We start from the raw sequence: 57,671 nt of genomic DNA on the forward strand, positions 1-57,671 counted from the left end.
GAAGACCTTAATCTACAAATGATATTAAGTAAATATTTTAAAGAAGATTTTTTTGTATGGGCAAGTAAAGAATTAGAAGAGTTTGGAGAGCTTTGTGCGAATGAAATTGATCAGCGTGCAACTCATACGGACAGAGAAGGTCAACCTCGACTAATTAAATATGATGCTTATGGTAATGATATTTCGCATGTTTGGGTAAATGAGGGGTATAAGCAAACCGTAAAGGATACTTATAATAGAGGAATTGTGAGCTATCTTTATAAAACAATTCCAGAACTCGGCATTAAAGGAAATTATATTTATTCCTATGCGCAAGGCTACTTATTATCACAGACTGAGGCTGGCTTTTATTGTCCGGTTACGTTATCTATGGCTGCCACGTTTTTAGTAGAACGATATGCGGATGTAGCACTAAAAGAAAAGTATCTCCCTCATTTATTATCGACTGGTGAAACAGAATTATATGAAGGAGCAACTTTTTTAACTGAGAGACAAGGTGGTTCTGATGTAGGAGCCAATGTAGTTAAAGCAATTAAAGAAGGAGATTACTATCGCATTTACGGTGAGAAATATTTTGCTAGTAATGCAGGCCAGTGCGGAATAACAACGATATTAGCAAGAATCGAGGGTGCGCCTTCTGGAAGTAAAGGCTTAAGCTTATTTTTAGTTCCTTGGAAGAATGATGATGGCACAAATAATGGATTTACGATTCGTCGTTTAAAAGATAAGCTCGGTGTCAGAGCGGTTCCATCGGGAGAAATTGAGTTTGACGGGGCAAAAGCTTTTCTAATTGGCGATCCATCAAAAGGAATTAACTATATGATGGAAGCATTGAACTTATCAAGAATATGTAATGCAGTAGCTTCTATTGGAATTATGAGAAGGGCTTTTCTAGAAGCGAAAAAATATGCTGAAAATAGACCTGCATTTGGACAATTACTAACAAATTTTCCAATGATTCAAGAGACATTAGCAAAACTTGCATCAATTCAAGAAGTACAAACAAGTGCAGTGTTTAATTTAGTCGCCTTATACGATCGGGTGATCGGCAAAGAAAATGGAACAAATGAAGAACAAGCACTAGTCAGACTTTTAATTGCTATTTTAAAAATGCGTACAGCTGAAGAAGCAATTCATTATTCTCACGAAGCAATTGAAATGCATGGAGGAAATGGCTATATTGAAGATTTCGTTACACCTCGCCTTTTAAGAGATGCTCAAGTACTTACCGTTTGGGAAGGAACGGCCAATATATTAGGGTTAGAGATTTTAAGACTGTTTAAAAAGATGAATGTTTATCCAATTTTTAAAGCATTTATTGAAGAAAAACTAATTGATGTACCGAAAAGTTTAGTTGAAGAAAGTATAATCGTAAAGAAAAAGCTTGATGAATTAAATGAAATTGTTAATTATGTTTATACTTTAGATGTTAATACACAAACATACTACGCTAAAAAAATAGCAAATAAAATGGCTGATTTAGTTGAAGTCGTTACTGCAATTGAAGATGCGAAAGAACATATTCGAAAAGAGTACATTGCCAAAGTGATGATTCATGAACGTTATTTTAAAGATGAAATAAATAAAGAACAAATTCATTTAAAATATTATGATGAAATCGTTGATCATAAGGTTTCGATCAATAAATGATTGTCGCTACTGCTGATTAAGATAGTAAGGATATTTGTTCCTACTATCTTTTTTTGCTTTTGTGGAAACGAAAATTCTAGGTTAGGCCTAGGGTTTCAAAAAGCTAACAGCGTGGTATTAAAAAAATTCCCCCGAGGTGCTAAACTATTTTTGGTTCACCACCAAAATAGCATCATACGGAGGAATTTGTATGTCAAAAGAAGTTTTGCACATACAACACACCTTAATCAGCTACAGACATATTTCCTCATCATCATAATTCGGCGCGGAAAGGCCATTATGAACGAAATCAACCGGTTTATGCACAAAAGTCACCTATTTATGCACAAATAGATGATGTCAGGAGAACATTTCAGTAGCCATTTATGGTTTGGTCAGTAACAAAGGCTTTCAGCCGCAGAGCAACCCACCCGTTATCACGGTTGGTTATGTGTTGTAAACAGCAATTAAAAGTTATACTGTCCGTTTCATCGAAATAAAAAAGCAGACTGGCTTCTACATTTAAAGAAAACCTGTCTGCTTAATTTGGATCATGCCTACCATAATGTAGGTTTTACGACCATAAACAATAGCATTATCATCAAAAGTACGATGTAAATCCAAATAGAACGGCGAAGTAAATAAATCAATCTGCTCTGGTCTTGGTCTGGTTGGCTAAATTTCCTAATTGTAGGCGAGAAGGCTCTAGCAAGAAAGAATAGTGAGCTCACCAGAAGAAGAATCGTCATGACAATCCAAGATGTCTTCCATGACCATGAGCCTACCATTACCAACAATACTCCTGACAAAACAAGTACATGCCCGGCATGCTTAGCCAATCTGACTGCAAAGCGGAACACATCTAGAAAGCCCTGTTGTATCGCGGACTCTGAAGTACGCAACTTTTTGAGTAAAGGGATCAATACAAAAAAAGGACCGATTGATAAGATTACACTAAAAATATGTATATAAAGAAGTATTCGATATAGCATATCTATCAATATATCCGATCAATCTTGGATGAGGCGAAACTCATGAACCCATACCCTCATTTTTGGCAGCCAAGGCATACCAGGGTGGATTGACAGGATTGATTGCTTATACTCTTCTACATTCGTATAGCCCTCCTGTTTAGCATGCTCATCTGTTAATTCACCAAGGGATTGCGAATAAACCTTTTCAACAACATAACCTTGATCTTGAAGGTTCATCACTTCCCCAACATCTGCATATCTCCCGTTTCGGCGAGTAGCTGTTTTTTGTCCATTCAGCACTTTTTCGATATCTTCCTGAAGTGTGATTAGGCGTTCAATTGTACATGTTTTTGGCGGTAAAGCGTTAGTTTCATTTTGATTTGTCATCTGCTGTAATCTTCCTTTTCCATTTCAATTTTCAACCACTAGTACATCTTATCATATAGCTTTCTACAAACACTAAATAACTCGTAAAAATTTTCTAAAAATGAGGTTGTATGAAAGTTGCGCTGTTGTTATATAGCGTGTGTGTCCTATCTATTTTTTCAACATATTAATCCTGTAATTCTGTGAAACAGTAGTTGTTTCAAAATGAGTAAACGAAAAATATATAGATAAAATAAGCAGCAGGCTAGAAATGATAATGATTGGAAAGAATGATGATAGTAGCTTCGGGAATCGCTCGTTTAAGAACATAGTAGAACAAAATATTACTGAACAAGTTAATAATAATAAACAAATTAATAATAAAGATTTTGCCTCGGTGATCGAAAGCATAACGACAATCATACTTCCCATCATACCAGCCATCATGCCAGTAAAGATTCCTTCAAGCAGTGCAAGAAAGTGTAATTTCCACCCAATAAATAATCCAATTAGTGCAGAGACGCCCATAGAAATAAGTAATGAAATGAAAAATTGTTGCTGATTTGAAAGTGTAATTAGTACACCTAGAGTTAAACCATTCGTCATACTAATCATCATCATATACATCATTTGATGCATTTGGTCATTTTTAGTTGGTTTTAATTGGATTGAAATGAACGTTATAAACAGCATTACACTAATGCATACCCAACTGGTGAGCATTTATGATACCCCCTAATTATTCGATTTATATCATCATATGGACAACTAAAACTAAATAGAATAAAAAATTGACACCTATACCCCCTATGAGTATATAATAATGGTGAGGTGATAAAATGGAAAATTGCCATGATGATCAAATGGTCCCAAGAAGTGAAGAAGAAATAAATGATTTAATGAAGCGTCTTCGTAGAATAGAGGGGCAAGTAAGAGGGATTCAAAAAATGGTCGAAGAGGACCGTTATTGCATAGATATATTAACGCAAATTATGGCAGTTGAAGCTGCTATGAAAAAAGTAAGCTTCTCTTTAATTGAGAGACATGCGAATCATTGTATGGTTAAGGCAGTCAAGGAAAATAATGGTGAAGCATCGGTAACTGAATTAATGGAGGTAATTAAAAGGTACGTAAAATAAAGGGGTTGATTTAGATGAATGATGCAAAGCAGTTGACCCTTGGTATTGAAGGGATGACCTGCGCCGCATGTGCAACCCGAATCGAAAAAAGTTTAAATCGAATGGAAGGCTTAAAAGCGAATGTAAATCTTGCTTTAGAAAAAGCTACTATTATATATGAAAAAGGACAATATCAAACTTCTGATTTAATAGATAAAATCCATACGATTGGTTACGAGGTTGCTGTTGAAAAGACAACATTAAATATTACAGGAATGACGTGTGCTGCATGTTCAGCTCGAATCGAAAAAGTGATCGGGAAAATGGATGGAGTTGTTCAAATCAACGTCAATCTAGCTATGAATATCGCAACTATTTCATATTTACCGGAAGTGCGAACGGTTCAATCGATTATTGATAAAATTAGTCACATCGGTTATGAGGCAGTTATAAAAGCAGAAGATGAGGTTAAGGAAAACGACACGACACGAAACAAGCAGCTTCAATTGATTGTTTCGATCATACTTTCCCTTCCACTATTGTACTCTATGGTTTCCCATCTTCCTTTTAGTACGGATATTTGGATGCCACATTTATTAATGAATCCATGGTTCCAATTACTGTTTGCAACACCTGTTCAGTTTATAATTGGTTGGCATTTTTACGTTGGTGCATTTAAGGCAATTCGAAATTATAGTGCAAATATGGATGTACTCGTTGTACTAGGAACTTCGGCTGCTTATTTTTATAGTTTAGTTGAGTCGATTAAAACATTGACGAATAGTTCGTATATGCCACATCTTTATTTTGAGACAAGTGCAGTTTTAATCACATTAGTCTTGCTTGGAAAATATTTTGAGCATATCGCTAAAGGGAAAACTACTGAAGCAATTTCTAAACTAATGGAATTACAAGCAAAGGAAGCGACAGTTTTAGAAAATGGTAAAGAGATATTCGTACCACTTGAAGCTGTAAAAGTTGGAGATTTACTTTTAGTGAAACCGGGAGAGAAAATTCCTGTCGATGGTGTCATAGTATCAGGAGTATCTACAGTCGATGAATCAATGATTACTGGAGAGTCTTTACCGGTTGATAAAAAGGCTGAAGACAATGTAGTCGGAGCAACAGTTAATGGAAATGGTATTTTAACAATACGAGCTGAAAAGGTTGGTAAGGACACTGCATTAGCCAATATTGTGAAAATAGTTGAAGAAGCACAAGGTTCGAAAGCGCCAATTCAAAGACTTGCCGATCGAATTTCGAATCTATTTGTTCCAATTGTAATTGGGATTGCGATCTTAACATTTATAATTTGGTTTTTCGTAGTAGATCCGCAAAATTTACCAAAATCAATAGAAGTAGCTATAGCTGTTTTAGTTATTGCATGTCCTTGTGCACTAGGTCTTGCTACTCCGACTTCGATTATGGTTGGAAGTGGAAAAGGCGCAGAAAACGGTATTTTATACAAAGGCGGAGAATATTTAGAAACTACTCAAAAAATAAATGCAATCATTCTTGATAAAACAGGAACGATTACAAAAGGAAAGCCAGAAGTAACAGATTTTATTAATTTAAATCAACGAGAAGATTTGTTAAGACTCGTTGCGAGTGTAGAGAAAATGTCAGAGCATCCTTTAGCACAGGCAATTGTACAATATGCTCTTAAACAAGAGGTTCAGTTGACTGACCTTACTGAGTTTATTGCCATACCTGGATATGGGGTCGAAGCAATGATTGGAGATAAAAAGATTTATATCGGAACTCGAAAATTAATGAATGAGAAGAATATTGACTTTTCTCCTGTTGATGAACAATTGATCGCATTTGAATCTGCGGGAAAAACAGGCATGTTAGTAGCAATTAACGAGAGACTAGAAGGAATGATTGCTGTCGCCGATACAATTAAAGAATCTTCAAGAAATGCAATAAAAGCATTAAAGGATTTAAAAATAGAAGTATTTATGGTGACCGGTGATAATAAGCACACAGCAAATGCGATTGCTAAGCAAGTTGGTATTGAAAACGTATTTGCTGAAGTTTTACCTGAGAAAAAGGCAGATATTGTAGCTAATTTACAAAAACATGGGAAAATTGTTGCAATGGTAGGTGACGGAATTAATGATGCTCCGGCTCTAGCAAAAGCTGACATTGGTATGGCAATTGGTACTGGTGCAGATGTAGCAATTGAAACAGCGGATGTCACATTAGTAGGTGGCGATTTATCGCATATCCCAAAAGCAATCGCATTAAGTAAGAAGACAATGAATAATATTCGCCAAAATTTATTTTGGGCATTATTTTATAACAGTTTAGGTATTCCGATTGCAGCATTAGGGCTATTACAGCCTTGGATAGCAGGTGCCGCTATGGCATTCAGTTCTGTATCGGTAGTCTTAAACGCATTAAGATTAAAACGCATAAAAATTTAGGAGGAATTTTAGTAATGGAAACAATTTTAAAAGTAGATGGTATGACATGTGGACACTGCAAGGCTGCAGTTATGAAAGCAGTAGAAGGTGTGTCTGGTACAAATAATATAATCGTAAGTTTGGAAAATAAAGAAGTAACATTCAACTATTCAAACTCTGAAACAGTTGAAAAAGTAAAAGAAGCTATTGAGGACCAAGGTTACGATATTATCTAATAGTAGAAAGTGTAATAAAAAAGCAGGAAACTTTTACAGGTTTCCTGCTTTTTTTCTTATAAAATATTCGGTTTAATGTCGACTAGATTACTATTTGGATTTTTTAAATCATCTGTTTTACTAGCTTCATTAAGTGATAAGTTTTTAGTTTCAGGTGCCCATGCAATTGATACTAATGTTCCAACAACTAAAACTCCTGTTAATGCTAGCATTGTATTACCTAAACCAAAATGTGAAAGACCTAATGGTAATAGGAATGTACTGATTGCTGATCCAAGTCGGCTAATTGCAGTAGAAAGTCCGACCCCTGATGATCTCACTTCGGTAGGGAAACTTTCAGCTGGAAAAACTCCGACAAGATTACTTACGGCTGACAAGATTAATGTGAACACTGCAAAACAGATAATCATTAATGTTGTTGCACTACTTGGTGAGACGCTTAATACGAATAAAGACACTACAAGAATAATGAATGAACTGATTAAGAAGCCTCTACGAGAGAAAATGATTGTAAACCAGATACCTATAACTGCTCCGATAATTAAAATTATGTTTAATAAGAAATCTGTTCCAAAGCCTTCCTTTAAGCCCATAATACTTAATATATTTGGTAGGAAAGTATAGATTGCAAAATAAGGCATTACTAAACATGCAAAGAAAAGACTATTAAATGCTGTTCTTTTTCTATATTTTTTATTAAATAAAACAGAAAAGCTACTATCTTCTTTTGATGGTGTTTCATTATCTAACACAATATTTTTACCAACATACTTTTTTGCTATTTCTCTTGCTTCATCAATACGGCCTTTGTTAATTAACCATCTTGGTGATTCTGGCGTTCCAATTCGTAGGAATAAAATGATTACTGATGGAATTGTCGAAGAAGCTAACATCCAGCGCCAAGCATCTGGGCCAATATGTTGCAACCATAGTCCAACGAATGTTGAAACAACATAACCAATTGTCCAAATTACACTAAATGATCCTAGTAATACTCCACGATGCTTTTTTGGTGCGAACTCTGCTAACATTGTATGACCAACGCTATAGTCTCCACCAATTCCGATCCCAATTAATAGTCGTAGAATAAATAACTGTAAAGGACTATCTACAAAAAATTGAAGTAATGAAGCGATTGTAATGAGTACAAAGCTTAAAACAAATATTTTTTGTCTACCGATAATATCTGATACCCATCCTAGAACTAAACTTCCTAAGAATAGCCCAATTAAAGCGGAGCTGCCGATTAATCCAAGCCAAAATGCATTAAGATGCATTTGGGGAGTAAGCAATGTCAGTGCGGTCCCTATTATTCCGAGAATATAACCGTCATTAAAATGTGCACCAAATGTAAGCCCTGCCATTTTAATGTGGAACTTATTAAGTGGCGCATCATCCATTTTTATCGTTTGGTTTACCTTCATCTCGTTTCCCCCTTAGTAATAGTAGTGTGACAATTTTTTCATAAAATACATTTAACTCTTTTATCGAAAAGCGAAAAATAAAATAAGAGCTGAAAATTTTATTTCTGTATTGGTAGCGTTTTCAGATAAAAAGAAAAAAAGTGAATGAACCAGAATTTAAGTTCATAATATGAACAACTTTTTTCATAATGTGAAATATATGATGAGTATAAAGTGTAATTCACAAAATTGTCAAACTTTTTTTGAGTATTTATTTTTATCGTAAGGACGATTAGATCGAACATGCTTGAATAGATAGGAACTAAACACAACATTTTAAATGCAAATAAAAAAGGAATCTGAATAGAACCATTCGGATTCCTTTTTAACAATCTCAGAAACATTACCATGCTAATTTACGATTAATCAAGATAATTTGTAACTTGTTGACAAGTAGAAATTAATAAATCAACTGATGATAACATTTTCTCTTTTGTAAAACGAAAACTTGGTCCACAAACACTTATGAACGCAACAAGATTTTGTGCTTTATCATAAACTGGTGCAGAAATACCGTTTTCATTTTCATCTAGTTCGCAAATCGAAGTGCCAAATCCCCTTTCTCGAACACTATTAAGTTCATTACGTAATTGCTCAGGGCTTGTAATCGTATAAGGAGTTAACTTTTCCAAAGGCTTTTCCAAAAATATATCTAATTCTTTTGGTGGAAGCTGGCTTAAAAGAATTTTTCCATTTGAAGTACAGTGTAAAGGTAGAAAAGCATTAACGTAATCTACAACTAACCTAACACTGTTTTCTGGATCAATTTGCTCAATTGTTAATGTTCCATTCTGTTTAGGAACACTTAAGAGAACAGTTTCCTGAATTTCTTCTTTTAATTTCTCCATACTTTTACTTGCGCGTCTTACAAGAGACCCGTATTGCGGAACTTTAGACGCAAGATGATTTACCGCATATCCAAGCTGGTAGCCCTTAGTTTTGGGGTCACGCTCAACAAATCCATGGTTCTCAAGAGTACCAATAAGTCGCCATGCCGTTGTTCGATTCATATCTGATATTTCAGCTAGATTCCCTATAGAGATAGGAATTTCACTATCAGCAACGATTTTTAATAATAAAAGTGCGCGATCTACTGCTTGTACTGATGAAAGGTCTTGCTTTGAACTTTTTTGGTTTTTTACATCGTTATTTATCTTCATGTTAAACATTATAGCTTAATTGCAAATTAAAAAAACAATAATAAATAAATTTCTAATAATTTCATTATTTGTTTGACACAGATAATTTTTCAGATTTATAATCTAGTTAAAGTTCTTATCGTGAACTTAGTTGTTCGGATTGTGAACAATGAAAAATTCTCAAACATTGACTTGTTCTATCTAGTTATCTATGAGGAAAGTTGAGTCGGGATTGAGATAAATCATTTTTTAATAGTAAATTTGTAAACCGTTTTCATTTTAAAAAGTTAAGAAAGCTCTTCATAAAAGGTGGTGATCTTCATTAGTGTCATTGAGAACAAGGAAATGCGAAAAGAAGTTGATTCTTTTGGAACTGTAGAAATATCAAATCAGTTCTTATATGGGGTTCAAACAGTTCGAGCAGTACAGAATCTTTCATTCTCTGGAAAAACTTTAAGTCAATATCCAAAGTATATTGAGTCACTTGCAATCGTTAAAAAAGCTGCTGCAATTACAAATATAGAAACAGGTGCAATAGATGAATCCATTGGTTCATTTATTTTACAAGCCTGTGATGAACTAATTTCCGGTAGACATTTTGACCAATTTCCTGTTGATATTCTCCATGGCGGTGGAGGAATTGGTACAAATATGAACATTAACGAAGTCATTGCAAATATAGCGAATGAATTAAACGGGGAAAGTCGAGGGACGTATTCACCTATTCATCCAACCGATGATGTGAATGCTTCTCAATCTACCTCTGACGTCTGTCATACCGCCATGAGACTTGCCATTATTAAAGAGTTTGAACAACTGAACTTAGTAGTAAGTGAAGTTCAAACTACAATCGAAAAAATGGTCGATTCATTTATAGAGATTACAACAATTTCAAGAACATGTTTGCAAGATGCGATGAGAATTCAATTAGGTGATTTTATTAGTGGATATGCCGCAATGTTATCTAGAAGGCAACAGTTACTTAAACAAAGTGTTATCGAGTTGAAGAAAGTAAACTTGGGTGGCACTGTAATTGGAACAGGAACTGGCGCATCGACAATGTATCAAGATTTGGTTATTCATAATCTTTCAAAAGTTGCTGGTTTTCAGCTTCAAAAGCGTGAAAATTTAATTGATGCTGCTCAAAACATAGATGATTTAGCAAATGTTTCAAATCAATTAACATTACTTGCAACCTGTCTAATCAAAATGGGGAAAGACTTGAGATTATTATCTTCTGGGCCGGAAGCTGGTTTTTCGGAAATTATTCTACCATCTGTAATGGCTGGTTCATCTTTCTTCCCAGGAAAAGTAAATCCTGTAATACCAGAAACATTGATCCAAAGCTGCTTCCAAGTTTTAGGCTGCGACAGAGTTGTACAGGCAGCTTTAGAGCATGGCGAATTAAATTTAAATATTTTTGAAGGTGTAGCTGGAGCAAATATTATAGATGCAATAAAGATGCTAGAAAAAGCACTCAACTTATTTAACGAGAAGTGTTTGGAAGGCATAAAAGTTAATAAAGAAAAATGTAAAGAATACGCAAATAGTTTAATTCCTTCTGTAGTTGAATTAAAGGAGAAGCATGGTTATTCGTTTGTTTCGAAATTAATGAAGGAAAAGGGTAAGAACGGCGTAAAGGAATTATTAAATGGAGGGGGACTTGAAAATGACTAAAGTAGAGAGTAAAAAACATTTTGAAGGTATCGAACAACCAAAATTAGAATGGGCAAAAGAATGGTTACAAGAAACAAAGAAACTATATATCAATGGTGAATGGGTAGATAGCAGTAGTGATGAAGAAATTGAATCGATTAATCCAGCAAACGGAAAAGTAATCGGAAAAATTCAAGGCGCTACAAAAGAAGATATTGATAAAGCGGTTGAGGCCGCGCGTGTTGCGTTTGATCATGGCCCATGGCGTAAAGTAACTCGTAAAGAAAGAGCAAAAATTCTACGTAAGATTAGTGAGCTTATGAAAGAACATCAAGCAGAACTAGCTACTTTAGAAGCATTGGATAACGGCAAACTATACACAGAAGCATATAATGACGACGTTCAGGAAGCATTAGAAATGTTCGAATATTATGCAGGCTGGACTGATAAATACTATGGTGAAAATAACCCGGTTGAAGGCGACTTTTTAAGTGTAACAACAAGAGATCCAATTGGTGTTTGTGGACAAATTGTACCATTTAACTTCCCGATTGACATGGCTGCATGGAAACTTGCTCCTGCTCTTGCAATGGGGAACACAGTAATCTTAAAGCCGTCTAGTACGACATCTTTTTCAGCTATTAGACTATTTGAAATTATTGACGAGGCTAATATTTTACCTCCGGGTGTTCTAAATCTAATACTAGGTAAAGGAAAAATTGGTTCACATATTTCTCGTCATATGGGCGTTGATAAAGTTTCCTTTACTGGAAGTACAGGTGTGGGAAAACAGCTTGTTCACGATTCGGCAGATTCTAATTTAAAACCAGTTACACTTGAGCTTGGTGGGAAGTCGCCAAACATTATCTTTAGTGACGCTCCAGATGTGGACGCTGCAATTGAACGTTCTTTCTATGGATTATTTACTCACAAAGGTGAGAAATGCTCTGCACCAACAAGATTATTTGTTCAACGTGATATTTATGAAAAAACAGTAAATCGTTTAGCAGATTATGCTAATAGTTATAAATTAGGTGACCAATTTGATCCGGAATCAAATCAAGGTGCGCAAATTTCAGAATCGCATATGGAAAGTATTTTAGGCTACATCAAAAGCGGAGTTGAAGAAGGTGCTCGTCTTGCTGCTGGTGGAGAAAGGGATCTGACTGGCGAAAATGCAAATGGCTATTTCGTTCGTCCAACTATTTTTGCAGACGTACATAATAAAATGACAATTGCACAAGAAGAAATCTTTGGTCCAGTTCTTTGCGTTATTCCATTCGATACAGAAGAAGAAGTAGTTGAAATGGCAAATGACACGATTTATGGTTTAGCTGCCGGCTTATGGACGAATGATGTATCACGTGCGAATCGCGTAGCTAAAAAATTAGAGGCTGGAATGGTGTTTGTTAATAAATATGGATGTTATGACTTTGCTAGTCCATTCGGTGGATGGAAACAAAGTGGCTGGGGTAAGGAATATGCCATTCATTCATTACAATCTTACACAAAAACAAAAGCAATTTGGTTTGCTTACTAAAATAAAAGGGTGAAATAAAGATGAAAATGAAAGCAGCAGTAATGAACGCACATGGTGAACCACTTATTATTAAAGATGTTGAACTAGCAGAGCCTAAAGCAAATGAAGTACTTGTTAAAATAGCAGCAACTGGTGTTTGTCATAGTGATCTAAACGCATTAGATGATACAACAACACCTATTCCGACTATTCTTGGGCATGAAGGGGCAGGAATTGTAGAAGCTGTTGGTCCAAATGTGAAAAATGTAAAACCAGGTGATAAAGTAGCATTAAGCTGGGTTCCATATTGTGGAACTTGCGAGTTCTGTATAACGGGAGATGTGCATTTATGTGAATCAGCATTTGGACCAATGTTCGATGGTACATTGCTTGATGGGACTACTCGCTTAAGCTGTGATGGGGAAAAAGTTTACCATAACTCTCTATTATCTACTTTTGCTGAATATACTGTTGTTCCTGAAATGTCATGTGTAAAAATTCCGGATGAAATGCCACTTGCTCAAGCATCATTAATCGGTTGTGGTGTTGCAACAGGCTACGGTGCAGCAGTCAATGCTGCTGGTGTTAAGCCAGGTTCATCTGTAGCAGTATTCGGAATCGGTGGAGTAGGAGTTAATGCGATTCAAGGAGCTAAAATCGCAGGTGCTTCAAAAATTATTGCGTGTGATGTTAAAGAATCTAATCTTGAGATTGCGAAAAAGTTTGGAGCAACACATACAGTTAATGTAGCTGAAGAAAATGCTGAAGAAAAACTAAAAGAATTAACAGGTGGATTCGGCGTTAACTATGCAATTGATTGTACTGGAAATACAAATGCAGCTGAAAGTGCTTGGAAAGGAACAAGAAAAGGTGGAACAGTAGTAGTTGTTGGTGCTTTCAATCCTTCTAAAGTTCTTAACCTACCAGCTGGTGGTTTCCATCGCGTTGGAAAAGTTCTTAAAGGAAGTTTTTACGGTGATACACAACCTTTTAGAGACTTCCCTATCATTTCAAAATTATATTTAGATGGAAAATTTAATCTAGATGATCTAGTTTTAGATCGAATCAAGTTGGATGATATTAACTCAGCATTTGATTCCTTCCATGATAGTTGCTGTGTAAATGTAGGTAGAACAGTTATTGAATTTCCAATTGATGAAGAGTCTAGCTTATCTTTAGTAGGTTCTATAGGACAAGAGTCTAAGTAATTTAAAGTATTAAAATTATCCATTTCGAAGACTAATAAAAATAGAATTTATTAGTCTCTGAAATGGATTTCTTCTATTATATAATGATTTTACGATAGAGCTCTTTCGCAACAGCTGGTTCCTTTGTACCGTGAATAATTGCACGACCGTCTTTAAATAAAACAATTCGGTGATTTTCAAAGGTACATGCTAATAAATACGGGTTCACAATCAAATCATGTACTAATCCTATTAATCTTTCAGAAAGATCTCGTAGTGACGGAACATTAGTAGAAGAAAAACTCAATTGGACAGCATCTCTTCCACATAATACATATGACTTCATTTGATGATCGTCGTTTAAATATGGATAGCTTCTGATCGGACCGCATGTTGGACAATTATGATTCTTTAATCTTTCGATGTTTATATCAGACTTTTCATGCTTCCAAACATCAATCGATTGTAAGATTGGTGAAAGTTCATAGTTTGTAAGATATTGCATGGCATAAGTGACTTGGTACGCAGCAATCATTTGTACAATTGGACTAATGACTCCGACTGTGTCACAAGTCATATTTAATGTTGGTATATGATTTAATAAACAGTTAAGACAAGGAGTTTTTCCTGGAATAATTGGAAAAGAAAGGCCATAGCTCCCAACACAAGCACCAAAAATAAATGGAATTCCATGCTTAATTGCAGCATCATTAACAACCATTCTAGTTTCAAAATTATCTGTAGCATCTAGAATAATTGTTTGATCTTTAATAAGTTCTTCAATATTAAGACTAGTAATATCAGTTATAAAACTATTAATTGTTACTTCACTATTAATCTGTTGTAGTCGGTTTTTAGCTGCAATTACTTTAGGTAGTTTATTTCTAGCATCTTCTTCGGTATAAAGAGATTGCCTTTGTAAATTACTCCATTCAACATAATCACGGTCAACAATTGTTATATTTTCTATGCCGGCTCTTACAAGCATTTCTGCAATTGATGAACCAAGTGCACCAACACCAATAATGATGGCACTGGCTTTTTGTAAGTTTAATTGATGATCTGTTCCTAGGAATAATTCTTGTTTTGCATATCGGTTTATCAAGAATTCACCAACCCTGTAATTGGACTACTAGCCACACCATAATTTTTTTCGTCAATTCTTCCCGCTTCAAATCCAAGCCTTCCTGCTTCAATAGCAAGCTTCATTGCAACCGCCATTTTTACTGGATCCTTCGCGTTAGAAACCGCAGTGTTTAAAAGGACCCCATCAGCACCTAACTCCATTGCATAAGCAGCATCCTTTGGCGAACCGATTCCAGCATCGACTATGACAGGTATATTTGATTGTTCAATAATAAATTTAAGATTTAAAGGATTAATAATTCCTTTTCCAGAACCAATTGGTGATGCTCCTGGCATAATTGCATGTACACCAAGTTCTTCTAGTCTTCTTGCTAAAACAACATCATCAGAAGTATAAGGTAACACAATAAATCCTTCATTCAATAGCATTTCTGATGCCTTCAATGTTTCAATTGGATCAGGCAATAATGATTTGTCACACCCGATTACTTCTACTTTGATCATATCGCATAAGCCTGAAGCTTTTGCTAGTCTGGCAATTCTAACAGCTTCTTCAGCAGTTTTCGCACCAGCAGTATTTGGTAATAATTTATATTTTGCTAGATTTAATTGTTCTAGAAAATTAGGCTGTGATTCTTCAAAAATATTCATTCTTCTAACAGCGAAAGTTAGTATTTCCGCTTCCGATACTTCAACTGCTTCTTTTTGTACTTCAAAAGAAGGGTATTTACCTGTGCCTAATAATAATCTTGAATGAAATGAATGATTTCCTATTTTCAACATGATTAACCTCCACCTACAAAATGTATTAATTCTACCTGATCTCCGTTAGAGAGATGAGTTAAAGCATACTGCTCTTTATAAATAATTTCTTCATTAACCTCGACAATAACGATTCGGTTTTCTAGCTGGTATTCATTAAGTAAATCTTGAATTGTAAAAGTTTTACTCGAAACTTCTAAGTTCTTTCCGTTTAATCTTATTTCCAAGTGTTATACACCTCACAAACATTTAAATTAACGACTAACTTTAAACGCCTCAATCCAGTTTCTATCAACTTTCCTTTTAAGAATCAAATCTCGAATTAATTTTCCAGTTGCTGGTGCAAGCAATATTCCATTTCGAAAATGGCCGGTTGCAAATAGGATTTGATCATCTTCAGGGTGCATGCCAATAAAAGGATTATGATCAAGTGTTCGCGGTCTTAGTCCCGCCCAAAATGAATCAATTTTCATATCTTCAATTTCGGGAAGCATTTTTTTAGCACTTTGTATTAATGATTCAATGCCACCTAAGCTAGGATTTTCATCCCATTCGTGATCAACCATCGTAGCCCCGATGACAAGGCGACCGTCATTTCTTGGAACAATATAGTTTTGTTCATGAAAAAGAGAATGCTTTAATGCTACCTTTTCGCTTTTTACGGAAATGCATTCGCCTTTAACAGGAATAATTTCATGATCTAACCCTAGCTGTCCAAACAAGGTATTACTCCAAACGCCACTTGCAACTACGATGTTTTTTGCCTCAAATTCACCGTTTGTTGTTTTAAGTAAATAATGTGTATCATTTTTTTGAATCCCAAATACATGAGTATATTCGAAAATAGAAGCCCCTAAAATCTGAGCACTTTTAGAAAATGCATTACAAACAGAAACAGGTAATACATTAACGTCATCTTTAATATAGGCTGCGCCAATTATATTTGGATGGATGCCGGGGATCTGTTTTTTTAACTCCACATGGTTATACCAATGTGCTGAAGTTTGAGTGAGTAGTGGTGTTAATTGGTTTTTTTCTAAATCTGTATAAGCTAGTTTGAAAATGCCACCTTTTTTAAGTTCAATATCAATACCGCTTAATTCTTTCAACTCTTCTTGAAGCTGAAAATAAGTTAATTGGCTGCTTCTTGCGAAAGTAAAAAATGACTCTGACTGATCCCACTCGGAATGGGCACCGAGCATCCCCGCAGCTGCCTTTGTCGTTTTCTGACCAACTTGCTGTCCTTCTAAAACTGCGACATTAATGTTTTCTTTCGCTAGATAATAAGCAATGGAACAGCCAATAATGCCACCCCCAATTACGATAACATCAAATCTCTTGTTCATAAGTCAGTTTGCACCTTTCAAAATATTGCAGCGCAGCATCTAGTGGGTTTCGAGAAGAGAAGATTCCAGACATTACAGCTATCCCATCAATCTTGTTCTCCTTCAAAAATTGGATATGCTCAGGCAATATACCGCCTACTGCGTAGATTGGTATAGTCAGAGTTTTTTTCATTTCGGGTATGATTTCAATCCCATTTGGAGTTAGACCGGCTTTACACTTTGTTTCAAAACAATGACCGTAAAGGACATAATCAGCCTGATCACTTTCAGCTAGGATTGCTTCAGTAAGCGTGTGGACTGATTTTCCTACTCGTAAGTTAGGAAAATATTCTTTTACATCAACAAGAGGGAGTCCATGTCCCGGTAAGTGTATATTTGATAGATTTGCAAAAATAGCAATATCTAAACGATCATTTAAAACGATTTTCTTCATATCCACTTTGTTCATTTTTAATAGATTTAAGAGTGAGATTATTTCGATCGCTTTTTTTGATTTCTCGCGAATATGTACATAGTCAACTACATCGATTATTTGAATAATTTTGGAAGCAAGTACTTCGATTGAGTGCTGATCATCTGTAATTGCAATAAGTTCCATGCTCCAGCCTCTTTCATTAACAAAATTTTTTCAAACAAAAAAAACCACTTTCCTAAAAAAAGAAAGTGGTTACATTGCACACAAAATAAATAGAGAATGCGCCACTTTCCTACGCAGGTACTAGCCTGTTCAGGTTTTAAGGGTTTAAAAGTAACTACTCTATTCTCAGCCCTTATCAAGGGATCCCCTAGTGATGAATCTGTATGAAAATTAATCTTAGCATAGCATATAAAAAATAATATTCAATACTAAAATTTTTTTTACGAGTCAAAATATTTACCATAAATTGGGCTTGAAGCATAATGAAATCAAGTATTTAAGCGAGTATTAAAAATGCTAATAATTTTTTGAAATGAACATTCCTGTAAAAATTTAGGAAATAAAAGCATTTACATTTTAAACTTGTGGGTTTATATTTAGTGTGAACAATTTAATCGTTTGACTAGGGGTGTCCAATTAGTTGGGCTGAGAGAGAAACACATTTAAGTTTCTTAACCCTCAGGACCTGATCTGGTTCATACCAGCGTGGGGAAGTTAGAAATTTCTCATTAATGAAGTCTAATCGTTAATGTAGTTTTGCTAACATTTTGCCGGGTCTTAACTTTAAGATCCGGCTTTTTTCATGCTTAAAATGGATTGGATTTCGTCCTTTTTTAATCATTTAAAAAGGGGAATGAAATCAATGAACAATTCTGTAAATGAAATGAATTTTTCCATCATGTCTAGTTTTTCTGGTAGTAAAAAGGTTTATGTTGAAGGATCTAGATCTGATATTAAAGTGCCGATGCGTGAGATTCAATTAAGTCCAACAACTGGTACTTTTGGCGAAGAAGAAAATGCACCAGTTAGAGTATATGACACAAGTGGACCTTACACAGATTCATCTGCCTCAGTTGATATTCGCGAGGGGCTTAAGCCGATCGGACAAAACTGGGTGATTGAGCGAAATGATGTTGAAGAATATGTAGGGCGTGAAGTAAAGCCTGAAGATAATGGATATAAAAAAGAATCAGATAAACATGAGGTTGAAATCTTTAAAGGTTTAAAAAGAAAACCATTGCGTGCAAAGGATAACGGAAATATTACGCAATTGCATTATGCACGTAAAGGTATTATTACACCTGAAATGGAATTTATTGCAATTCGAGAAAATAGAACAGCTGAATTTGTTCGAGATGAAGTTGCAAGAGGAAGAGCTGTCATTCCATCAAATATTAATCATCCGGAAAGTGAGCCAATGATTATCGGCCGTAATTTTCATGTGAAAATAAACGCCAATATAGGTAACTCAGCCGTTACATCCTCAATTGAAGAAGAAGTAGAAAAAATGACATGGGCTACTCGCTGGGGAGCCGATACGATGATGGATCTTTCAACCGGAAAAAATATTCACACAACACGTGAATGGATTATCCGAAATTCTCCGGTACCAGTAGGGACAGTTCCAATTTATCAAGCACTTGAAAAGGTAAATGGAATTGCAGAAGACTTATCTTGGGAAGTGTTTAGAGACACTCTAATCGAGCAAGCTGAACAAGGAGTAGATTACTTTACGATTCACGCAGGTGTACTATTGCGTTACATTCCATTAACTGCAAAACGAGTGACAGGAATCGTATCTCGTGGTGGTTCTATATTGGCTCAGTGGTGTTTAGCTCACCATAAAGAGAATTTCTTATATACCCATTTTGAGGAAATTTGTGAAATAATGAAGCGCTATGACGTAACATTCTCTTTAGGAGATGGCTTGCGCCCAGGTTCGATCGCCGATGCAAATGACGAAGCACAATTTTCGGAATTAGAAACACTTGGAGAGCTAACAAAAATTGCTTGGAAACATGACGTTCAAGTTATGATTGAAGGACCGGGACATGTTCCAATGCATTTAATTAAAGAGAATATGGATAAACAATTAGAAATTTGTCAAGAAGCACCTTTTTACACATTAGGTCCACTAACGACAGATATTGCGCCTGGTTATGATCATATAACGTCAGCAATCGGTGCAGCAATGATTGGTTGGTTTGGTACAGCGATGCTTTGCTATGTAACTCCGAAAGAGCATTTAGGTCTTCCAAATAAAGAAGATGTTAGAGTAGGGGTAATCACATATAAAATAGCAGCACATGCAGCTGACTTAGCAAAAGGTCATCCTGGAGCACAAAAAAGAGATGATGCACTTTCAAAAGCTCGATTTGAATTTAGATGGCGTGATCAGTTTAATCTTTCTCTTGATCCAGAAAGAGCAATTGAATACCACGATGAAACATTACCTGCTGAGGGAGCTAAAACAGCCCATTTTTGTTCAATGTGTGGTCCAAAATTCTGTAGTATGAGAATCTCACAAGACATTCGAGATATAGTAAAACAAGAAGAACTTCAAAATGAATCAACCATTGAAGAAGGAATGAAAGAAAAAGCATTAGAATTTAGAAAAAACGGCGGAGAAATCTATCAATAAGGGTGTGAGCCTTATATGAATAGGGTAGAAGGAATCAAAAAAGAAATAAAGCAATTAGAAGAAAATATGAATCAGTTAAAAATAGAACTGAAAACCATTCAAACAAATTGTGAGCACGAATTTCAGAAGAAAGATACGATACAAGAATGCTTAAAATGCAGTTTAATTGAAAGTTTGTGCTGGTAATTTTGATAAATAAAACAAAGACAAACCCCGATTTGGAGGTTTGTTTTTGTTTATAGGTTAGAGTTAATGCTCCGACAAACTATTGATTGGAACATCTTCCTCACGTGAGAACACCATAAGTCTTATGCCGAAGAATACAACCTTTGAAGAGGCAGCTGCTATACCATGTGCAGCTCAGACGGCACTTCAAGCATTGCGTGATGTAGTACAAATTACGCAAGGTCAAAAGGTATTGAGCTATGGTGCATCAGGCGGCATCGGTCACTTTGCTGTTCAGATTGCAAGATACTTCAATACTGAGGTAACCGCGGTTTAATTATATCTACCAGCTTGTACAACGGAATGGAATCTTGAATTACCAGAAGGATTGGTGATTAAAGGATTAAAAGAATTTATTTTTGAAGAATATTACAGTTACGAAAGAGAAATTTGGTTTATTTGTGAATTGGCTTAAAGGTTATAGTTTTTCTTATGCAACTATAAAAAAACTCCTGTTATAGTTAACAGGAGTTTTATAGTTTTTAATTTTTACCAGTGATGCCCATATCCGCATCCGTCATATCCTGACCAGCAAGCTGCTCCAACAATGATTAATAAGATAAATAAAACAACAATCAAAGCAAAACCGTTAAGATGGTGATGTCCAGTACTCATTCATGTGACCTCCTTCATAAGATATTTAAGGGATGTATTCTCCCTTTAGGGTCATGTAACCAATTGTAAAAATTACAATTAGGAGAGGTGGATAATGTATCGTATGTTTTTTTACCAACTATGAAACTAGTCTATATTGTAATTAGGCTTTTACCTATTAAGTAAGTTTTTAAAGTTCAATTATATGGATTTTTGTACTTACTTTACTTTAGGAATGAAATTGCTGCATTAACTACATAAGCATTTTAAAAATTTACCTAAATATAAGTTTCTGGAGGCGGATTGGTTTAAGTAAAATCATTGCTTAAACATATAATAATCAGAGACTAATTTGCTCATTATGACGGAGGAGCGCCATTCTTTTTTTCATTTTTGATTTTACTTATAGTATAATATGTATAAAATGAAATGCGAACAGGTGTTTGTGTTTAGACTTAGAGTGGACTTCAATTAAATGGAGGCTAAGTGATTAGAGCATTGTTTAGAATTTCTAAGTTGCTCGAATGAATTAAGTGGTCAATCGAAACAACTCTATAAACAATTATGAATAGCAGTAATATAGTATGGGAGGAAATGAAATGTTTCCATTAAAGAATTACTATGAGTCATTTATCAAGAAGGAAATCATTGGTACGAAAAGAGAAGCAGCGATTAAAAAGTTAAGTAATTTGTTAGCTTGCCATGTCATTAGTAAAAATACAGAGTCAGCTATTCATATTCGATACTTTACTTGTAATGAGCAAATGCAGCCGACAGACAAATGGATCGGAACAATCGCAGTTAAAATAAAAAATGACATCGTGATTGAAACCGCAATTTCACTCCCAAAAAACGATGATTCAAAATCATTCGAGATTTAGAATTGTGAAAGAAGATTATTGCCTTTTATTATTCAGCTTAATGGCAGATTAGCTAAATTAAAAATCTATTGAAAGCTACGGTTGATTTAATGGTAACTAATGAAAGAGATGAGAAAAATGAATCAATTTGTTCTTGGCGGTAAACAAGGGTTTATTCGAATTAAACTTAATGAAGTTTTGGGTTATTCAAATTTCAACGTTAACCGAATTAAAAGCAATCGTTGATTATTATGGAGGAGGTCAAGGAGTTTTTGAACGATGAATTAAAATTAAAGGATGGTACAATTATACCCTATCAAGTTTGTGGTGAAGGTCAGCCCATAGTGTTTATTCATGGATTATTTGGTAAATCTCAAGATTACAATGAAGTGATTAAGAGTATTTCAAAGGAATATTGTTGCGTTTCATTCGATCTGCGAGGACATGGTCAATCTAAAGAGTTACAAGGTATCAATATTGCACAATACGCAACTGATCTAAAAGCTCTTATAGACCATCTCAAATTAATCAATCCAGTAATTGTTGGATATTCCACCGGTGCACTTGCGTTGTTCAATTATATTGAGTTGTATGGGTGTGAAAATATAAGTAAGTTAGTTTTTGTGGATATTACCCCGAAAATTATAAGTGATCAAGAGTGGTCACTGGGCTTATATAGAGGGGAATATACAGAAAAAGATTTTCAACAGGATTTAAGTGATTTGGATAATAAATTTTTAAATTTTGCATCGTATTTTACATATAGAAATATGACGAAGTACAAGACAAATACCCCGTATCGTAGGAAGGCTAATCTGCTTAGCAAAGTTCTTGCAAGAGTCTTAATTGGTAAATCCCCTCAAAAACAATTACTAACAAAATCGATATGGAAAGAACTTGGTATTATTGACTTTAGAAATACATTAAATAAAATTAAAGTGCCATCTGCATTTTTCTATGCGGATCCTGGTTCGTTATTTTCACCTAAAACGGCTCATTATATGAAGGATACAATTGGCGAAAAAGCAATTGCGGTACCATTTATGAATGCTTCTCATGCTCTACTTTTCTCGCATGGTAAGCAGTTCGCAAATGAGTTAAAATCTTTTTTGAAAAATTGATGAAAATTATTACACTAAATATCTAAAAGGGAAAAAGACCTCTCCGTGAAAGAAAGGTCTTAATGAAAATAAAAAAATTCCACTATAGAAATCTATAGTGGAATTTTTTTATTTATGCAGATTGATTTGAATCTTTATCGAACTTTCTATTTCCGTTTAGTTTACTATTTTTATAACCGTATGCTGCGTAAATTACTAATCCGATTACTAACCAGACTGCGAAACCTTTCCAAGTAAATGCTGAAAGTTGTAACATTAAATATACACAGAATACAACAGCTAATACTGGTACTACGGGTACCCAAGGAGTTTTGAATCCACGCTTTAATTCTGGTCGAGTTTTTCTTAAAACTAGAACACCAAGAGAAACAGCAGAGAAAGCGAATAGAGTACCGATATTTGTTAATTCAGCTAATTTACTTAATGGAATAAGGCCAGCAAATATTGCAACTAGTCCGCCAGTTACCCAAGTGCTTGTTACAGGAACTTGAGTTTTCTTGTTAACTTTTGATAATTTACCTGGTAATAAACCGTCTTTACTGATTGCATAGAATAAACGAGTTTGTCCGAACATCATTACGATTAATACAGTTGTGATACCGATGATTGCGCCAAGTGAAATGAAGCCTGCAGCCCAATCTTGGTGAATAAATGCTAGTGCAAAAGCAACAGGGTCATTAACACCTAATTGATTGAAAGGAACGATACCAGTAAGAATTAATGAAACGACAATATATAAGACTGTACAAATTGTTAAAGCAGATATAATACCGATTGGTAAGTTACGTTGAGGATTTTTAACTTCCTCAGCAGCAGTTGATATTGCATCAAATCCAAAGTAAGCAAATACTACTACTGCAGCCCCAGCTGTTACACCATGGAATCCCATTGGCATAAATGGAGTCCAGTTATGCGGTTGAACGTACCAAACACCAACTGCGATAAAAAGTGCAACTACTGCTAATTTTACAATTACCATGATCGTGTTAAGTTTTGCAGACTTTTTAACACCTCTAGTAAGAATAAACGTTACAAGTAAAACAATGATTACTGCCGGTAAATCAATATAAGTATGTTTAGACGGATCGAATGCACCTGTAACAGCTGTAGGGAGGTGTATTCCAAAACCACGTAATAAACTTTGGAAGTATCCAGACCATCCACTTGCTACTGCAGAAGATGCTAGTCCATACTCTAGAACCATGTCCCATCCTAATATCCATGCGATGACTTCACCAAAAGCAACATAACTATAAGTATAAGCACTACCTGCCTGTGGAATCATTGATGCAAATTCAGAGTAACAAAGTGCAGCGAATGTACAAGCTAAACCTGCGATAATAAATGAAATAATAAGTGCTGGACCAGCATATTTGGCTGCCGCTACACCAGTTAATACGAAAATACCTGTACCGATAATAGCACCAATACCTAACATAGTAAGATCAAATGCTCCTAGAACTGGATTAAGTGAACTAGGCGAATTATTTGTAGCTGATTTTTTTCGAAATAAATTCATATGAGCCTCCTCTAATACGATATTTGTTAGATTAATAATTTTCTAAGATGAGAGTTTTCTAATTTTGCTATAAAAAATAGAAAATTCTGACAATTAACTACAAAGTTATATAACTGTGTCGCTTAAGTGATTTTTATAATAACACACTTATAAAAATATTCAAAGAATTTTTCGACTTTTTTTTCAATTTTTTAGAAAATTTGTAGTAATTTAGACACATTACATAATGCCTAAAGGAATGGTATAAATAACCTAGTTTGAATTTATGCCATTAGTAATGTCACTTCGATAGAGAGTTAAATTTCTAAAGGGTGAAGGTGCAATCAGACATAATCATTATATTTTTGGTATTTTTTTCAAAAATTAAATAAACCTCCTTTATAGAGGTTTATTTTTGGGTCTATATTATCATTTATTGTTCTCTTAAGTGACTTAATGATACTTCTTTATCATTTTGTGGTTGATCAAGGGGATAAATTCTAGCTGTGCCTTCATTTTTATTAACATGCTGAATATAAACAGGTACCCCTTCGCAAGTAACATTAATCATACCAGGTGCGGCTACAATTTCTAATGCTCTTTCTGTATCCATAATAATACCTCCTTAAATTACTAACCTATATTATCATTTACTTAGCATAGTAATTGTATTCATTAGAGTTTAGATCTTTTAAAAAGTAGTATGTAATACAGATCTATTTTGGAATTTCCTCTCATTTTTTTGTTTAAATAGCAAAAAAACATTAAGATAAAAGTTTTAATCCCATTTCTTAACTCGTTTCTTATCTTGTTGTATGATAGCAATAGAAGCTAAAAATAAAATTGAACTACACATAAAAATTAAGCAAAATAAACCAAAAAGTATTTGCATACTAGTTCCTCCTTTTCGTTATGAAAACAGAGTAAAGTATGGAACTAGTTTCAGAGCAAGAAAAAGTTTAGAAAAGGTGACAATATGTCTAATATTAAGGATATTGCAAGGATAGCCGGAGTCTCGGTTACAACAGTCTCACGAGTTTTAAATAATGAACCTTATGTTAGTGAAGAAAAAAGAAAAGCAGTTTTGAAGGCAATTGAGTTAACGAATTATCAAAGAAATCTTAACGCAGTTAATTTAAGCAAGGGAAAAACAAATCTAATTGGAGTCGTCATTCCGTTCTCACATCATCCATATTTTGGGTTGCTAATTGATGGAATTGCGAATGAGGCGATAAAAAATAATAATAAACTAGTGCTATTTCAAACAAATTATGAAGAAAAGAGAGAATTTGAAGCATTAGAAATGTTGCAGCATAAACAAATTGATTCACTTATTATTTGTTCAAGAACTTGTTCAATAAAAACGATTGAAGAGTATATGCAATATGGTCAAATCGTATTGTTTGAAGATACTAGAAACACTGGAGTTTCTTCAACCTTTATTGATCAATACAATTGCTTTATGATAGCGCTAGAATATTTATATGATAAAGGGCATCGGAAAATTGGCTATAGTATAGGTCGTAGAACAGGTATGAATAGTAAACAAAGAGAGTCAGCCTATATTGATTTTCATTCTAAATATAATGAGCCAATAAATAACGACTTAGTATTTGATAATTGTTATTATTTTGAAGACGGTGAACGAGTTGTCCAAGCATTGCTAAAATTAAAAGATAGGCCAACAGCCCTGTTAGTTACAAGTGACCAAGTGGCTGCGGGCATACAAACTTGCTGCAATGAACATGGCATAACTATTCCAGAAGATTTAGCTATTATAGGTTTCGATAATCAACCAATCGCAAAAGTAATGAAATTAACATCAGTCGAAATTCCATTACGCGAAGTCGGAAAGAAACTATTTAATCAAGCAATTAATTCTGAAATAACACAAGAAGAGATAGCAATTAAATTAGTTGAGCGACAGACTGTATAATAAAACAAGCTAGTCAGGTACTAGCTTGTTTTATTATTAGTACGGTCGGAAGAAGTGCAAATGAATTTGTGGAAGTGCAAATAAAAAAGGTAAAACTGCAATTAAATTTGGAAAATCTGCAAATAAAATAATCAAATCTGCAATTAAAATCTGGAAAAGTGCAAATAAGACTGCGAACCACCAAGAAATAGTGCAAATGAATAAGAAAAGTAGGGGTATTAACAATAAAATAGACCGATATTCAACGTAGAAATTATGATTTGAGCTCCTCTAGGCCCATTCTGCACTATTTATCAACAAATTTCGTTACTATATCAACAAATTTCGTTACCATATCAACAAATTTCGTTACTATATCAACAAAAACCTCTACTATATCAACAAAAATAACCACGATATCAACAAAGTTCACATCTTTATCAACAAAGTTCACTAAGTGTTCGCCTTTTTCAAAATATCAGCAAGCCTTATTATTTAATAACATGATTCCATAAAGGAGACTGCTCTCTTACAACTTTCATAAACGTACGAGCAGCGCGTGATTGCCATCTGTTTTTATGCCAAGACATAATTGTTGATACGCTCCCAAAGTTTGTATCCCAATTTATGATTTTCAGTTTGTTTTGCTGCATTTCACTTAGAACTGTTACGAGTGGTAGCATCGAAATTCCTAGTCCACACATTACACATTGTTTAATTGCCTCTACACTCCAAAATTCCATTCCAGACTCAGTTGCGATGCCTTTGCTTCTTAGAAAAGCTTCAAAATAATCGCGATAGCTACCTTGTTCTGTGAGAATTATGTTTTCATTCGTATTTAGTTTAAACGATGAAAGTGTTCTAGTATCAGATTCTGGAGGAAGCAAAATAACAAGAGGTTCTTCGATAAGTGTTTCCGTGTATAGATCGGAGTCCGTTAGTGGGGCCTGTAGGAAAAAGGCAATATCAAGATCTCCTCGCCGTAATTCATCTTGTAATTCCCAGCACGAACCAGATTTCATTAATATATTTACTTTGGGATTTTGCGATCGAAATGCTTGAATGATTTGCGGAAGACGATAAATTGTTAAAGATTCAGGTGCACCAATTTTTAATGTTGATACTTCTTCATTTTCCATTTGAAACACATCTTTTGCTTTCGTATAGAGCTGAATCATTTCAATCGCATGAACTAGAAAATTTTCACCGACGTCAGTCAGTTGAACTTTTTTGCCAATACGGTCAAATAAAGGTACACCTAATTCTTGCTCAAGTGCTTGAATATGTGCGGTAACTGTAGATTGTGCATATCCGAGATGGATAGCGGCTCTAGAAAATCCACCCATATCCACTATTGACTTAAAGGTTACTAAATGACGGATTTCCATATAAACCTCCAATGTATCGGAATTTCCGATTGATTATATCGTAACTATTCATTTTACCGATTAAAAGTCGGTTCATATAATTAAAGTATACGAGATTACAATTTGTTTCAATAACTTTTGGAGGGATAATGATGAGGAATCGAAAAATTGGTTTTCTGTTGCTCAGCGGATTGATGATTGGACCTATTTTAGGTTCGGGAATTATTATTTTACCACCCGCAGTATATGAGACTGCTGGGAATTATGCTATTTTTGCATGGATTTTAATGCTTGGATTAAGTTTAATTTTTGCACTAATGTTTGGTAAATTAAGTTTGATGATTCCGGGAGATTCTGGAGTGCCATTAGCAGTTGAACGTGCATTTGGTACACAAATAAAAAATCTTTCAGCCATTTTCTTTTTATTAGCAGTTTGCTTTGGGCCTATTGCCGTTACAGGTACGGCAGGTCATTATTTACAACTACTGACGAATCAAAGTTTTTTCAATGAAAAGTGGCTAGCTTTAGGAATACTATGTTTTGTTTACATCATTTTAACGAGAAGTATAGCTGATGTTGGTAAATTTGCGTTTTTCATGTCTAGCTTCATAGTTGTGACAATGATAGTTGGGAGTGTTCACACATTATTTAAAGTTGATGGAAGCTTCACTTTAGAAAGTCCCATTACTGTTTCTAATTTTGGGAAGAGTTTACTTTTATTATTTTGGGCTTTAATTGGGTGGGAAGTAATCGGTAGCTATTCTTTAGAAGTAAAAACTCCTGAACGAACAATCCCAAGAGCAGTAATATTGAGTTTTTCTATCATAGCAGTTGTCAGTCTAACAGTCGCATTTGCTTTCCAATGGGTTCACTCTAAAAGTGGAAATAGCATGGGTCAATCATTAGCACCGTTACTTCAAAGTTTATTCGGAAGTTGGTCAACGCCGATTATATCTTCAATTACAATTGCGCTTTGCATTAGTACAGTGCTATTAGTAATCGGAGCAGTATCAAGACTAATCGCCGATCAAGCAAAAAATGGTTTATTACCTTCGTGGCTTTCTTTTAAAAATAAAAATAATGTGGCAACTCGTTCATTGCTTAGTTTGTTCTGCGTTCACATTATTGTATTTATCCTTTTTTTTAACGGTTTTCTTAGTATACAAACCCTTGTAGCAATTGCAAATGCATTCTTTCTATGTAACGCTTTACTAGGAGTTTTAGCTTGTTTTCGATTATTTGATTCTGTATTTTTTAAAATCGGTTCATTACTATTAGCAGTGAGCTTTTTAGGAATACTCTTGTTTTCTTCACCAATTATTCTTGGAGTGATTACATTAATTTCATTGTACTTTATTTGGCTTCAAAAAAGAGATTCCAAACAACATGATCATATTCTACAGGTTGGAAATGAATAAAAGGATAATAGAGAGGATGACTCATGAGTTGTCCTCTTTTTATATAAGAGAATGACAAACAAAAAGAGTGTGTGGTTTAGCATAATATAAAGATCACGAACATTAAGTGAACTATATTGATAAAGCTGTGAACTCCGTTGATATATTATTCAAACAGGTTGATATATTGTTTATATTGGAGAGTCTATCTTCAAAACTAGCCATAAACTCTGCGATACACTGAAAACTTGAGGGGATAATGTAATAAAACACAAATAATCCTTATTTTTTTGACTCAATCATGTTTTAGCAACGATTTCTTCCGTTACATCGCGAGTTTCAAGTGTTGTATTACCGAAATGAGGAGGTGCAGTTACGATATTTGTAAGATGATTTTAGTTCCTCTGCTGGACTATTGGGACGGCTTTTTTTTGAGGTGCAAATTTATAATAATTCCTTTTATTGTATATTTATGTTTGTTTTAAAAAAGGTCTATCTAAAAAATGGTATAGATTTTTCGAGGTGAAGATTAGAGAATTAATTTGATTTTTTCATTTTTATAATATTATGAGTAAATATGACGGTATTTTAAAAATATATAACTAAAATTTTACAAATATAGGATTTTTATATAAAAGTTTGGTTATAAAAGGTTGATTTAGCATATGTATAGGTTGAGTATGGTCTATAAATTATTTGGCTACTTGTTAATAATAATATAACAATATAATGAAAAAATGGATATATACTTTATGGGGAATAAAATCTGATTCACTGGTAAATCGTTGCATTTCTAGAAGAATATTTTTACTCTTTGGATCACATTTTCAAGTTGAATTGTTTCTTTTGATAATTTATATTTATACATTTTTACTATTTATTTCCAATCCGTTTAGAAAAATTAAATATAGAATTATCATTTAAGAAATTAAACAATAAAAACGGAACAACTCGAAAAAAAAATAGAGCGAGAAAAGTCCGTATTCTATATGGTTTTATGCCTTAATTTTGTTTTATTTTAAATAATTTTAAAAAAAAATAAAGTCATAATTTCTTTACATTCAAAAAATTGCTCGTTATAATGAAACCAAATTTGATAATTAGTGTGTCCTTCGGGGTCGGGTGAAAATCCCAACCGGCGGTGTTGTATATTTTTATACTAAGCCCGTGAGCTTCATATAGATTTTTTGTATGTTGCTGATCTAGTTAGAATCTAGAGCCGACAGTATAGTCTGGATGGGAGAAGGATGGAGTGCATATATGGATAGTTGTTTGTTTTTTTCAAATTTACTACTCATATAGGCTTAGTTTGTTGTGCTTAATTAGTAGGTACAACAATAGACGTGCTACAATACTATCTTTTAACAGATACATATTGTACTAACGTTTATTTAAGTATGCTTCCTTTCTTAAACATCTATTGCCCCTTAGGAGTTTTCTAAGGGGCTTTTTCACTTTTTCAAATTAATTTGAATTAGAAGGTGTGATAAGGTGGATCAACTAGTTATGAAATTAGAGATGGATCTTACAAAGTCATTTATTGGGCTTGAGTGTAATACGCTTCTTTGGAATGAGGTGACAAAACTTGTTTACTGGAATCATTGAGGAAATAGGAACAGTAAAAAATATCGTGAAAAAAGGTAAAACGTTAGTGTTAACAGTTGGAGCATTACAAATTCTTGAAGATGTTCATCTAGGAGACAGTATCTCTGTCAATGGTGTTTGTTTAACTGTTACCGATTTTACTAAAAATGAATTTTCTGTTGATGTTATGCCTGAAACATTTCAAGCATCTAATCTAAGTACATTGGCATCTGGTCAAAAAGTAAATTTAGAACGAGCAATGGCTGCAAATGGTAGGTTTGGTGGGCATATTGTATCTGGACATATTGATGGTACAGGTAAAATAGTGGCCGTTAATTCAATGGAAAATGCTGTGGTCTATAAAATTAATATTCCGAGTCGATTTGCTAAATATTGTATTCAAAAAGGTAGCATAACGATTGACGGTACAAGTTTAACAATATTTGAAGTTGAAACTGATCTTGTAATGATTTCTTTAATTCCTCATACTCGCTCACATACAATTTTAGGTAGTAAAAAAGTTGGAGAAGTTGTTAATATTGAATTTGATTTATTAGGTAAGTATGTCGAGAAAATGCTTGGTATGGCTGAGAAGAAAAAGGATTCTTCAATCACAACTTCATTTTTATCTCAAAATGGTTATATATAAAGGAGTAGGCTCATGTTCTCTAAAATAGAAGAAGCAATTGAAGACTTGAAAAATGGAAAAATAATTATTGTTTGTGATGATGAAGACAGGGAGAATGAAGGCGATTTTGTTGTCATAGGAGAATATGCAACTCCTGAAAATATTAATTTTATGGCTACATATGGCCGTGGATTAATTTGTGCGCCGGTTTCTGAGAAAATAGCAAAGAAGCTAGATTTATATGAAATGGTAGCAAAAAATACAGATTCTCATGGGACTGCTTTTACAGTAAGTATTGATCATGCTGATTCTACTACTGGTATTTCGGCATTTGAACGTTCTCATACTGTTTTGCAAATGTTAAATGAGGAATCAACTGGAGCAGATTTTAGAAGACCTGGGCATATGTTTCCACTTGTCGCTAAAAACGGAGGCGTTATTGAGCGACCAGGACATACTGAAGCAGCAGTGGATTTAGCTCGAATGGCCGGTTCAAAAGAAGTTGGTGTCATTTGTGAAATTATGAATGACGATGGAACGATGGCAAGAGTGCCAGATTTAATTCAAGTCGCAAACAAGTTTAATTTAAAAATGATTACGATTAAAGATTTAATTCATTATAGACGCGAAACTGAACAACTTGTACAAAGAGAAGTTGAAATTAAATTACCAACTGATTTTGGTGATTTTAAAATGATTGGATATACAAATGAAATCGACGGTAAGGAACATATCGCGATTGTAAAAGGTAAAGTTGACGATGGTGAGCCGGTACTTGTACGTATTCATTCGGAATGTTTAACGGGCGATGTATTCGGATCATGTCGTTGTGATTGTGGACCTCAGTTACAATCCACACTATCGATGATTGAAGAGGCTGGAAAAGGCGTAATTGTTTATATGCGCCAAGAAGGTAGAGGGATTGGATTACTCAATAAGTTACGAGCATACAAATTACAGGAAGAAGGCTTTGATACGGTTGAAGCAAATTTGAACTTAGGATTTGATGCTGATTTAAGGGATTATGCAATAAGTGCTCAAATTATTAAAGATTTAGGTATATCGAGTATTGATTTAATAACGAATAATCCAGTTAAAATAGATGCTCTAGTATCTTATGGAATACAGATAAATCATCGAGTACCAATTCAAACTGAAATGAAAATGGAAAACGAAAAATATTTAAATACAAAAATAGAAAAAATGGGACATTTACTAAACTATTAAAAATGGGAGAGATTAAGATGAAATTTGAAGGAAATTTAGTAGGATCTGGACTTAAAGTTGCGGTAATAGTAGGACGTTTTAATGAATTTATTACATCTAAATTACTTGGTGGTGCACAAGATGCATTAGTCCGTCATGGAGTAGAAGAATCAGACGTTGATGTTATTTGGGTGCCAGGAGCATTTGAAATTCCATTAATTGCAAAGAAATTAGCAGATTCAAAAAAATATGATGCAATCATCACACTTGGAACAGTTATTCGTGGGTCAACTACTCACTATGATTACGTATGTAACGAGGTAGCAAAAGGTGTTGCTGCCATTACACTACAAACTGGAGTACCTGTCATTTTTGGCGTATTAACAACTGAAAATATTGAACAAGCGATTGAAAGAGCGGGAACGAAAGCTGGTAATAAGGGCTGGGATGCTGGTATTTCTGCAATTGAGATGGCAAATTTATTAAGAGCTATTAACTAAGCATATATAATAGAAGAAACTAGTTAAAGAGAGGGGGATTTTCCCTCTCTTTTTTTTGCACATTAAGAAAGTATAAATTGGCAACGGTGAAGAAAAATCGACGTAGATGCCAATTTTAGGTATAAGTATAAGTGCAACTACCCCTCTGTCTTCGCCTGACGGCTTGCCAATCGGCGAGTTTTCTTTATCAAATATTTGACAAACCCATTCGAAATTACGTGTTAAAATAAAATTATAATTCAAAATGAAGGGATGATTCGCACAATGGCAATTTTTCAATTATCTTCAACTAACCCTGATTTTTCCTATATAATTGCAAAAAATCCCGGTTCTGGGATGAGTATAAAGACAATTAGAAAGGGAAACGCATTTGCATGGTATTCTACAGAAGATACATATAATGTGTACTTTAAAGATGCTGATAATGAAATTTCTTATAAAGAACAAGCAGAGGAAATGTTTGAATACTTAAATACGACAAGGTATTGTTCAACACTTTTCCCTTTAAATGCAATCAATTCATTTTTTTCTTCTACATTAAAAAAGCTTCATGAAAAAGATTTAGGGGAATATAAACATGGTGTATTGATTAACGCTATACATGTAAAGAATGTTAGCTACTTAAACTACTTTCAGAGACATTTAAACGAATTTGATTTAAGCTTTGAAGAACTAGCTAGTAGAACATACCAATTACGTATTCAAACAACATCAAAAACAATTCATGAACTACTTCACTATACAACAGTGCTATGTGTATTTTTAAGTATCGTTTCAGATGAATATATCGATTTTACTGATGATGTGATCAGAAAATATATAACTAGTATGCAAGTTATTGATGCACCTTACTATATACGTTATTTATTTGCTAGAAATGTGTTAAATAGCCGTAAAAAGTTTCTTGCATTTAAAAATGAACTTGAAAAAACAAATCATTATGAAATTGATTTTAAATTTGGTAATACAGCAAAGCAACGCCAGGACTGGATTTCTGAACAGTTAAAGTTTGAAGATGCGATACTTGATATCGGTTGTGGTGAAGGAGCGTATGCAATTCCGTATAGTAAAAAAATCAATGAGCACGATTATTTCGCAATTGATATCGATCCTGAAATTAGGGAGAGATTGAAATATAAAATAAATAATAAAGAGATTGAAAATATTGCAATCTATGAATCTCTATCTCATTTTCTAGAATTTTACGATTACGATTTAAATGTTGATGTATTACTAACGGAAGTTATTGAACATATGAGCGTTAAGGACGCTACAAAATTAGTAAAGAGCGTACTATCTAAAGTTAATTTTGATAATTTCATCATAACGACTCCAAATGCAGAATTTAATGGTCTTTACCAATTAGATGGATTTAGACATGATGATCATAAATGGGAAATGACAAAAGAAGAGTTTGTTAAGTGGATTGATTCAATCTTAAGTAATTCAAAATACTCTTATACATTTTCTAGTGTAGGGGATTGTGTGGATGGAGTTTCACTTTCTCAGGCAGTTGTTATAAAGCAGCAAAAAGTAAAGGAGCATCAAAAATGAAAATTTCAACAAATGTTCATACGATATTTCTTTTAGTTGGCTCTTCTGAATGTGGAAAATCAACTTTTGCAAAAAATATATTAATTCCATCATTATCTTATAAAGATGAGTCACGTAATTATAAAACGAACGTGCAGTATTTATCATCTGATGACATTAGGCGAGAAATATTAGGGGAAGATTTTGATAAGCACAGTACGATTATGCTCGAGGCGAGTGAACAGGCATTTGAATTACTATTTACTAAATTAAGAATGGTTACAACATTTCCTATTAATGCAGAATTTATTATTGTCGATACGACTGGACTATCAGAAGCATTTCGTGATCAAATCGTTGAGATTGCAAATGAAAACTCATATAATGTTGATTTAGTATTATTTGATTATAAAAACATTCGCGAGTACTATTCTTCAGATCGATCAAAGAAATTAATTGATAATCATGTAAGACGTCTTCGAACGGAAGTTATACCAAATATAAAAAGAAGTAATTATAAAAATGTTCATCGTATTCGTGAGAAGAGTTTTCTTAACCCGACTGGATTTGAGATTGAAGTGGAAAACTTGGAAGAGTACCTTTCTCGTAAGCTACCTACAAAATATAAATATACAATAGTAGGTGATATACATGAACAGGTTCTTACATTTCAAAAGCTATTAGTAAAGGCCGGTTTCACGGTTGAAAATAATCAAATTATCGAAACTGAAAAAAGTATAAATCACCGTATTTTATTGGTAGGTGATTGGATTGATAAAGGAAATAAAGTAAAAGAAATCATTGAGTTTATTTATTCTAATCGATCATGGTTTTATTTAATAAAAGGTAATCATGAAAATTTTGTAAGCAAGTATTTATTAGGACTATTAAAAGATTCTTCTATTGACCAGAGTTTAGTAGAATCTTACTTTACTTCTATTAAAACTTTGGAGAAAGATGAAGAGCTTCAAAGTAAGTTTTTGGAATTGGTTAATGAAAGTAAGGAGTTTTATCACTATATAGGTGAAGATTTTCCTTCATATTATATTACGCATGCTCCTTGTAAAAAGAAATACATTGGAAAAATGGACATTAGTTCGTCACGTCATCAACGTTCCTTCCGTATTGACCGTACTGAACCGATTCAGGAGCAACTACAGTTTTTAGCTGAAGAGGCAGTTTCAAATCATCCTTACCATGTATTTGGGCATGTGGCGAGTAAGAAGTTAATGCGTATTAAGAATAAATACGGAATTGATACGGGAGCTGCTAGTGGTAATCAACTGACCAGTATTAGAATTTATTCAAATAATCCATATTTATATAGTGTTAAATCAGTTGATGAAGATGTTGTGAGTAAAGAAGAACTACCCGAATTATTTACTACAAGAGAAAAGAGTTTCAATCTAAATGAATTAGATCAAAAGGATAAACGTCGACTGAATTATGTATTAAAGAACTCGATTAATTATATTTCGGGTACGATGAGTCCGGCTGATAAGGATACAGATGTAGATGATTTAGAGTCTTTAAAGCAAGGTCTACAATACTTTAAAGATAAAAAGATTAAGGAAGTTGTACTCCAACCGAAATACATGGGTTCAAGATGTAATATTTATTTATCTAGTTCAATTGAGGAGTGTCACGCAGTCAGCCGTAATGGATACCGTGTGAAAAATGTTGATCTTACAGGAGTTTATTCTAGTTTAATAGAGCGATTTAGCAGTTTTATGGAAAAAGAGAAAATTAAAATGCTAATTCTAGATGGAGAATTATTACCTTGGAGCGTTTTAGGCAAGGGATTAATAGAGAATAAATTCAACGTCTTATCAAAATCACTAAGATCAGAATTAAACATATTACAAGAGACTGGATTTGACGAGCACTTTAACAAATTAATCTCTCGTTATCAACAAACAGATTTTCATGATGAAGTAAATCATCATTCGAAACAAGTATTAACAAATAAATATGGTCACAATGATTATTCAACATTTAGTGCAGTAAAAGATACTTTAAAATCTCACGTACCAACTAATAAACATGAAGAGTTGCTAGATATTTACGATAAACAATTAACAATATATGGAACGAAGTCAGAAATAGAGTATAAGCCTTTTAATCTATTAAAAATGGTTTATGAAAATGGAGAAGAAAAATTACCTAAATTAAGTACTGCTGAAATTTTCTCACTCGTGTCAGATGATGAATATTTAGTTCTTTCATTAGATGATGAAGATTACTTTGAAAAAGCTAATCGTTATTATGAGACATTAACAACAGCTAGAAAAATGGAAGGGGTCGTCATAAAACCTAACCATAAATCTTTCAATAGTGCACCATTCTTAAAGGTTAGAAATGCTGACTATTTAACGCTTGTTTATGGATATGATTATAAATTAGAACATAAATATCAGAAGTTAATTAAACAAAAGCGAATCAATAAAAAGATAAATGCCTCAATCAAAGATTATGTTTTAGGGCAAAAGATGTTAGAATATCCACTATCTTCAATCTCGAATGATAATGAGCAGTATAAACAATTAATTGCAAATAAGTTATTCGAAGAACAGCAAGCAAAAGAAATCGACCCTAGATTATAAAATGAAACACCTTTTATGAACAAAACATAAAAGGTGTTTTTTTTTTAGTAAATAACAATCTGAATATTTGTTTAATCTTCCTAATTTGTGGTAGTGTAAATTTTAGTAGAAATATTTTTGAAGGTAGACGTTAAATGTTATTTTTACTAATTTTAATATTACTAGTTATTATGATCATAATGTTTTTAAATACATATCCGCATTTTGGTAAGCGATATTCAAAAGAACAAATGGAAACTTTCCAGACTTTAGATCATTATGAAAAAGGTAAATTTATAAACCAAGTTCCAACGAGTATGAGTATGGATTTTAAAACAAATATTTCTATGCTTAGAGATTTTGCTAAGAAAAGCCCAAATCGAAAACCTAAAAATGGTATTCCAATGGAAAAAATCGATGCTTCAGCATTTTATTCAAAAAATAAAGATGCTAAAATTACTTGGTTTGGCCATTCGGCGTTATTAATTGAAATCGAAGGAAAAACGATTTTAGTTGATCCGATGTTTGGGAACGCACCAACACCCTTTCCACAATTTGGCGGTAAGAGATATAGTGGTGGATTGCCGATTGAGATTAGTGAATTACCAAAAATAGACGCCGTCATTTTATCGCATGATCATTATGACCATTTGGATTACGGCACGATAAAAAAAATCAAACAGAAAGTAAATCGATTTATTGTTCCTCTAGGGGTAGGTAGTCACTTAGTGAGCTGGGGTGTCCCTAAAGAGAATATTTCTGAACATAATTGGTGGGAAGAATTTAAGTTTGAGCATTTAACATTAGCTTGTACTCCTGCAAGACATTTCTCAGGAAGAAGTTTGACGGATCGTAACAGTACTTTGTGGTGTTCATGGGTCATCATTGGAGAGAAAACGAAAATCTACTTTAGTGGAGATAGCGGTTATGCACCTCATTTTAAGGAAATTGGTGAAAAATATGGTCCGTTTGATCTAGCGCTAATGGAGTGCGGTCAATACGATAAGCGATGGTCTGCAATTCATATGTTACCGGAAGAAACTGTTAAAGCATTTATAGATGTAAAAGGTGAAGTTCTTGTACCAATTCATTTTGGTGCTTTTACATTGGCATTTCATGATTGGAATGATCCGATTGAACGGGCTGTAAAAGCGGCTAAAGAAAATGGAGTAAAGTACTCCACACCTAAAATTGGTGAAACAATCAATCTAAGCACAGGTGAATTCCCTAATTCTATTTGGTGGAAGTAAATTTGAAATTCAATATATATTTTAAGGGATGTGATCTAGTGGAAGTTTTAAAAGAAAGTGCGCAAATCATTCAAGATTTAATTTTTGAGTTAGGTTATTCAAATAAAGTTATAGAACTTCCAAATAGTGCAAGGACTGCAAAGGAAGCAGCGGATGCATTAAATTGTGAAGTGGCTCAAATAGCTAAGTCTATTATATTTAAAATAGAAAGCTCAAATAGCCCTGTATTAGTAGTAGCAAGTGGTATAAATCGAGTGAATGAGAAACAAATAGAGCAAGCTCTAAATGATCAATTAGGGAAAGCAGATGCCGACTTCGTTCGTGAACAAACAGGATTTGTAATTGGAGGAGTAGCACCAATTGGTCACAAAAACCCAATAATTACCTTTATTGATGAAGATCTATTACAGTATAGTGAAGTATGGGCTGCAGCAGGCCATCCAAAAGCAATTTTTCAGTTAACACCAACAGAACTGATTGAAATGACAAAAGGTAAGGTTGTAAAAATTAAATAATAGAATACATGACTTTAATCGTTTAGGCACATTCAAGTGTAATAAATCAGTTTTTGATTTACTATACTTAAATGTGTCTTTATTTTATTGGGAATTTTTACCTTCAAGAAAATGTTCAGAGTAAATTCGAGGGAAAGTGAGATGAATGAGTAGATGTTAAATTTTATGTGTACGACATGTGGCGTACAGTATAACAAATCTAATTATCCTCCTATGTACTGCACAATTTGTTCTGAAGAAAGACAATACATCAACCCTAATGGACAAAGTTGGACAACATTACAATTGATGAAGGAAAAAAACTTTCAAAACATTATACGTTTTGAAGAAGAGAACCTATTTAGTATACAGACTAGTCCGAAGTTTGGTATTGGGCAAACCGCCTATCTCGTTAAGAATAAAGGGTTTAATTTATTATGGGATTGTGTGTCCTATATAGATGAGAAAACTATTGAAGAAATAAAGCGCTTAGGGGGACTCGATGCAATTGCAATATCACATCCACACTACTACTCTAGTAAAATTGAATGGGCAGAAGAATTTGATGTACCAGTATACATACACGAGGATGATCAAGAGTGGGTTACGAGACAAAGCGATAAGATTATTTTTTGGTCGGGTGAATCGTTAGAGCTAGATAATGGAGTTAACATTCGCCGGCTAGGTGGACACTATAAAGGTGGGTCTGTATTAGAATGGCAAACTGGAAATGAGCAAAAAGGAGTACTGTTAACAGGAGATATAATTCAAGTAGTCGCAGATCCAAAGTGGGTAAGTTTTATGTACAGCTACCCTAATCTAATCCCATTACCTGCAAAAAAAGTTAAAGAAATATCAGAGGTTGTAGAAACGTTAAAGTTTGATAGGATTTATAATGCATTTCATGGGATTGTAAAAGAAAATGGAAAACTCGTCATTCATAATTCAGCTAATAGATATATAGAAGCATTGGAAGGGACATTATTTGATACTTAATAGACTGGAAAGGACCAATTTTTGGTCTTTTTTTGTTCTTCCCGCATTTAAGTAAAAAAACTAAAAACAAGCATACGATAAAGCAGATTGTTGATTTTTTTTAAGTAACTAAATGGCACTATATTCCTAAAAGGACAATTAACTTTAATCTAGAATTATTAATATAGTCAAATTAGTTGTAAAATATTGGAATTATAAAAAAGTGGCCAGAGGGGATAAAATGATAAAATTTTTAGTTATAAGCATAATCTTCGTACCTATTGTTATCCTAATCACAAAATCGAATTTGCAAAATATTAGTGTTTGGATACTTATCTTGCTATTTGCTCAAAGCGCTGTCTATTCAATTTGGGACTATGTTGTAAAAAGGAACCGTAATAAGAAACAATTCAACTAACGCACTGCATTCGTTCAATAAGAACTCCAAAGGTTGTCTAACTTGGCAACCTTTTTTTATTTGAAAGATCAAATACAGAGCCCTTATCTAAAAATAACATTAAAAATTTCTTTATAAGTTAATTAAAATATAAAACAAGCCTCCAACACCATTAAAAGACGGGTTAATTTGAGATAAAACCTTTGTAGAATTTTGTCGTTTTTCATAATGATTAAGAGAAACGTTGATACATAAAGGTTTATAATAACCCGGTTGATTAAAAACAGAATATTCACGATAATTTAATTAAGATAAATGCACGAAAATTATTTGTTTTAAATGAGTAATTATAGTGAATTTTGTCAGAAAAAGAAGTTTTTTGTAATTAATTGTATGAATGAACTGGAGGAAGCAATATGGGGGAAAAGAGAGAGAAGGGCAAAGTAGTTTTTAAAGGTTTTACAATAGTAGCTTTAACATCTAGTTTTATATTAGGTTCACTTGGACAAACATCAAATATATCAAATGCTGCTAGTCCAAGTAAAGCAGAAGATATTCTTGCTAACCTAACTGCACAGCAAAGAGCGGCTCTTAAAGAGCTTTCAACGAATGAAGAATCAGGGCTTCAAATTTCTTCAGATATTGATTTGAACTCTACAGAGCAAACAAGTGTCATTGTTGAATTTGTAAATCAGCCTGTTAAAGTAGCACAAATTGAGGCGAGTGTAGAAGGTAAAAGTTTAACAAAATCAGACGCTGAGGCACGAATTGATCAAGACCATGATACTTTTACGAAAGATATTGCTCAAGTATTGAAAAGTGAAAAAAGTAAAAAAGTGGATTATAAAATAAATCGTTCATACAAAAATGCTTTTAATGGTGTATCCATGACAATACCAGCAAATCAAATTAAGAATCTATTAACATCCAAAGCAGTTAAAACAGTTTGGAGTAACCAAACATTTTCAATTGATCCACCAAAAGAAAATGAACAACTAAAAGCGGATGAAGCAAATGTTGGAAACTATACTCCATATGATGCGTTAGATCGTTTACATGCTGAAGGCTTTACTGGTAAAGGAATTAAAGTTGGGATTTTAGATACGGGTATGGATTATAACCACCCAGATTTGAAGTCTGCTTATAAAGGTGGATACGATTTCGTAGATAACGATAATGATCCTATGGAAACAACATACGCTGATTGGAAGAAATCAGGTAAACCTGAAATTAGTAATTCAGAAACTTATTATACTGAGCATGGTACGCATGTAGCTGGAATTATAGGTGGACGTGGTAAAGCAAATAGTGAGTATAAAACGTTAGGTGCAGCACCGGAATCGGATTTATACTCTTACCGTGTGCTTGGACCATATGGAAGTGGAACAACGGATGCCATTATTGCAGGGATCGACCGTGCAGTTCAAGACGGTATGGACGTTATCAATATGTCACTTGGTGCAGCTTTAAATGATCCACTGGCTGCAACTTCAATTGCAGTAAACAACGCTGTATTAAGTGGTATTACAACAGTCGTTGCAGCAGGAAATACTGGTGATCAAATGTATACACTTGGTTCACCTGGAGCTGCGGCATTAGCGTTAACAGTTGGTGCATCGTCAGTCGCTTTAGATGTGTACCAATACGCAGGAGTAAATAATGGAAAGAACTATTCAGCAATACAATTAGCTCAAAATTATTCAGATAATATGACATCACTAAAAGGAAAAACTTATCAATTAGTTGATGTTGGTCTTGGAAACCCAGCAGATTTTACCGGTAAAGATGTAAAAGGAAAAATTGCCTTTATTAAACGTGGTACGATTGCATTAATTGATAAAATTAAAAACGCAAAAGTAAACGGTGCTGTAGGCGTATTAATGTATAATGATGAAACAAATAAAGCTGAAGGTCCAATTCAAGCATTCCTTGGTGAATCAGTGGACGCAATTCCTGCATTTTCTGTTTCAAATGAACAAGGTTTAGAAATTTCGGCTGCAATCAAAGCTGGTGCATCAGATTTCACTTTTGGCGATTTTAAAAAGATACAAACAGCATCAGATGAATTAGCAGGATTTAGTTCAAGAGGTCCATCACGCATTAACTACGATATTAAACCAGAAGTGACTGCTCCAGGTGTAGCCATTCTTTCAACTGTACCATTTTATATAAATAATAAGACAGATGATGGATCAAAACCTGAAGACTATCGATATGCTTATGCGCGCTTATCGGGAACATCTATGGCAACACCGTATGTAGCAGGTGTATCAGCATTATTACTTCAATCAAATAAAGATTTACAACCTGAGGATGTTAAATCAATCTTAATGAACACAGCTGATCCATTATCGAAAGCGTATAGTGTTTTTGAAGTAGGTAGTGGTCGAGTAGATGCATACGAAGCAATTCACTCTAATGTAGAATTAGAAGTTGTGGATCAAACGCCAACAATTATTAATGGTAAAGAAAAATCTATTAAAGAACTAACTGGTGGTATTAGTTTCGGTTCTTATGGATCTGATGACAAAGATATTACAGATTCCCGTAATATTACGTTAAAGAATCGTAGTGAAAAAGCGAAAACATTTAAAGTAGACGTGAAATTCCAAACTGGATTAAGAGGATCTAAAGACGCGGTCGGGAATAATGTAACATTAACAGGACCTACATCTGTAAAATTAAATGGAATTAGCCAGAAGAATGTTAAGTTTAACTTAAACATTCCAAAAACAGCTGAAACAGGGACCTATGAAGGATATATTACCTTTACAAATACAGCAGATTCAACTGAAGAATATCAAATTCCATTCGGTGGGCGAGTTGTTGATGAAGGAATTGATACTTTTAAAATCAGCAATCCAATGTTTGGTACTAATACGGACTGGCCAGAAAATGCGAATCCGTATTTAAGCTTTACTTACTCATTAAAATCACATATGAAAACATTAGAGGTAGTGTTACAAGATGCTGAAACTGGTGAGGATCTAGGTTTAGTCGGTTCTTTTACACCAATTACATTGAATGAAAATCAATCTTATACGATTGGAAGGGGATTTAATTCAATTTACTATCCATTTACTGGTGATGCGAAAAATCCAATTAGTAGTGAGCCGATTAATGCAACAGCAGGTAAATATCGATTAAAAATGATTGGAACAAATGAAAAAGGTAAAGTATTCACTAAAGCAGCTGATTTCTTTATTGACGCTGGAGAACCAACTATGACGTCTAGCTTTGACAATTTAGATCAAAAAGTAATTGAATATAAAGATAGTCAATTTGATTCGAATGGACAGTTTTTATATGATTTTAATATTAACTTAAATGATCCAGAAACTGCAGAAGCAAATAAATTAGGTATACCAGTAGATCAATCAAGCAATGCAGTTGTATCGTTTTACAATAGTCCGTTTCCTGCAAAGCCAAAGTATACAGATAAAAACGGTAACTATACTGACAAAATTTTAGTTAAGAAAAGCTCTACTCCGTTAAATGTTTCATTTTATGGTTTTGATGCAGCTAGAAACTTTACAGCAAATGCATCAAATATGTTAGAAGTAACATTCGTAAGCGAAAATTTACCTTATTACTATTTAAAAGCAAGTAAAAAAACCGTTATAACAGGCGATACTGTCAATTACAGTGTTCGTTCAAATAATGTGAAAAATTTAAAAACTACTAAAATAAATTTAAAAGTAGATCCAAATCTTGCAACAATTCAAAATGTAGTAGTAAATGATGCAGTAAAACAATTTGGAGATGCGAATGTAACTGTATCTTCAGAACCAGCTGCAGCAGGTACACTTCTTTATACATTTACATTTACTTATAATGGAACAAAAGCATTGCCAGAAGACTTACAGCTTTTTAATTTTGATTTGAAAACAGCAAGCAAGTGGATTAAAGGATTGCCTTTTGATTGGTATACAATGACAACTTCAACGATAGACCAATCAAATGTAGAAACAAATAATGTCTACACTTATATGGAAACTTATAATAAAAAGATAACTAATTCAAGAATAGATGGAGCTTTATTATCAGAAGGGTTATATGATCCAGCTACTGGTCAAAAGAATTATGCAATTGATGCAAGTAAAATCGGTGCAAAAGTAACCGTTACTTCATATGACGGAAAAACGATTGTAGATGCTCCAATCTATAACAGTGCTGGTCAATATATTGCTGAAGGTATGAAGGCTGATCCAAAACCTTATACTGTAAAAATCGATGTGCCTGGTCATTTTACGATGTATAGAAAAATGAATCTATCAGATAATGTACGCGGTGAATATGTAGGAAAGAGAATGCTTTGGAATTTAACAAGTGGAGCGGCTGGTGATGTCAACAAAGATAATGTAATCGACATTTTAGACGCAATTGCTGTACAAACATATTGGGGTACAAATAAAAATACAACAGACTTTAACTTTGACAAAGTAGTAGATGAAAAAGACATGTATTTTATTGAGAAAAACTTTGGATTACAAAATTCTACAGTTAATAATGCGCCGAAACCAAAAACCACTTATAAAGGCAAGACTTTAGAAGACATCTTAAAAGATTTAGGATTAGATCAGTAATAACAAAAAGGGAAACCAACTGAGTTGGTTTCCCTTTTTGTTGTGCAATTTATTTCATTGTAACTACTTCTGTTTGACTTAGTACTTCTTTATTCGGCTTAACAGCAGATAAGAATAAGACTAGTACAGAAATAATACCGATCCAAATGATGATCGTCATTGGATGACTCACTGATAAGCCTTTGTCAAAATAGAATATTTCTCTTAATCCGTCAGCTCCAAAGCGCATTGGAACCCAAGAGTAAATCCAGTCTTTTGAAAAAGCTGGTAAAAGCTCTTTTGGCATACCAATTAAAGAACCAGAGAAGAAGAAGATTAGGGCAAAGATACCAACTCCGCCGAAACCTATCCATGATAGTACAGCAGAAATTAGAATATGGAAACAGAAATAAGCAATCGTTAAATAGAGTGCCACATCTAAGAAGTTTGGAAGTGTGATTCCCATCCACTTTGCCATTAATGTTATTCCAAAACCGATTAGGAATGATAAGATAACTCCTAAAAATAATTGTTCAAAAATAACTTTTAGTTTCCCAACTTTATTTGATGTTAGAGTTTTCTTTTTCGCTAAAAAGACAATAACTGCCCCGATTAAACTAGACATCCACAGTGGTGTTATTAAAACAACAGGTGCGTTTCCATTTGACGTATGTGTTCCGATTGCATTTACATTTTCAATCTTTGCTATGATTGGATTCGCTAATATTTCAGCTTGTTTTACTGAAATCGAGTTCACATTTTTCTTTAATTCATTAAAAATCTCGGTATGAATATTTAGGCTAAGATTTTCTACAATATGAGTTAGCATTTGACTAGCCATCGTTGAGCCCGTTGTATTTTTACCTTGGTTTACTAAAATTTTAATCGCTATTGGTGAAGGATTTGCTGTTTTTAGTGAAGCTTGATTTTTACTTAAATCACTTGGAAGAATAAGAGCACCGTAATATTTTTGATCATCTAGACCTTTACGTACTTTTTCTTCACTTGAAACTTGAATCCATTTAATTGCTGGCTTTTCACCATTAGTCGTTTTGGACAACTCAGTTATTTTAGAAACCATCATTTTGCCTATATTAATATTTCCTTTTGAAGGGACTTGGATACCTTGATCTTCGTTTACGATTGCAATTGGAAGATTTTTAGGTGTTGGATTAACAGATGATGCTAATGTAAGAGAAAAAATTATTGCAACAACTAATACTAGTATTGGCGCTATTATAGCTTGTTTTTGTTTAAATAAGTTCATTTGAATACCTCCTATATCCTATGTCACGGAATTACTGAACAACGTGTTGACTAATCTTATGTGTTGATATTACAATGAGTTTTAATAAATCACAATAAGCAAATAACATAAATGTGTTCATTGCTAAACAGATTTATATTATGTGTTTATTAAAAACTATAATTTAAAGGATGATATAAAGTGACTCAATCATTGAGAGAAATGAAGGTTGCAAAAACGAAGGAATTAATAAAAGAGACATTATTAGATTTAATTGAAGAAAAAGGATTCGAAGCGATATCAGTAAGAGATATTACATTAAAGGCTGGATTAAATAGAGGTACGTTTTATCTACATTATAGAGATAAATACGATTTAATGGAAAAAAGTCAAAATGAAATATTAGAAGAATTACAAAATCGACTAATGTATATAAAGCCAAGAGAATTGAATGAGTTTTATTCAAATGACATGGTCTACCCACCAATTTTAAATGTATTTCATTATTTAAAAGATAATCAAAGATTTATTAAAATTTTAATTAGTACAAAAGGTGACCCAGCTTTTCCAAAAAAAATGAAGCAGTATATTAAGGAAGCAATTTATGAAAAAATAATCAATATGATTGAGGAGGAATATATGATTGATCTTCCTCATGAATACACAACTGCGTTTATTTCTTCAGCTTTTTTTGGTCTTATGGAGCAATGGTTAGATAAGGATGAACCGATTTCTTCAGAAGAAATGGGTATTATGCATATGAAATTATTAAAATTTATGAAGCAATTTGTTAGTCAAATCGTTAAATAAAACAGGGACTAAAAGAGTTTATCTACACCCTTTTAGTCCCTGTTTTTTCTAAACACTTCATTTAAGATCTAGTTTCTGATATAGCTGTTCTTACTTTTTCAAATGATGTTTTAGCTTTATGAGAATTTAAGATCATTAAATTTACATATAATGCATCAATGATACTTAATTGAGCAATCCTTGAAGCTAGAGCCTCTGGTCGATATTCTGTTTCCTCAGATGATGTGTACAGGGAAACAGTAACATTTTGACTTAAGGCAGATTTCGGGAAACCTGTAATGCCAATTGTTTTGACACCGTTTTCATTTAATACTTGTAAAATACGCAAGATATCTTTATTGGAGCCAGAATGTGAGATCACGATGGCTACATCATCCTTTGTGAGTTGAGAAGCTGACATTAATTGAAAATGTGAATCCGTGTATGAATTTGCTTTAATTCCTGTACGAATAAATTTATGAAAAGCATCCATTGCAATTATTGAAGAACCGCCTACTCCATATAATTCAACTTTATTTGCTTTTAAGATCAGATTTACTGCTTTTTTAATCGATGCACTATCTAGAATTTGGGCAGTATTTTCAAGTGTTCGGATATTAGATTGAAATACTTTATTTGCGATTGTTATTTCATCATCTTTTTCGTTAATTTCCTCATGGATTTGCTGTATTGGCGTCATAATTTCCGTTGCTAGTGCAATCTTAAGGGCCTGATAGCCTTTAAATCCGATGCGCTTACAAAATCTAAAAACAGTAGCGTCAGCAACGTTCAAGTCTTCAGCAACTTCTGTAATTGTACTATGAATAATATGCTTTGGATTTTGTAATATATAGTCAGCAATCTTCTTTTCTTTATCACTTAGTCGTGCATAATAAGAACGAATTTTACCTAAGCTATTCGTTTGTTCCATGTTCTTTACACCTTCTTAGGGAATAGTTTTTTAGAATGAATATTAATATAGTTTTTTAAATAATAATGTATATATTTTAAATGTTTTGAAAAGTAGTATAGTTTACTTAATTATTATTATATAGGAAAAAAGAGGTTTTTTTAATAATAATATGAAAACCCTTTCTTGTGAAAATTATTTTGCATATTATCAGTATTAACGAAAAAATTTTTTTCACTCAATCTATTTATAATACAATTTTTCCATATATGTAGTATAGTAAGGAAAGTTTTCTAAGAATACAAATTTAAGGATTAAGTGAGTAGTAAATCGTACATATAAACCTGTTGGCAAAACATATAGTCATAAACCAATAAAAGAAAACGTTGAAATTTATAGAGACATTAATATTAGTTTATCTAGAAAGTTAAACGAGGAATATGAGAGGTTTGCTAATTTCCAAAATAAATGGATTAAGTGATTTAAACTGGTGAAAAGGATCGTTTAGTTTGTTTGAATTCGAAATTTTAAAAATTAAATCTATTTGACGAATAGTTCTTAAGTAATGTCAAAAAAATAATAAAATAGTCTTTAAGGTAGGATTTTATTTTGGAACGCTATCTTTTTTTTAGTTATATTGAATTGGATTTAGAGTGAAATTAACTAGTTTTAGGTAAAAATCATTAATTGTATTTTCCTTAAAAGGATATTAAAATTTAGTAAAGAATATTTAGATAAATATGGTTATAGAGATAGAGGAGGGTGCATATGATTGAGGGGGAAATCATAAAGTTTTATCGTGAAAAAATGGGGTTAACTCAAGCTATGCTTGGAGAAGGTATATGTACAACTACTCATGTTAGTAAAATTGAAAGAGGCAAGACGGCATACTCACCTGATATTATCGCTTTATTTTCAGATCGTTTAGGAATAAATATTAATCATGAAGTCCAATCGTTTTATAATTTAGAGAAAAAATTACATCTTTGGCATGATGCATTAATAATGAAAAAAGAAGCACAAATAGAAGAATGTAAAGCAGAACTTGATCAAATGCCCTTTATTGAATATTCACAATACGCAGCCCACTATAATTTACTAAGAGCAAGGTATTATTTTCATTATCAAAATTTAGATATGGTTAAGCAAATACTTACATATGTGAAAAAAGAATTCCCTGAATTATCTCCTTTCGAGAAAAATCTATTTTATCATCTTCAAGGTATGTTTTATATATCAAATTATACTAGCCTAAGTAGTGAAGACCATCAAAAAGCAATTAAAGTATTAAAGATGATTAATATCGATGAGTATCGAAATGAAGAATACTATCATCATCTTGCAATTGCCTATCATTATGGAAGCTCAAAAATATTGGCTTATAAATATGCTGAAATGGCTCTTAAATATTTTCAGAGAACGAATAATTACTTATTTGCGATTAGTTCTGAAACGCTTATGTTATTGCAGTACGGTAGTGAGTTAGAGATGAATTTTAATGAAGTTGTAGGACGCTACAAGGATTTAATTCATAACTGTGAAGTATTAGGGGACCGAGAACGTAAGGCTATATTATTAAATAATCTTGGCGTTAAGTATTTTAAGCGAGAAGAATATGAAACTGCATTATATTATTTTGAAGAAAGTATTAATGAAACCGAAAATAAAAAATCCATCAATTATTTAAGACGTTTGTGCAATTATTTAGAGACATGTACTGAAGGGACATTATTAGAAAAAGAGATACTTCTTGGTGTGATGAAAAGAGCACTTGCACTAGCAAAATTGTTAAAAAGCCCAGTACATATTACCCTTATTAAATTATTTAAGCTGAAGGCTGAGGGTGCTCGAGAAAAGTTTTATCAATATCTATCGGATGAGGCACTTCCATTCTTTTATTCTACTAATAATAAATTCTATATCGAACAATTTGGTAAGAAATTATATAAATACTATATAGAAATTAAAGATTTTCAAAAAGCTGCTGAATTATATGAATCAATTGAACATACATTTGTTAGCTTATAAAAAAATACATAGACAACGTTAATTAACGTGTCTATGTATTTTTTTTTGTAATGAATTAATTAATTGTAGTAAGTAAATTGTTCGAAATTAACTAAAATTGGTTTATTCGCATAGGGAAATATGTTGTAATTTGTCGTTTGTTTTAATGTGAAATGTAAAAACACTGATAAATCAGGGCTTTCTATAACCCAATTGATTAAAAAAAGAATATTCACAATAATGGAATTAGAAGGAATGAACGACAAATGTTCATTATATTTTGTTGATTACTAGAGAAAGTTGTCAAAAAAGTAGTTTTCTAGTAATTAACTGCAATTATTATTAAGTAAATGAACTGGAGGAAGAAAAATGGGGGAAAAGAGAGAAAAAAGTAAAGTTTTAAAAAGTTTTACGGTTTTAGCTTTATCATCAAGTTTTATTCTAGGTTCTTTAGGACATGCAACTAATGTTTCACAAGCAGCAAGTCCAAGTAAAGTGGAAGATCTTTTAGCAAAATTAACTTCAGAGCAAAGAGCAGCTCTTAATCAGCTTTCAACTAGTGAAGATACTGGGTTGCAAATTTCCTCTGAGATTAATCTAGACTCTTCTGAACCAACTAAGGTCATTGTAGAATTTGCTAATAAACCTGCTAAAGTTGCGCAAATTGAAGCAAGTGTGGAAGGTAAGACTTTAACAAAATCAGACGCTCAAGACTTAATTGATCAAGACCATGATACTTTTACGAAAGATGTTAGCAAAGTTTTGACAAATGGTAAAAGTAAAAAGGTAGATTATAAAATTAACCATTCTTATAAACATGCATTCAATGGTGTTTCCATGACCCTACCAGCAAATCAAATAAAGAATCTCCTAAAATCAAAAGCTGTAAAAAAGGTGTGGAGTAACCAAACATTTTCAATTGATCCACCGAAAGAAACTGATCAATTAAAAGCAGATGAATCAAACGTTGCAAATTATACTCCTTATGATGCGCTAGACCGCCTACATGCAGAAGGATTTACAGGTAAAGGAATTAAAATAGGGATTTTAGATACAGGGATGGATTATCACCACCCAGACTTGAAGGATGCATATAAAGGTGGATATGATTTCGTTGATAACGATAATGATCCGATGGAAACAACTTATTCAGATTGGAAAAAATCAGGCCAACCTGAAGTTAGTGGCACATCAACTTATTACACGGAGCATGGTACACATGTAGCTGGTATTATTGGTGGACGAGGTGTAGCAAATAGTGAGTATAAAACGATTGGTGCAGCACCAGATGCTGACCTTTATTCTTACCGAGTGTTAGGACCTTATGGATCAGGAACTGAGGAAGATATTATTGCTGGGATCGATCGTGCTGTACAAGACGGTATGGATGTCATTAACATGTCACTAGGTGCAACGCTAAACGATCCACTTTACGCTACTTCAATTGCAGTAAACAATGCAGTATTAAATGGAGTTACAACTGTAGTAGCAGCCGGAAATAGTGGAGATCAAATGTATACCCTTGGTTCACCTGGTGCTGCTGCATTAGCTTTAACAGTTGGTGCTTCATCTATCGCATTAGATGTTTACCAATACGAAGGCGTTAATAATGGAAAGAATTATTCAGTAAGACAATTAGCTAGAAATTATTCAGACGACTTAACAGCATTAAAAGGAAAAACATATCAATTAGTTGATGTTGGTTTAGGTAATCCCGCTGATTTCAATGGTAAAGATGTAAACGGAAAAATCGCTTTTATTAAACGTGGAACGATTGCGCTAATCGATAAAATTAAAAATGCAAAAGCAAAAGGTGCAGTTGGCGTTTTAATGTATAACGATGAAACAAATAAAGCTGAGGGTGCGATCCAATCATTCCTTGGTGAATCAGTCGATGCAATTCCAGCATTCTCTGTTTCAAATGAAGAAGGTTTAGCTATTTCAGATGCTATAAAAGCAGGTAACACAAATTTCGCATTTGGAGACTTTAAAAAGGTACAAACAGCGTCAGATGAATTAGCAGGATTTAGTTCAAGAGGCCCTTCAAGAGTAAACTATGACATCAAACCAGAAGTAACAGCTCCAGGTGTGGCGATTCTTTCAACTGTGCCATTCTATGTAAATAATAAAACAGGTGATGGATCAAAACCTGAAGATTATAAATATGCATATGAGCGCTTATCAGGAACGTCAATGGCAACACCTTATGTAGCCGGTGTGTCAGCATTATTACTTCAATCAAATAAAGACCTACAACCAGAAGATATCAAATCGATTTTAATGAACACTGCTGATCCATTATCAAAATCTTATAGCGTATTTGAAGCAGGTAGTGGACGTGTTGACCCATATGAAGCAATTCATTCAAATGTAGAATTAGAAGTAGTGGATCAAACACCAACAGTTATTAATGGAAAAGAAAAATCTATTAAAGAATTATCTGGTGGAATTAGCTTTGGATCATACGGTTTCGATGATAAAGACATTGCAGATTCTCGTAATATCACATTAAAAAACCGTAGTGAAAAAGCGAAAACATTTAAAGTAGATGTGAAATTCCAAAGTGGTTTAAGAGGCTCTAAAGATGCAGCACAAAATAATGTAACATTAACAGGGCCTACATCTGTAAAATTAAATGGAATTAGCCAAAAGAATATTAAGTTTAACTTAAACATTCCAAAAACAGCAGAAAAAGGAACATACGAAGGATTTATTACATTTACAAACACAGCAGATCCAACAGAAACTTATCAGATTCCATTTGGTGGTCGTGTAGTTGATGAAGGAATTGATTATTTTAAAATTGACAACCCAATGTTCGGTACGGATACAAGCTGGCCAGCAAATGCTTTCCCATTTTTATCATTTGATCTTTCATTGAAGTCACATATGAAAACATTGGATGTATTACTACAAGATGCTACAACAGGTGAGGATCTTGGCTTAGTTGGTTCATTTACACCAATCACATTGAATGAAAATCAAGATTACTTTATTGGAAGAGGATTCAGTTCAATTTACTATCCATTTACTGGAGATGCAAAAAATCCAATTAGTTATGATCCGGTAATAGCAAAAGCAGGGAAATACAAATTAAAGCTAGTTGGTACGAATGAAAAAGGTAAGTCATTTGTAAGAACTGCAGATTTCGTTTACGATGTCGCAGCACCGAATATGACTTCAAGCTTTGATTCTCTAGATCAAAAAGTAATTGAATACAAAGATAGTCAATTTGATTCAAATGGACAATACCTATATGACTTTAACATTAATCTAAATGACCCTGAAACTGCTGAAGCAAGTCGTTTGGGTCTGCCGGTAGATCAGTCAACTAATTCAGTTGTATCGTTCTACGATAGTCCGTTCCCAGCTAATCCAATTAAAACAGATCAGAACGGTAACTATACTGACAAGATTGTTGTTAAAAAACGTTCTACACCACTACAAGTTTCCTTCTATGGTATGGATGCAGCAAAAAACTTTACTAGCAATGCTACAAACAACTTAAGAATTGTATTTGTGGATCAAAATTTCCCATATTACTATTTGAAGGCAAATAAACAAACAGTAACAACAGGCGATACTGTAAATTACAGTGTGCGTTCAAATAATATTAAAACCTTAAAAACAACTAAAATTAATTTTAAGGTTGATCCGAACTTAGCAACAATCAAAAATGTTGTTGTAAATGATGCAGTAAAACAATATGGAGATGCACAAGTTTCAGTAACTTCAGTACCTTTTGGAACAAGTCAGCTTTATACATTTACATTTACTTATAATGGAACAAAAGCTTTACCAGAAGACCTACAATTGTTTAATTTCGACATGAAAACAGCAGAGAAATATACAAGAAGTGTGCCAAATGATTGGTATACAATGACGGCGTCTACAATTGACCAATCAAATGTTGAGACAAGCAATGTGTATGCGTACATGGAATCTTATAAAATTAAGAACACATACTCAAAGATAGATGGATCATTAAAATTAGAAGGAACAATTAATCCAGCAAACGGTCAGCCGAATTATGCGCTTGATCAAAGTGTAATCGGTGCAAAAGTAACAGTTACTTCTTATGATGGTAAAACAATTGTACAACCTACAATCAATAAAAGCGGACAATTTAGCGCAGAAGGACTGAAAGCAGAGCCAAAACCTTATACTTATAAAGTTGATGTTCCTGGACATTTTACAATGAATAGACAAGTACTTTTATCAGATGAAGTGCGTGGTGAGAATTTAGGAAAGAGGTATAATGTAAGCTTATTAACAGCTGCAGCTGGAGATGTTAATAAAGATGATGTAATTGATGTTTTAGATGCATTAGCTGTACAAACATATTGGGGTACAAATAAGGCTACAGCCGACTTTAACTTTGATAAAGTAGTAGATAAAAAGGATATGGACTTTGTCGTTAGAAACTATGGATTACAAAATCCTACTGTTGATAAAGCACCAAAACCAAAAACTACTTACAAAGGTGCAACTTTAGATAGTATTTTAAAAGATTTAGGTTTAGATCAATAATAAGTTTGCAAAAGGGAAGCCAGAAAATTTGGCTTCCTTTTTGATGTTGCATTGCTATCGGTGAAATAGTAAAGAAGTGAAGTGCAAATAAAAAGGTCAAATCTGCAAATAAAAGTTGAGACCTAATAAGTGATGAAAAAAAGTATTTTAAAAGAGTTTGAACGGGAATAATTATTGAGATTTGCTTATAAAATAAGCATTTATTTAAAGGGAAAAAGAATAATTAACGTTTAATTAAAATAGGATGAGCAATTTCAAGTAGTGCTGCTTTCCACTAAAATAATACAAAAATTGGGTTATTTCTATTTTTTTCAAGGGAGAATTTTGTCGAAAGTAGAGAGGGAGGTTTCTATTTATTGGTTAATTAGGGGGAAGGATAACCCAATTGACCGAAAATTGAAAAAAAACAATAATAAATATAGAAAGTAAATTTGATGCAGGATAGTTAGAATATGACGAAAAAAAGTAGCTTACTATTTTATAAATCATATAACTTCGCTTAATTTTACTTTAGATAAAGAGAAGCCAGGAGGAAGGAAAATGGGGAAAAGAGTAAAGAAAAGTAAGTTTGTATCAGGCTTTACCGTATTAGCTCTATCATCTAGTGTTGTTATAGCACCGATTGCACATGTAACAAATGTTTCAAAAGCAGCAGGGAAAACAAAAACAGAAACAATACTAGCAAGTTTAACTTCCCAGCAACGAGCTGCTTTAAAACAAATTTCAACAAATGAAGCGACAGGACTTCAAATCTCAAAGAATGTTGATCAAACTACTTCAAACCAAACTTCTGTTATTGTAGAGTTTGCTAATAAGCCAGCTAAAGTTGCTCAAATTGAAGCTCAAGTAGATGGTAAATCATTATCCGAGTCGCAAGCGGCGAAATTAGTGGATCAAGATCATGCAACATTTAATGATGAAGTTGGCCAAGTTCTTAAGGACGAAAATAATAAAAAGGTAAACTTTAAAATTAAACGCTCTTATAAGAACGCTTTTAACGGTGTGTCAATGAGTCTACCAGCAAACCAAATTAAGAACCTACTAAAATCAAAAGCTGTTAAAACAGTATGGAGTAATGAGAAGTTTTCAATTGATCCTCCGAAGGAATCAGATAAGAATAGTGAGTTAAAAGCAGACGAGTCAAAAGTAGCGAACTACACTCCGTATGATGGATTGGATAAGTTACATGCTGAAGGTTACACGGGTAAAGGTATTAAAGTTGGTATTCTTGATACTGGTATCGATTATAACCATCCTGATTTAAAAGATGCTTTCAAAGGTGGATATGACTTTGTCGATAATGATAATGATCCAATGGAAACTACATATCAGGATTGGGTAAAAGCTGGTAAGCCAGGTTCGGCAGATGGAGCTGACTATTATACTGAGCATGGTACTCACGTAGCAGGTATCATTGGTGGACGAGGTGCAGCAAATAGCGAGTACAAACAAGTTGGAGCAGCACCTGAATCTGATATTTACTCTTATCGTGTACTAGGTCCTGGTGGTGTTGGGACAAGTGAAGCGATTATCGCTGGTATCGATAAAGCAATAAAAGATGGTATGGATGTTATTAATATGTCATTAGGTGCATCATTAAATGATCCACTTTATGCAACTTCCATAGCGGTTAACAATGCCGTATTAAGTGGTGTAACGACTGTTGTAGCTGCAGGAAATGATGGAGACCAAATGGACACTTTAGGATCTCCTGGAGCAGCAGCTTTAGCATTAACGGTCGGAGCTTCATCAGTAGCGATTGATCTTTATCAATATAACGGCACACAAGATGGAAACAAATATGACTTTAGACAATTAGCTCAAAACTATTCAGACGATATAACAGCTTTAAAAGGGACTAAAAATCAGTTAGTCGATGTAGGATTAGGCTATCCGGAGGACTTTACAGGTAAAGATTTAAAAGGAAAAATAGCGTATATTCAACGCGGCGACATCGCATTAATTGATAAAATCAAAAATGCAAAAGCTGCCGGTGCTGTAGGCGTCTTAATGGCAAATAATGTAGATAATAAAAGTGAGGGTGCGATTCAAGCATTCTTAGGCGAGTCGGTAGATGCAATTCCTTCATTCTCAGTATCATATGAAGATGGATTGAAAATTACAGAAGCAGTTAAAGCAGGTAGAAATGAAGTTGCTTTTGGTGATTATTCTAAGCTACAAACAGCGTCTGATGAATTAGCTACGTTTAGTTCAAGAGGTCCTTCACGAGTAAATTATGATATTAAACCAGAAGTGACAGCTCCAGGTGTTTCGATTCTTTCAAGTGTACCGTTTTATGTAAATAATAAAACAGGTGATGGCACAAAACCAGAAGATTATAAATATGCTTATGAGCGTATGTCTGGTACTTCAATGGCAACACCGTATGTAGCTGGTGTATCAGCATTATTACTTCAGTCAAATAAAGACTTGCAACCTGAAGATATTAAATCTATCTTAATGAATACAGCTGATCCTTTATCACAAGCATATAGCGTATTTGAAGTAGGTAGTGGACGCGTAGATGCTTATGAAGCAATTCACTCAAACGTAGAATTAGAAGTAGTCGACAAAACACCTACAATAGTAAATGGCAAAGAAAAATTGATTAATGAGTTAACTGGTGGGATGAGCTTTGGTTCATTTGGATTCGATGATAATGATATTGCAGATTCACGAAACGTTACTTTAAAAAATCGTAGTGAAAAAGCAAAGACATTTAAAGTAGACGTGAAATATCAAACTGGATTAAGAGGATCAAAGGACGCAGCATCAAATAAAGTAACACTTTCAGGCCCTACATCAGTTAAGTTAAATGGAATTAGTTCAAAATCAATTAAGTTTAACTTAAATATTCCTAAAACAGCAGAAAAAGGGACTTATGAAGGATATGTTACATTTACGAATACAGCAGATCCAACTGAACAATATCAAATCCCATTTGGTGTTCGTGTTGTAGAAGAAGGAATTAAGTCATTTGATTTATACAATCCGCTTTATTCTAATAAAATAACAAACCCAACTTATGCATATCCGTTTATGGATGGAAGTGTAGCATTAAAAACTAATATGAAAACATTAGATGTTGTGATCCAAGACCCAACAACAGGGGAAGATTTAGGATTGATTGGTTCATTTAATACATCAGTAATGAAAGAAGATGTAGTTTACAGTATTGGTAGACTTGTTGGAGCAGTTTACTATCCATTCACTGGAGATGCGAAAAATCCAATAAGTAGTAAATACGAAACAATTAAACCAGGGCACTACAAACTAAGACTTGTAGGTGTAAGTGATAGCGGAAAAACGTTTGCTGAAGCAAGGGACTTTATGTTGGAATATGGTGTTCCTAATATGACATCAAGCTTTGATAAACTAGATCAAAAGGTTATCGAATACAGTGATAGTCAACTAGATGAAAATGGTCAAATGTTGTATGACTTCAATATAAACGTAAATGACCCAGAAATTGATGAAGCTAATAAATATGGTATTAAAGCTAATCAATCAGATAATACGATTGTTTATACTTATAACTCATTCTTCCCAT

Annotated in this window: 44 protein-coding genes and 3 riboswitches (2 of these 47 cut by a window edge); of the genes, 27 read left to right on the forward strand and 17 right to left on the reverse strand. The window is 33.5% G+C overall.

Annotated elements, in window-relative coordinates; translation table 11 throughout:
* Window positions 1-1,650 carry the 3' portion of an acyl-CoA dehydrogenase family protein gene (locus ACFCYN_RS03945; RefSeq protein ID WP_375947667.1) on the forward strand. Its footprint begins 15 nt before the window's first position, so the window shows 1,650 of its 1,665 coding nt (coding positions 16-1,665); its start codon lies beyond the left edge, outside the window; the stop codon is at window positions 1,648-1,650.
* Between the two features lie 536 nt (window positions 1,651-2,186).
* On the opposite strand, the gene ACFCYN_RS03950 is transcribed toward ACFCYN_RS03945, so the two are convergent.
* The 3 genes from ACFCYN_RS03950 to ACFCYN_RS03960 all read right to left on the reverse strand — a co-directional run bounded on the left by ACFCYN_RS03950 (window position 2,187) and on the right by ACFCYN_RS03960 (window position 3,692).
* On the reverse strand, window positions 2,187-2,621 hold the full coding sequence (locus tag ACFCYN_RS03950) for a hypothetical protein (protein ID WP_375947669.1): 435 nt from the start codon (window positions 2,619-2,621) through the stop codon (window positions 2,187-2,189).
* An 18-nt stretch (window positions 2,622-2,639) separates the two neighbouring features.
* Complete coding sequence (locus ACFCYN_RS03955) at window positions 2,640-2,990, reverse strand: ASCH domain-containing protein (RefSeq protein WP_375947671.1); 351 nt, start codon at window positions 2,988-2,990, stop codon at window positions 2,640-2,642.
* A gap of 150 nt (window positions 2,991-3,140) precedes the next feature.
* Window positions 3,141-3,692: a hypothetical protein gene (locus ACFCYN_RS03960; protein WP_375947672.1), complete on the reverse strand. Its 552-nt coding sequence runs from the start codon at window positions 3,690-3,692 to the stop codon at window positions 3,141-3,143.
* Between the two features lie 116 nt (window positions 3,693-3,808).
* Between ACFCYN_RS03960 and ACFCYN_RS03965 the strand changes: the two genes are divergently transcribed.
* Genes ACFCYN_RS03965 through ACFCYN_RS03975 form a run of 3 tightly spaced genes read left to right on the forward strand, consistent with a single transcriptional unit; the run spans window position 3,809 to window position 6,731 of the window.
* Window positions 3,809-4,108, forward strand: coding sequence for a metal-sensing transcriptional repressor (locus tag ACFCYN_RS03965; protein WP_098120134.1), 300 nt, complete (start codon window positions 3,809-3,811; stop codon window positions 4,106-4,108).
* A 14-nt stretch (window positions 4,109-4,122) separates the two neighbouring features.
* Entirely contained in the window at window positions 4,123-6,516 is a 2,394-nt protein-coding gene (locus tag ACFCYN_RS03970; RefSeq protein ID WP_375947674.1) for a heavy metal translocating P-type ATPase, read from the forward strand.
* Window positions 6,517-6,530: 14 nt separating this feature from the next.
* On the forward strand, window positions 6,531-6,731 hold the full coding sequence (locus ACFCYN_RS03975) for a cation transporter (protein ID WP_172445988.1): 201 nt from the start codon (window positions 6,531-6,533) through the stop codon (window positions 6,729-6,731).
* A 56-nt stretch (window positions 6,732-6,787) separates the two neighbouring features.
* Here ACFCYN_RS03975 and ACFCYN_RS03980 read toward each other — a convergent pair whose 3' ends face one another.
* Together ACFCYN_RS03980 and ACFCYN_RS03985 are read right to left on the reverse strand one after the other, a co-directional pair.
* Window positions 6,788-8,155 (reverse strand): MFS transporter, encoded by a 1,368-nt coding sequence (locus tag ACFCYN_RS03980; RefSeq protein WP_375947677.1) that lies wholly within the window; start codon window positions 8,153-8,155, stop codon window positions 6,788-6,790.
* Between the two features lie 401 nt (window positions 8,156-8,556).
* Window positions 8,557-9,354 carry an IclR family transcriptional regulator gene (locus tag ACFCYN_RS03985; RefSeq protein WP_172445986.1) on the reverse strand — a complete coding sequence of 266 codons (798 nt, stop codon included), beginning with the start codon at window positions 9,352-9,354 and terminating at the stop codon, window positions 8,557-8,559.
* A gap of 324 nt (window positions 9,355-9,678) precedes the next feature.
* Between ACFCYN_RS03985 and ACFCYN_RS03990 the strand changes: the two genes are divergently transcribed.
* The 3 genes from ACFCYN_RS03990 to ACFCYN_RS04000 are packed head-to-tail and all read left to right on the forward strand — an operon-like array spanning window position 9,679 to window position 13,716.
* A complete protein-coding gene (locus ACFCYN_RS03990) occupies window positions 9,679-11,010 on the forward strand; it encodes a lyase family protein (protein WP_375947679.1) in 1,332 nt (443 codons plus the stop codon).
* Window positions 11,003-12,529: an aldehyde dehydrogenase family protein gene (locus tag ACFCYN_RS03995; RefSeq protein WP_375947680.1), complete on the forward strand. Its 1,527-nt coding sequence runs from the start codon at window positions 11,003-11,005 to the stop codon at window positions 12,527-12,529. The genes ACFCYN_RS03990 and ACFCYN_RS03995 overlap by 8 nt, the downstream gene beginning before the upstream one ends.
* Before the next feature lie 20 nt (window positions 12,530-12,549).
* Entirely contained in the window at window positions 12,550-13,716 is a 1,167-nt protein-coding gene (locus ACFCYN_RS04000) for a Zn-dependent alcohol dehydrogenase (protein WP_375947682.1), read from the forward strand.
* Window positions 13,717-13,792: 76 nt separating this feature from the next.
* Here the strand turns inward: ACFCYN_RS04000 and ACFCYN_RS04005 are convergent, their stop codons facing one another.
* From ACFCYN_RS04005 to ACFCYN_RS04025, 5 genes are read right to left on the reverse strand one after another with little or no spacing between them, the layout of a single operon-like run.
* Complete coding sequence (locus ACFCYN_RS04005) at window positions 13,793-14,800, reverse strand: ThiF family adenylyltransferase (RefSeq protein WP_375947684.1); 1,008 nt, start codon at window positions 14,798-14,800, stop codon at window positions 13,793-13,795.
* Window positions 14,797-15,564 carry a thiazole synthase gene (locus ACFCYN_RS04010; protein WP_098120143.1) on the reverse strand — a complete coding sequence of 256 codons (768 nt, stop codon included), beginning with the start codon at window positions 15,562-15,564 and terminating at the stop codon, window positions 14,797-14,799. Before ACFCYN_RS04010 ends, ACFCYN_RS04005 begins: the two co-directional genes overlap by 4 nt.
* Before the next feature lie 2 nt (window positions 15,565-15,566).
* Complete coding sequence (thiS, locus tag ACFCYN_RS04015) at window positions 15,567-15,770, reverse strand: sulfur carrier protein ThiS (RefSeq protein ID WP_375947686.1); 204 nt, start codon at window positions 15,768-15,770, stop codon at window positions 15,567-15,569.
* A 27-nt stretch (window positions 15,771-15,797) separates the two neighbouring features.
* Window positions 15,798-16,889 carry a glycine oxidase ThiO gene (gene thiO / locus ACFCYN_RS04020; protein ID WP_375947688.1) on the reverse strand — a complete coding sequence of 364 codons (1,092 nt, stop codon included), beginning with the start codon at window positions 16,887-16,889 and terminating at the stop codon, window positions 15,798-15,800.
* Window positions 16,873-17,487, reverse strand: a complete 615-nt coding sequence (locus tag ACFCYN_RS04025; RefSeq protein WP_375947690.1) for a thiamine phosphate synthase — start codon at window positions 17,485-17,487, stop codon at window positions 16,873-16,875. The genes thiO and ACFCYN_RS04025 overlap by 17 nt, the downstream gene beginning before the upstream one ends.
* Before the next feature lie 89 nt (window positions 17,488-17,576).
* Window positions 17,577-17,686: riboswitch (TPP riboswitch) on the reverse strand.
* 235 nt (window positions 17,687-17,921) lie between these two features.
* A riboswitch (TPP riboswitch) is annotated at window positions 17,922-18,036 on the forward strand.
* 133 nt (window positions 18,037-18,169) lie between these two features.
* Here ACFCYN_RS04025 and thiC point away from each other — a divergent pair.
* The 3 genes from thiC (at window position 18,170) to ACFCYN_RS04040 (ending at window position 20,450) form a co-directional block, all read left to right on the forward strand.
* Window positions 18,170-19,948, forward strand: a complete 1,779-nt coding sequence (gene thiC, locus ACFCYN_RS04030; RefSeq protein WP_172445978.1) for a phosphomethylpyrimidine synthase ThiC — start codon at window positions 18,170-18,172, stop codon at window positions 19,946-19,948.
* 15 nt (window positions 19,949-19,963) lie between these two features.
* Complete coding sequence (locus tag ACFCYN_RS04035; protein WP_172445977.1) at window positions 19,964-20,134, forward strand: hypothetical protein; 171 nt, start codon at window positions 19,964-19,966, stop codon at window positions 20,132-20,134.
* Between the two features lie 124 nt (window positions 20,135-20,258).
* Window positions 20,259-20,450, forward strand: coding sequence for a hypothetical protein (locus ACFCYN_RS04040; RefSeq protein WP_375947693.1), 192 nt, complete (start codon window positions 20,259-20,261; stop codon window positions 20,448-20,450).
* A 212-nt stretch (window positions 20,451-20,662) separates the two neighbouring features.
* Here ACFCYN_RS04040 and ACFCYN_RS04045 read toward each other — a convergent pair whose 3' ends face one another.
* Window positions 20,663-20,788 (reverse strand): YjcZ family sporulation protein, encoded by a 126-nt coding sequence (locus ACFCYN_RS04045; RefSeq protein WP_172445976.1) that lies wholly within the window; start codon window positions 20,786-20,788, stop codon window positions 20,663-20,665.
* A 578-nt stretch (window positions 20,789-21,366) separates the two neighbouring features.
* Here ACFCYN_RS04045 and ACFCYN_RS04050 point away from each other — a divergent pair.
* Window positions 21,367-21,648 (forward strand): hypothetical protein, encoded by a 282-nt coding sequence (locus ACFCYN_RS04050; RefSeq protein WP_172445975.1) that lies wholly within the window; start codon window positions 21,367-21,369, stop codon window positions 21,646-21,648.
* A 251-nt stretch (window positions 21,649-21,899) separates the two neighbouring features.
* Window positions 21,900-22,748: an alpha/beta fold hydrolase gene (locus ACFCYN_RS04055; protein ID WP_375947695.1), complete on the forward strand. Its 849-nt coding sequence runs from the start codon at window positions 21,900-21,902 to the stop codon at window positions 22,746-22,748.
* 112 nt (window positions 22,749-22,860) lie between these two features.
* Here ACFCYN_RS04055 and bcaP read toward each other — a convergent pair whose 3' ends face one another.
* Entirely contained in the window at window positions 22,861-24,267 is a 1,407-nt protein-coding gene (gene bcaP / locus ACFCYN_RS04060; RefSeq protein ID WP_172445973.1) for a branched-chain amino acid transporter BcaP, read from the reverse strand.
* Window positions 24,268-24,679: 412 nt separating this feature from the next.
* Window positions 24,680-24,859, reverse strand: a complete 180-nt coding sequence (locus ACFCYN_RS04065) for an H-type small acid-soluble spore protein (RefSeq protein ID WP_098120152.1) — start codon at window positions 24,857-24,859, stop codon at window positions 24,680-24,682.
* A 363-nt stretch (window positions 24,860-25,222) separates the two neighbouring features.
* Here ACFCYN_RS04065 and ACFCYN_RS04070 point away from each other — a divergent pair, with 363 nt between their 5' ends.
* Window positions 25,223-26,182 (forward strand): LacI family DNA-binding transcriptional regulator, encoded by a 960-nt coding sequence (locus ACFCYN_RS04070; RefSeq protein ID WP_375947697.1) that lies wholly within the window; start codon window positions 25,223-25,225, stop codon window positions 26,180-26,182.
* 286 nt (window positions 26,183-26,468) lie between these two features.
* On the opposite strand, the gene ACFCYN_RS04075 is transcribed toward ACFCYN_RS04070, so the two are convergent.
* Both ACFCYN_RS04075 and ACFCYN_RS04080 read right to left on the reverse strand, forming a co-directional pair.
* Window positions 26,469-26,615: a hypothetical protein gene (locus ACFCYN_RS04075; protein WP_375947699.1), complete on the reverse strand. Its 147-nt coding sequence runs from the start codon at window positions 26,613-26,615 to the stop codon at window positions 26,469-26,471.
* Window positions 26,616-26,652: 37 nt separating this feature from the next.
* Window positions 26,653-27,549: a LysR family transcriptional regulator gene (locus ACFCYN_RS04080; protein ID WP_172445969.1), complete on the reverse strand. Its 897-nt coding sequence runs from the start codon at window positions 27,547-27,549 to the stop codon at window positions 26,653-26,655.
* A gap of 131 nt (window positions 27,550-27,680) precedes the next feature.
* Here ACFCYN_RS04080 and ACFCYN_RS04085 point away from each other — a divergent pair, with 131 nt between their 5' ends.
* The 10 genes from ACFCYN_RS04085 to ACFCYN_RS04130 all read left to right on the forward strand — a co-directional run bounded on the left by ACFCYN_RS04085 (window position 27,681) and on the right by ACFCYN_RS04130 (window position 44,660).
* Complete coding sequence (locus tag ACFCYN_RS04085) at window positions 27,681-28,946, forward strand: APC family permease (protein WP_172445968.1); 1,266 nt, start codon at window positions 27,681-27,683, stop codon at window positions 28,944-28,946.
* Between the two features lie 1,083 nt (window positions 28,947-30,029).
* A riboswitch (FMN riboswitch) is annotated at window positions 30,030-30,177 on the forward strand.
* Between the two features lie 333 nt (window positions 30,178-30,510).
* The gene (gene ribE, locus ACFCYN_RS04090; RefSeq protein WP_172445967.1) at window positions 30,511-31,158 is read left to right on the forward strand and encodes a riboflavin synthase; all 648 of its coding nucleotides are present in this window, start codon (window positions 30,511-30,513) and stop codon (window positions 31,156-31,158) included.
* A 12-nt stretch (window positions 31,159-31,170) separates the two neighbouring features.
* Window positions 31,171-32,364, forward strand: a complete 1,194-nt coding sequence (locus ACFCYN_RS04095) for a bifunctional 3,4-dihydroxy-2-butanone-4-phosphate synthase/GTP cyclohydrolase II (RefSeq protein WP_375947701.1) — start codon at window positions 31,171-31,173, stop codon at window positions 32,362-32,364.
* Window positions 32,365-32,381: 17 nt separating this feature from the next.
* Window positions 32,382-32,843, forward strand: coding sequence for a 6,7-dimethyl-8-ribityllumazine synthase (gene ribH / locus ACFCYN_RS04100; RefSeq protein ID WP_098120670.1), 462 nt, complete (start codon window positions 32,382-32,384; stop codon window positions 32,841-32,843).
* Between the two features lie 264 nt (window positions 32,844-33,107).
* A complete protein-coding gene (locus ACFCYN_RS04105; protein WP_375947704.1) occupies window positions 33,108-34,397 on the forward strand; it encodes a class I SAM-dependent methyltransferase in 1,290 nt (429 codons plus the stop codon).
* Window positions 34,394-36,979: a metallophosphoesterase gene (locus ACFCYN_RS04110; protein ID WP_375947706.1), complete on the forward strand. Its 2,586-nt coding sequence runs from the start codon at window positions 34,394-34,396 to the stop codon at window positions 36,977-36,979. Before ACFCYN_RS04105 ends, ACFCYN_RS04110 begins: the two co-directional genes overlap by 4 nt.
* 134 nt (window positions 36,980-37,113) lie before the next feature.
* On the forward strand, window positions 37,114-38,208 hold the full coding sequence (locus ACFCYN_RS04115) for an MBL fold metallo-hydrolase (RefSeq protein WP_375947708.1): 1,095 nt from the start codon (window positions 37,114-37,116) through the stop codon (window positions 38,206-38,208).
* A 38-nt stretch (window positions 38,209-38,246) separates the two neighbouring features.
* Window positions 38,247-38,723: a YbaK/EbsC family protein gene (locus ACFCYN_RS04120; RefSeq protein WP_172445962.1), complete on the forward strand. Its 477-nt coding sequence runs from the start codon at window positions 38,247-38,249 to the stop codon at window positions 38,721-38,723.
* A 153-nt stretch (window positions 38,724-38,876) separates the two neighbouring features.
* Window positions 38,877-39,698, forward strand: a complete 822-nt coding sequence (locus ACFCYN_RS04125; RefSeq protein WP_172445961.1) for an MBL fold metallo-hydrolase — start codon at window positions 38,877-38,879, stop codon at window positions 39,696-39,698.
* A 792-nt stretch (window positions 39,699-40,490) separates the two neighbouring features.
* Window positions 40,491-44,660, forward strand: coding sequence for a S8 family serine peptidase (locus ACFCYN_RS04130; protein WP_375947710.1), 4,170 nt, complete (start codon window positions 40,491-40,493; stop codon window positions 44,658-44,660).
* 49 nt (window positions 44,661-44,709) lie between these two features.
* Here ACFCYN_RS04130 and ACFCYN_RS04135 read toward each other — a convergent pair whose 3' ends face one another.
* A complete protein-coding gene (locus tag ACFCYN_RS04135) occupies window positions 44,710-45,906 on the reverse strand; it encodes a YhgE/Pip domain-containing protein (protein WP_375947712.1) in 1,197 nt (398 codons plus the stop codon).
* A 180-nt stretch (window positions 45,907-46,086) separates the two neighbouring features.
* On the opposite strand from ACFCYN_RS04135, the gene ACFCYN_RS04140 reads away from it, so the two are divergent.
* Window positions 46,087-46,695, forward strand: a complete 609-nt coding sequence (locus ACFCYN_RS04140) for a TetR/AcrR family transcriptional regulator (RefSeq protein WP_375947714.1) — start codon at window positions 46,087-46,089, stop codon at window positions 46,693-46,695.
* A 61-nt stretch (window positions 46,696-46,756) separates the two neighbouring features.
* Here the strand turns inward: ACFCYN_RS04140 and ACFCYN_RS04145 are convergent, their stop codons facing one another.
* Complete coding sequence (locus ACFCYN_RS04145; protein ID WP_172445957.1) at window positions 46,757-47,605, reverse strand: MurR/RpiR family transcriptional regulator; 849 nt, start codon at window positions 47,603-47,605, stop codon at window positions 46,757-46,759.
* Window positions 47,606-48,352: 747 nt separating this feature from the next.
* On the opposite strand from ACFCYN_RS04145, the gene ACFCYN_RS04150 reads away from it, so the two are divergent.
* The 3 genes from ACFCYN_RS04150 to ACFCYN_RS04160 all read left to right on the forward strand — a co-directional run.
* Window positions 48,353-49,612: a helix-turn-helix domain-containing protein gene (locus tag ACFCYN_RS04150; protein WP_375947716.1), complete on the forward strand. Its 1,260-nt coding sequence runs from the start codon at window positions 48,353-48,355 to the stop codon at window positions 49,610-49,612.
* A gap of 348 nt (window positions 49,613-49,960) precedes the next feature.
* Window positions 49,961-54,121, forward strand: a complete 4,161-nt coding sequence (locus tag ACFCYN_RS04155; RefSeq protein WP_375947718.1) for a S8 family serine peptidase — start codon at window positions 49,961-49,963, stop codon at window positions 54,119-54,121.
* A gap of 540 nt (window positions 54,122-54,661) precedes the next feature.
* Window positions 54,662-57,671 carry the 5' portion of a S8 family serine peptidase gene (locus tag ACFCYN_RS04160; protein WP_375947720.1) on the forward strand. 1,163 nt of this gene lie beyond the right edge of the window, so 3,010 of the gene's 4,173 nt are visible here — the first part of the coding sequence; it begins with the start codon at window positions 54,662-54,664; the stop codon falls past the right edge of the window.

This window comes from Gottfriedia sp. NPDC056225 (assembly GCF_042267765.1).
Lineage (GTDB): Bacteria > Bacillota > Bacilli > Bacillales > Bacillaceae_G > Gottfriedia.

Coding starts and splice junctions, on each gene's coding strand:
- ACFCYN_RS03950 (WP_375947669.1), bottom strand. CDS start 2,621: ATGCTATATCGAATACTTCTTTATATACATATTTTTAGTGTAATCTTA.
- ACFCYN_RS03955 (WP_375947671.1), bottom strand. CDS start 2,990: ATGACAAATCAAAATGAAACTAACGCTTTACCGCCAAAAACATGTACA.
- ACFCYN_RS03960 (WP_375947672.1), bottom strand. CDS start 3,692: ATGCTCACCAGTTGGGTATGCATTAGTGTAATGCTGTTTATAACGTTC.
- ACFCYN_RS03965 (WP_098120134.1), top strand. CDS start 3,809: ATGGAAAATTGCCATGATGATCAAATGGTCCCAAGAAGTGAAGAAGAA.
- ACFCYN_RS03970 (WP_375947674.1), top strand. CDS start 4,123: ATGAATGATGCAAAGCAGTTGACCCTTGGTATTGAAGGGATGACCTGC.
- ACFCYN_RS03975 (WP_172445988.1), top strand. CDS start 6,531: ATGGAAACAATTTTAAAAGTAGATGGTATGACATGTGGACACTGCAAG.
- ACFCYN_RS03980 (WP_375947677.1), bottom strand. CDS start 8,155: ATGAAGGTAAACCAAACGATAAAAATGGATGATGCGCCACTTAATAAG.
- ACFCYN_RS03985 (WP_172445986.1), bottom strand. CDS start 9,354: ATGAAGATAAATAACGATGTAAAAAACCAAAAAAGTTCAAAGCAAGAC.
- ACFCYN_RS03990 (WP_375947679.1), top strand. CDS start 9,679: ATGCGAAAAGAAGTTGATTCTTTTGGAACTGTAGAAATATCAAATCAG.
- ACFCYN_RS03995 (WP_375947680.1), top strand. CDS start 11,003: ATGACTAAAGTAGAGAGTAAAAAACATTTTGAAGGTATCGAACAACCA.
- ACFCYN_RS04000 (WP_375947682.1), top strand. CDS start 12,550: ATGAAAATGAAAGCAGCAGTAATGAACGCACATGGTGAACCACTTATT.
- ACFCYN_RS04010 (WP_098120143.1), bottom strand. CDS start 15,564: ATGTTGAAAATAGGAAATCATTCATTTCATTCAAGATTATTATTAGGC.
- thiO (WP_375947688.1), bottom strand. CDS start 16,889: ATGAACAAGAGATTTGATGTTATCGTAATTGGGGGTGGCATTATTGGC.
- ACFCYN_RS04025 (WP_375947690.1), bottom strand. CDS start 17,487: ATGGAACTTATTGCAATTACAGATGATCAGCACTCAATCGAAGTACTT.
- thiC (WP_172445978.1), top strand. CDS start 18,170: ATGAACAATTCTGTAAATGAAATGAATTTTTCCATCATGTCTAGTTTT.
- ACFCYN_RS04035 (WP_172445977.1), top strand. CDS start 19,964: ATGAATAGGGTAGAAGGAATCAAAAAAGAAATAAAGCAATTAGAAGAA.
- ACFCYN_RS04040 (WP_375947693.1), top strand. CDS start 20,259: ATGCCGAAGAATACAACCTTTGAAGAGGCAGCTGCTATACCATGTGCA.
- ACFCYN_RS04045 (WP_172445976.1), bottom strand. CDS start 20,788: ATGAGTACTGGACATCACCATCTTAACGGTTTTGCTTTGATTGTTGTT.
- ACFCYN_RS04050 (WP_172445975.1), top strand. CDS start 21,367: ATGTTTCCATTAAAGAATTACTATGAGTCATTTATCAAGAAGGAAATC.
- bcaP (WP_172445973.1), bottom strand. CDS start 24,267: ATGAATTTATTTCGAAAAAAATCAGCTACAAATAATTCGCCTAGTTCA.
- ACFCYN_RS04065 (WP_098120152.1), bottom strand. CDS start 24,859: ATGGATACAGAAAGAGCATTAGAAATTGTAGCCGCACCTGGTATGATT.
- ACFCYN_RS04070 (WP_375947697.1), top strand. CDS start 25,223: ATGTCTAATATTAAGGATATTGCAAGGATAGCCGGAGTCTCGGTTACA.
- ACFCYN_RS04080 (WP_172445969.1), bottom strand. CDS start 27,549: ATGGAAATCCGTCATTTAGTAACCTTTAAGTCAATAGTGGATATGGGT.
- ACFCYN_RS04085 (WP_172445968.1), top strand. CDS start 27,681: ATGAGGAATCGAAAAATTGGTTTTCTGTTGCTCAGCGGATTGATGATT.
- ACFCYN_RS04095 (WP_375947701.1), top strand. CDS start 31,171: ATGTTCTCTAAAATAGAAGAAGCAATTGAAGACTTGAAAAATGGAAAA.
- ribH (WP_098120670.1), top strand. CDS start 32,382: ATGAAATTTGAAGGAAATTTAGTAGGATCTGGACTTAAAGTTGCGGTA.
- ACFCYN_RS04105 (WP_375947704.1), top strand. CDS start 33,108: ATGGCAATTTTTCAATTATCTTCAACTAACCCTGATTTTTCCTATATA.
- ACFCYN_RS04110 (WP_375947706.1), top strand. CDS start 34,394: ATGAAAATTTCAACAAATGTTCATACGATATTTCTTTTAGTTGGCTCT.
- ACFCYN_RS04115 (WP_375947708.1), top strand. CDS start 37,114: ATGTTATTTTTACTAATTTTAATATTACTAGTTATTATGATCATAATG.
- ACFCYN_RS04125 (WP_172445961.1), top strand. CDS start 38,877: ATGTTAAATTTTATGTGTACGACATGTGGCGTACAGTATAACAAATCT.
- ACFCYN_RS04130 (WP_375947710.1), top strand. CDS start 40,491: ATGGGGGAAAAGAGAGAGAAGGGCAAAGTAGTTTTTAAAGGTTTTACA.
- ACFCYN_RS04135 (WP_375947712.1), bottom strand. CDS start 45,906: ATGAACTTATTTAAACAAAAACAAGCTATAATAGCGCCAATACTAGTA.
- ACFCYN_RS04145 (WP_172445957.1), bottom strand. CDS start 47,605: ATGGAACAAACGAATAGCTTAGGTAAAATTCGTTCTTATTATGCACGA.
- ACFCYN_RS04150 (WP_375947716.1), top strand. CDS start 48,353: ATGATTGAGGGGGAAATCATAAAGTTTTATCGTGAAAAAATGGGGTTA.
- ACFCYN_RS04155 (WP_375947718.1), top strand. CDS start 49,961: ATGGGGGAAAAGAGAGAAAAAAGTAAAGTTTTAAAAAGTTTTACGGTT.